Origin of the sequence: Streptomyces callyspongiae (genome assembly GCF_047200695.1) — a bacterium.
Classification (GTDB): domain Bacteria; phylum Actinomycetota; class Actinomycetes; order Streptomycetales; family Streptomycetaceae; genus Streptomyces.
In genome coordinates, this window is the sequence record NZ_JBJZOM010000016.1 from 57672 (window position 1) to 113446 (window position 55775).

The window sequence follows — 55775 nt, forward strand, 5'->3', positions numbered from 1 at the left end:
CGCTCGTCGAGCGGATGCTGACGTACAGCGACAACGACCTGGCCGAGGCCCTCGCCCGGCAGACCGCGGTCGCCACCGGCAGGCCGGCCGACTTCCGCGGCGCCGGCCGGGCCGTGCACGCACAGCTGAGGAAGCAGGGCCTCCCGGTGCAGGGCGCGCACTTCGCCGACGGCAGCGGCCTGGACCGTGCCGACAAGGTGACGGCGCGGCTCCTCACCTCGCTGCTGACCCGGGCCGCCGCTCCCGGGCACCCGGAACTGCGCACGATCCTCACCGGCATGCCCGTCGCGCACTTCACCGGAACCCTCGGAAGCAGGTACGGCGGGGAACACGGCGCGGGCGTCGTACGGGCCAAGACCGGCACCCTCACCGGCATCAACACGCTCGCCGGAACGGTGGCCGACGCGGACGGCCGGCTGCTGGCGTTCGCCTTCACCGCGACGGGCACGGCCGACCCCGCCGCGGCGAAGAACGCGCTCGACCGCCTCGCCTCGGCGCTGGCGGACTGCGGCTGCCGCTGACACCGGGTTCGCCGGGGCCTGCCGCCGACTGCCGGAGCGGCGGTGGGGAACGTACCGTGAAGGCATGACGAGCCTCGGTGGAGTGCAGATGGTCGACTGGAACCTCGCGGCGACGACCGCCACCCGCTTCGTGCGGCCGGGGCCGGAGACCACCCGGGACGAGGCCCGTGCCGTCGTCGCGGAGCTGCGGCGCCACGCGGGCGACTCGCAGGGGCACGTGCGCCGGTTCACCGGCCTGGACAGCGCGGCCCCGGACGGCCGGGACGCCCCCGTACTGGTGGTGGACCGGGGCGGCTGGGTCCGCGCGAACGTGGCCGGCTTCCGCGAACTCCTGGGCCCGTTGCTCGGCAGGATGCGGGAGCGTCGGGACGCGACCCCGGGAGGCGCCGTGCTGGGGGCGGTCGGCGGCAAGGTCACCGGGGTCGAGGTCGGCATGCTGCTGTCGTTCCTGGCGTCGCGCGTCCTCGGGCAGTTCGAGACGTTCGCGCCCGTCACCCGCGAGCTGCCCGGCGCTCCGGACGGCGGGGGCCGTCTGCTGCTGGTCGCGCCGAACATCGTGCACGTGGAACGCGAACTGGACGTCGATCCGCACGACTTCCGGCTGTGGGTGTGCCTGCACGAGGAGACCCACCGCACGCAGTTCTCTGCCGTGCCGTGGCTGCGGGAACACCTGCGCGGCGAGATCCGGGCGTTCCTCGCCGAGACCGAACTGGACGCGTCGACGCTGCTGGAGCGGCTGCGGGAGGCCGTGCAGTCGATGGCGGGCTCGCGGACCCGGGACGAGCAGGACGCCCAGGGCGCCGCGGACGGGGAGCGCAGCTTCGTGGAGCTGGTGCAGACACCCGCCCAGCGGGAGATCCTCGGGCGGCTGACCGCCGTGATGTCCCTGTTGGAGGGGCACGCCGACTACGTCATGGACGGGGTGGGGCCGCGTGTCGTCCCGACCGTGGGGGAGATCCGGGAGAAGTTCACCGAGCGCCGGGCCAGTGGGGCCGGGCGGCTGGACCAGGTGCTGCGCAAGCTGCTCGGGCTGGACGCCAAGCTGCGCCAGTACCGCGAGGGCGAGCGCTTCGTGCGCACCGTCGTGGACGAGATGGGCATGGCGGGCTTCAACAAGGTGTGGACCTCGCCCAACACCCTGCCGACGAAGGACGAGATCGCCGCCCCCGAGGAGTGGGTGGCCAGGGTCCGGGGCTGAGGCGGGCGCGGGACGCGGTGCGTCCCGCCGAGTGGTGGCCGGAATGCGCCCTCCGCTTTGGCAGGTGGCCCCGTAATCACCCGTCCGAGGGACCGTGGGCGCGGGATCAGCGTGCGATGCTCGGGGAACGCGACCCGTTTCTGTCACGATCGACGCACCCAGCGTGACCGCGAGTGTGCGTGAAGCGGTCCGTACTCTGTGACCAGACTCCCCTGAGGAAGTGAATCGGACATGGGTCCCCATCCCTCGGTCGCCGCAATACGCCTGGCGGTCCGCCGCGTACTCCGTGATGTCCTCCGGGACGCCCCCTCCTCACGCCCCGCCGGCTCCGGCCACCCTCCGCACGAGTCAGAGAAGCCGCTCGTGCTGGTCGCCTGCTCCGGCGGCGCCGACTCCATGGCGCTCGCGTCCGCCCTCGCCTTCGAGGCCCCGCGGCTCGGTATCCGCGCCGGGGCCGTCACCATCGACCACGGCCTGCAGGCCGGGTCCGCCGAGCGCGCCGAGGAGGTCGTGACCCGCCTCACCTCGCTCGGACTGGCCCCCGTCGAGGTGCTCTCCGTCACCGTCGGCCGCTCCGGAGGTCCGGAGGCCGCCGCCCGCGACGCCCGCTACGCCGCACTCGACGCCGCCGCCGAACGCCACGGCGCCGTTGCCGTGCTGCTCGGGCACACCCGTGACGACCAGGCCGAGACCGTGCTCCTCGGGCTCGCGCGCGGCTCGGGCACCCGCTCGCTCTCCGGCATGGCCGCGGTCTCCGGCCCCGGCGGCCGCTACCGCCGCCCGTTCCTCTCCCTCGACCGGCAGACCACCCGCACCGCCTGCCTGAGACAATCCCTCGCCGTCTGGGACGACCCGCACAACACCGATCCCGTCTACACCCGCTCCCGGGTCCGCCACGAGGCGCTGCCGATCCTCGAGAAGGCACTGGGCCGCGGCGTGGTCGAGGCGCTGGCCCGCACCGCGCAGCTCTCCCGGGACGACGCCGACGCCCTGGACGCCTGGACGGACGAGGCCGAGCGCTCGGCCCGCCCCGCCGGCGCCGCCCCCGGAGAGCTGGACATCGCCCGGCTGCACGCGCTGCCGCCCGCCGTCCGGCGCCGCGTCCTGCGCCGCACCGCCGTGGCCGCCGGTGCCCCCTCGGGCTCGCTCTTCGCGCGGCACATCGAAGAGGTCGACCGGCTGATCACCGCCTGGCGGGGGCAGCGGGCCCTCAACCTCCCGGGGCGCGTCGAGGCGCGCAGGCAGGGTGGCAGACTGGTCATCCGGCAGAGCTGACCCGGACCGCAGCGCGACCGCGTCCGGTGCGGGCGGCGGCCTGCGTTTGCGTGTACCGACATCGAGCGAGAGCGGCACCGGGTGGACGAGAAAGACATGGGCACCGACCTTCAGCAGGTGCTCATCACCAAGGAAGAGATCGACGCGAAGCTGGCCGAGCTGGCGCAGAAGATCGACGCCGAGTACGCGGGCAGGGAACTGCTCCTCGTCGGCGTCCTCAAGGGCGCCGTGATGGTGATGGCCGACCTGGCCCGCGCCGTCTCCACCCCCGCCACCATGGACTGGATGGCCGTGTCGTCCTACGGCGCCGGCACCCAGTCCTCCGGTGTGGTCCGCATCCTCAAGGACCTGGACACCGACATCCAGGACAAGCACGTGCTGATCGTCGAGGACATCATCGACTCCGGCCTCACGCTCTCCTGGCTGCTGTCGAACCTGGGATCGCGCGGCCCGGCCTCGCTGGAGGTCTGCACTCTGCTGCGCAAGCCCGACGCGGCGAAGGTGGCCATCGACGTGAAGTGGGTGGGCTTCGACATCCCGAACGAGTTCGTGGTCGGGTACGGACTGGACTACGCCGAGCGGTACCGGAACCTGCCGTTCGTGGGGACGCTGGCGCCCCACGTGTACGGCGGCTGAGACCCCGGGATCTTCGGGAACGCACCGCTTTCCCCTACCGTTGGTGAGGGGAGGGCATACGGTTGCCCGCTCACGGGCGGCGCGCGGCGTCGATGCTGAGGTACCGTCCGAAGGTCAAGCAATTTTCGACTCACTGTGGCAGGAGGGACGGGGCGCGAACCGCTCCGTGTGGATGGACGTGAAGAGATACTTCCGCGGGCCGGTCATGTGGATCGTGCTGGCCGTCCTCTTGGTCGTCGGTGTCATGAATTTCATGGGCTCGTCGGGCGGCTACACGACGGTGGACACCGCCCAGATCGTCTCGGCGATCGACGACAACAAGGTGTCCTCGGCCGAGATCACCACCGGCGACGAGCAGATCGTGAAGCTCGACCTCAAGGACGGCCAGAGCGTCAAGGGGACCGACGGCGCCAACAAGATCCAGGCCAGCTACATCGACGAACAGGGCGTCGACCTGCAGAAGCAGCTGCAGGCCAAGTACGCGACCAACGACCTGCCCGACGGCTACACCGTGGCCCCGACGGAGCAGAGCATGTTCGTCGGGTTCCTGGTGTCCGTGCTGCCCTTCGTGCTGATCATCGTCGTTTTCCTGTTCCTGATGAACCAGATGCAGGGCGGCGGCTCCCGGGTGATGAACTTCGGGAAGTCGAAGGCGAAGCTGATCACCAAGGACACGCCCAAGACCACGTTCGTGGACGTGGCGGGTGCGGACGAGGCCTGCGAGGAGCTCCAGGAGATCAAGGAGTTCCTGCAGGAGCCGGCGAAGTTCCAGGCGGTCGGAGCCAAGATCCCGAAGGGTGTGCTGCTGTACGGCCCGCCCGGCACCGGCAAGACGCTGCTGGCGCGTGCCGTGGCCGGTGAGGCCGGGGTGCCGTTCTACTCGATCTCGGGCTCCGACTTCGTCGAGATGTTCGTGGGTGTGGGTGCCTCCCGGGTGCGCGACCTGTTCGAGCAGGCCAAGCAGAACGCTCCGGCCATCGTGTTCGTCGACGAGATCGACGCCGTCGGCCGCCACCGCGGCGCCGGCATGGGCGGCGGTCACGACGAGCGCGAGCAGACGCTCAACCAGCTGCTGGTCGAGATGGACGGCTTCGACGTCAAGGGCGGCGTCATCCTGATCGCCGCCACCAACCGGCCGGACATCCTGGATCCGGCGCTGCTGCGCCCGGGCCGCTTCGACCGGCAGGTCGCGGTGGACCGCCCGGACATGCAGGGCCGCCTGGAGATCCTCAAGGTGCACCAGAAGGGCAAGCCGACGGCCGCCGACGTCGACCTCGGCGCCGTGGCCCGGCGTACGCCCGGGTTCACCGGTGCGGATCTGAGCAACGTCCTCAACGAGGCCGCTCTGCTGACCGCCCGCAGCGACAGCAAGCTGATCGACAACAAGTTCCTGGACGAGGCGATCGACCGCGTCGTGGCCGGACCGCAGAAGCGGACCCGGATCATGAGCGACAAGGAGAAGAAGATCACCGCGTACCACGAGGGCGGTCACGCCCTGGTCGCGGCGGCCTCACCGAACTCCGACCCGGTCCACAAGATCACCATCCTCTCCAGAGGCCGTGCCCTGGGCTACACGATGGTCCTGCCGGACGAGGACAAGTACTCCACCACCCGCAACGAGATGCTCGACCAGCTGGCGTACATGCTGGGCGGGCGTGCGGCGGAGGAGCTCGTCTTCCACGACCCGACCACGGGTGCGGCCAACGACATCGAGAAGGCGACCGCGACGGCCCGGGCGATGGTCACCCAGTACGGCATGACCGAACGGCTGGGTGCGATCAAGTTCGGCTCCGACAACTCCGAGCCCTTCCTGGGCAAGGAGATGGCCCACCAGCGCGACTACTCCGAGGAGGTCGCCGGGCTGGTGGACGAGGAGGTCAAGAAGCTGATCGAGGCGGCGCACAACGAGGCCTGGGAGATCCTGGTGGAGAACCGGGACGTCCTGGACAACCTCGTGCTGGCGCTGCTGGAGAAGGAGACTCTCGGCAAGGAGGAGATCGCCGAGATCTTCGCTCCCATCGTGAAGCGCCCGGCCCGGCCGGCATGGACGGGCTCCTCGCGGCGCACGCCCTCGACGCGGCCTCCGGTGTCCGTGCCGGTGGCGGTGTCGACCAACGGCGAGCGCCCGTCGCTGGAGAAGAAGGGCAAGGAGATCGGCCCGACCGACTCCCTCACCGATCCCGTCGAGAGGGTCGAGGATCCCCGGACGGAGACCTGAGCAGGACCGGAATGCGTGCCGCGCCCCCCAGGGTTCTACCCTGAGGGGCGCGGCGCGTGTGCTGCACGGTCACGAGAAACGAGGCACAGATGACCGATCCGGTGACGCTGGACGGCGAGGGCACGATAGGGGCGTTCGACGAGAAGCGCGCCCAGGACGCCATACGGGAACTGCTCATCGCGGTCGGCGAGGATCCCGATCGCGAGGGCCTGCGGGAGACCCCGGCTCGGGTGGCCCGCGCCTACCGTGAGATCTTCGCCGGGCTCTGGCAGGAGCCCGAGGACGTGCTGACCACCACCTTCGACCTGGGCCACGACGAGATGGTGCTGGTCAAGGACATCGAGGTGCTCAGCTCCTGCGAGCACCACCTCGTGCCGTTCGTGGGCCTCGCCCACATCGGCTACATCCCCTCCGCGACCGGCAAGATCACCGGCCTGTCCAAGCTGGCCCGCCTGGTCGACGTCTACGCCCGGCGGCCGCAGGTGCAGGAGCGCCTGACGACGCAGATCGCGGACTCGCTGATGCAGATCCTGGAGCCGCGGGGTGTCGTCGTGGTGATCGAGTGCGAGCACATGTGCATGACCATGCGCGGGGTGCGCAAGCCGGGTGCGAAGACCCTCACCTCCGCGGTGCGGGGCCAGCTGCGCGACCCCGCCACCCGCTCCGAGGCGATGAGCCTGATCATGGCCCGCTGAGGCGGTTGCTGCAGGGACGTTTCACCGCTGCCCGTCGAGCAGCACCGGCAGCTCGTACAGCTCGTTCTGCGTCACGGCCGGCTTGTTCCGCAGCTCCTGCGGCGCCACCGCCAGGGCGAGCTCGGGGAAGCGCGCGAACAGCGCCGGCAGCGCCACCCGCGCCTCCAGCCGTGACAGCGGGGCTCCCGGGCAGACGTGCGGGCCGTGGCCGAACGACAGATGCCGGTTGGGGGACCGGGTGACGTCGAAGGTGTCGGCGTCCTCGCCGTGCTGGTTCCTGTCCCGGCCCATCGCCCCGTAGGACATGATCACCGCGTCGCCGCGGGGGATCACGGTGTCGCCCACGGCGATGTCCTCGGTCGCGAACCGGATGAGCACGTGCGTCGTCGGGGCCGACCAGCGCAGCGTCTCCTCGATCACAGCGTCCCAGGTCACCCGGCCCTCCCGCACCAGCGCAAGCTGCTCCGGGTGGGTGAGGAGCGCCACCACCGCGCTGACGATCAGACTGATCGTCGTCTCGTGGCCCGCGGTCACCATGACCTGGAGGGTGCTGACGATCTCCCGCTCGCCGAGGCGGTCCCCGTCCTCGCTCGCGGCGATCAGCGCGCTCGTCAGGTCGTCGGCCGGCTCCGCCCGTTTCAGGTCGACCACCGAGGTGTAGAAGGCGCGCAGCTCCCCGAGGACCTCCTGGACACGCTCCGGCCTGGTCAGGCTGGAGAAGAAGCTGTCGTAGAGCTCCAGCAGCCGGGGGTGGTCCGCGGAGTCGATCCCCATCAGCTCGCTGATCACCGCCATCGGCAGCCGGTAGGCGAAGGCCGCCTTCAGATCCACGCGGCCCCCGGAGGCGGCACCCCGCTCGGCCACCTCGTCGAGCAGCGCCGCAGTGATCTCCGCGATGCGCGGCTCCAGTTCCTGCACCCGCCGCGGGGTGAGCGCCTGCGCCACCAGGGTCCGCAGCCGGCGGTGCTCCGCGCCGTCGAAGGTGAGCATGCTCGGGCCGGGCGCGGCGAGCCCGATCAGCGGCCAGGTCTGCGGTATCTCCCCGCGTTTCCAGGCCGCCCAGTGCTCGATGTTCTTCACCAGGCGCGCATCGGTGAGCAGGGCACGGCCCTCGGCGTGATGAGTCACCGCCCAGACCGGGACGCCGCCGGGCAGTTCCACGGGTGTCACCGGCCCCGCGTCGCGCAGCCGGGCCGTCTCGGCGGCCAGGTCCTCGACCAGCGGGTCGATGACGATGGGGTCGCGGGCGTCCTGCCGCGCGCGGGAGGTGGAGAGAGTCACCGGGTACCTCCGTAGGGGTGGGTGGGAGTGAATCGGACGGGCAGCTTCCTGAGGCCGCGCAGCCAGGGCGAGGGCCGCCACACCAGTTCCTCCGGCCGACCCGACAGGTCGACGTCGGGCAGCCGGTCCAGCAGTACCTCGATGCCTTTCCGCGCGATGGTCTCGGCGATCTCCTGCGCCGGGTACGGGCAGCGGTGCTCGCCGTGCCCGAAGGAGAAGAAGGCGTTGTTGCCGCCCGTGAGTGCGGAGGGGTCGGGACGGATCCGCGGGTCGGCGTTGGCCGCCGCGAAGCTCAGCACCAGCAGGTCGCCCGACCGGACGTGCCGGTCGCCGAGCGTGGTGTCCCGCGTCGCCCAGCGGCCCGCGATGTTCTGGGTGGGCGTCTCCTCCCACAGCACCTCGTTCATCGCTTCGGCAACGCTGTGCCGGCCCCCCGTCAGGGAGGCCGCGAAACGGTCGTCGGTGAGCATCAGGCGCAGCGAGTTCCCGATCCAGTCGGCCGTCGGCTGATGGCCGGCCGTCATGATCACCCGCATGTCCTGGACCAGCTCGCCCAGGGTGAAGTCCCCCCGCCGCGGGTGGGCGAGCATCCGGTCCGCGACGTCGGCGGCCACCTCGGACACGGATTCGCGGCGGGAGTTGAGCAGCTCCTGCATGGAGGCGGTGGCCGCGCGCGCTCCGGAAAGGGCGTCCGGGCCTCCGTCGACCAGGGCGTTGACCGACCGTGCCAGTTCGAGACCGCGCGCGTCGGAGAAGCCGTAGAGACGCGCCAGTACACGGGCCGGAAGCATCTTGGCGTAGTCCGCGATCAGATCGGCGGTCCCGCTGCCGCAGAAGGCGTCGATGAGTTCGTCGGCGAACCGTTCGACATGGTCCCGCAGTTCGAAGGGATCGACGCCCGCCAGCGCGTCGCTCAGCAGCTCCGAGCGGCGCCGGTGCCGCTCGCCCACCGTGTAGAGGATGGAGGGCTGTTTGCCGACCATCGGCAGCATGGGCCAGTCGTCCGGGATGCTGTCCCACAGGTTCCAGATACTCGAATCCCTGCTGAACAGCACGGGATCGGTGGTGACACGGTGCAGTTCGCGGTAGCCGAGCACCAGCCAGGCCGGAACGCCCCCGGGCAGCTCGATGGGCGCCACCGGGCCCTGTTCCCTCCGGACGTCGCGGTAGAACTGCGCCGGTCCGTCGAGGAACGCCTTCCCACCGAGGGGGACTGCGCCGGTGGCGGGGGCGGCCCCGCGAACGGGACAGCCCTCCGTCGTGTGGGACTCGGGCGTGCTGGTCACGGTGTGCCCTCCCGGGAGGCCGATGCCTGTCTGCGGTGGCGGGGCGCCTGCGGCGTCACGTCGAGGCGGAGCGTTGCGCGTAGTGCTCGGCCGACCGGGCGTGCACGTGGTCGACCAGGGTGATGAGGACGTCCCGGCTGGACGCGCGCTCCCGGGCGTCGCAGTCGACGAGCGGTATGTCGTCGTCGATGTCGAGGGCTTCCCGGATCTGTGCGTGGGTGTGCCGGGGGCCGCCGAAGTCGTTGTGCGCCACGATGAACGGGGTGCCGTGGTGCTCCAGCCGGTCGATGGCGTACCAGGAGTCCGCGAGCCGCCGGGTGTCCACCAGCACGACGGCGCCGAGCGTGCCGGAGAACAGCCGGTCCCACAGGAACCAGAAGCGCTCCTGACCGGGTGCTCCGAACAGGTAGAGCACGGTCCGCTCGTCGAGGCTGATCCGCCCGAAGTCGAAGGCGATCGTGGTGGTGGTCTTGCCCGCCACGGCACCGGGGTCGTCCACGGATTCCCCGGCCCGCGTCATCGTCTCCTCGGTGTTCAGCGGGCGGATGTCGCTCACCGAACGCACCAGGGTGGTCTTGCCGACTCCGAACCCGCCCACCACGACGATCTTCAGCCCGTTCTCGGCACTGCTGCTCAGCGGGGGACGCCACGCGCGGGCCGGTATGTAGGCGGAGTCGCCGGGGGCGCGGCCGCCGACGGTCGAGGGGTCAGAGGTTGCGGAGGCCAACGAGCACCTGCTTCAGAAGGTCGGGGTGGGGCACGCGTTCCGTGGCAGTGGCGGCCGTGCGGGGGTGACGGGCGGTGATGCGGCCGGCAGCCAGCAGGTCGCCGAGCAGGATGCGGGCGATACCGACCGGCAGCCCCAGATCGGACGCCACCTCCACCACGGCGGTGGGGTGGCGGCACAGCCGCAGGATCGCGGCGTGTTCGGACTGCATGCCGGGCGTGGGCTCGCACTCGGCCACCACGAGGGTCACCAGGTCGAACGTGAGCGTGTCCGACGCGGTGGACCGGCTGCGTCCGCCGGTGACGGTGTACAGCCGGTCGGGGTCGTCGTCGCGGCCGGGGCGGCTCATGCCGTGCCGCCGCCGTCGGGGACGTCGCGGGGCGGTGTGCTGAGGTGTTCGCCGATCTGCTCGACGAGTTCGTGCATGTTGTGCCCGACCAGGCCGACGTCCGCGTCCTCCGCGGCGAGTACCGCCAGGTGGGCCCCCTCGCCCGCCTCGACGACGAACAGCACGCCGCCGTAGAACTCCGTCATGGCCTGCCGCACCCCGCCCGTGCCGTCGCCGAACTCGACGGAGGCGCCCTGGGAGAGACTCTGGATGCCCGCGGCGATGGCGGCGAGCTGATCGGCCTGGTCCAGGGACAGTTCGGGTGTCCGGCACAGTTTCAGTCCGTCGCGCGAGAGGACCAGGCCGTGCCGGGCGCCCGGTGTTCTCTCCAGCAGGTTCTCCAGCAGCCAGTCGAGTGTGCCGTCGGTGGTCATTCGGGGTGGTCCTCCGGGGCGGTTGCAGCAGGGTCGGGAGAGGCGGGTGGTGCGGTGTCCCCGTCCGGCTGCTCCGGCCGAGGGGTGCCGGGCGCCCCGTCCCGGCGGACGGCCCGGCGGAACGTGCCGAGCCGGGAGCCGGACTCGGCGGCGCTGCGGGAGCGGCGCGGCCGTCCGTCGTGCGTGTCCGCGGTCCGGCGGGCGGCGTCGAGTGTCCGGCCGCGCCGGCGTCGGGGGAGCCCGCTGTCGCCGTACTCGACGGGGGCGTTGTCGACGGGAGCGCTGTCCGTGGGTGTGTTGTCCGTGGGTGTGCTGTCGACAGGCGCACCGTCGGGCAGTCCGGCGCCCCGCACGTCGGGCAGGGCCGTGCCGGCGGTCGGGGCGGCCGGAGGCGCGGCCGCTTCCGTCACCAGCTCCTGCGGGATGCGCAGCAGCACGCCGGTGCCGCCGTGCGCGGAGGGCCGGAAGGACACGGTCAGCCCGTGCTTGTGGGCGAGCCGCCCGACGACGGACAGTCCGAGGCGGGTGCCCGGAAGCGCCTCCAGGTCGCGGAGCGACCGGGGCTCCACCGCTTCCCGTGCGCGGCGCAGGGCGACGTCGCCCATCGCCAGGCCGCCGTCCTCGACAGTGATCACGACGCCTGCGGAGACCTCCTCGACGTACACGTGCACCTCGGCGGTCGGCGGCGAGAAGTTCGCGGCGTTGTCCATGAGTTCGGCCAGGGCGTGCATCACGCCCTCCGCCGCGTGCCCGGCGACGGCGACGGTGCTCGTGCTGTGCAGCCTCACCCGCTGGTAGCCCTGGATCCTGCCCATCGCGCCGCGCAGGATGCTCTCCATGCGGATGGGCTTCGCCCAGCGCCGACCGGAGCGGGCGCCGGTGAGGACGGCGATGCTGTCCGCCAACCGCCCGGCCCGGGCGGTGCGGTGGTCCAGGTGCAGCAGGTCGCTGAGGACGTCCGGATCGGCGTACCGGTGCTCCATGTCCCGCAGGTCGGCGGCCATCGAGGTGGTCAACGCCTGCACCCGCCCCGCGGCGTTGGCGCACGCCGCCACCGCGGCCGCCCGGCGGCTCTCGCCGCGGTGCACCTCGGCGGCCAGGATCCGCAGCACCCGCTGCTGTGTCCCGTCGCCTCCGGACGCGGAGGCCAGCGCCGTACCCGGGGACGCACCGTCACGGAGCTGCGCCACGACCTCGGGCACCGTCACGTCGGCGAAGTGCTCGGCCGCGGCCCGCGCCGAGGCGGCGGCCGCGTCCTTGGCGGCGCCCGTCCGGCGCAGCCGCCGTACGGTGAGGAACTGGTGCGTCGCGACGGCCACGGCGGCACACAGCAGCACCCCGCCGCCGACCGAGAACCAGGCGGCCTCGGCGCCCGCGGACGGAGGCGCTCGGTGCACGGCCCACGCGCAGGCGGACGCCACCGGCAAGGCCGTGATCAGCAACGCGAGCACGGTTCCCGTGGCCGTGCTCGTCGTCCGCGTCCGCCGCGGGGCGCTCTCGGTCGTCATCTGTGAAGGTCCTCGGGACTGGTCAGGTCCTGACGGGGGTGACCGGCGATCGACAGAGCACCAATATAGAAGAGTTCACGTCAACTTCGAACGGCAATGCGATGAACACCTGTACGGAGCGGGCCGATCCGGTGGTCAGCCGCCGAGCTCCTCGCTGCCGTCGTCGTCCTCGCCCTCCACCAGCACGGGGGAGCCGTGGTGCGACCACACCTTCCAGCGGCCGTCCTCGTCGCGGCGGAAGACGTTCGTCGCCACCACCAGGCCGCCCACCAGCGGGCCGATCTCCCCCTCGCCCTCCGCGGGACCCCCGCTCAGAATGTTCTCCGTGCAGCTGACCACCGCGGTGTCGCCGATGACGGAGACCTCCACGTCGGTGAGGAAGAACTGGATGTACTCGGTGTTCGCCATGATCAGCGCATAGCTGCGCATCACCTCGCCGCGGCCGGTGAGCACCGGCCAGCCGGGATGCACGACGCTGACCTCCGCCTCCAGCCACAGGTCCCCGAGCGCTTCCAGATCGCCCCGCTCGACCGCCTCGTACAGCGCGGTGTTCGCCGCCTCGACGGCCTCGATGTCCGTGCGGGCGCTGCTCACTCGGCTCCTTCGAGCGCCCGGGCCACCCGCACCGCGTCCGCAGTGGCGCGCACCTCGTGCACCCGCACCGCCCACGCGCCCTCCCGCGCCGCGAGAGCAGAGACGGCGGCCGTCGCGCCGTCCCGCTCCCGGGCGGGCGGCGGCGTCACGTCCGGACCACCGGCGAGTACCCGCCCGAGGAAACGCTTCCGCGACGCGGCGACCAGCATCGGGCGCTCCAGCTCGCTGCGAAACCTGCCGAGCGCGGCGACCAGCGCCAGGTCGTGCTCGGCCTGCTTGGCGAAGCCCAGACCCGGGTCGACGACGATCCGTTCCGGAGCGATGCCCCCCGCCACCGCGTCGTCCACGGCGCCGCGCAGTTCCGCGATCACCTCGCTCACGACATCCGTGTAGACCGCGCGGTCGTTCATGTCCACCGAACGGCCCCGCCAGTGCATGACGACGAACGGCGCCTCCGCCTCGGCGACGGTCGGCACCATCGCCGGATCGGCCCTGCCGCCGCTCACGTCGTTGACGAGCGAAGCACCGGCCGCCAGCGCCTGCTCCGCGACCGCGGCGCGCATGGTGTCGACGCTCACCGGAATCCCGGCCGAGACCAGGTCGCGGACCACCGGCAGCACCCGGCGCAGCTCCTCCGCCTCGTCCACGCGCGTCGCACCCGGCCGCGTCGACTCGCCGCCCACGTCGACCAGATCGGCGCCCCGGGCGGCCAGGTCCAGACCGTGCTTGACCGCGGCCTCGGGATCGAACCAGCGGCCGCCGTCCGAGAAGGAGTCCGGCGTGACGTTCACCACGCCCATCACCGCGCAGCGGTCCCACTCCGGCAGGCCCGACACCTGGCCTCGCATCGTTCTCATGCGCCCAGCCTAGGCCGTCGCGGTGCCGCGGCGCCCTCCGTGCCGTCCCGGAGGCGGCCCGGGCCGTGCGGCGCGGGCGGCGGCGCCGCTTCATGGCACGTCCGGGGGAATGCGAGAGTGGCCCGGGGCGCTACCGGGTAGGCCCCGCCCAACCTGAGCGGGACCGTCCGCCACGCCGGCGGCGGGCGGCAGCGGGGGCGCCCGCGGGTGGATTCGACAGTTCGCGTGCCCCGGCGCGCCGTGCCTCGGCGCGTGCAGGGGCGCGCCGCGTGACCGACCGAGGGAAGGAGTGGGAGCCGCATGGACCGTGTGGCACTGCACGGCCTCCGGGCCCGTGGGTATCACGGCGTCCTCCCCCGGGAACGGGAAGAGGGACAGACCTTCGTCGTGGACGTCGACATGGGGCTGGACACCCGGCCGGCCGCGGCCGGGGACGATCTGGCCCGGACGGTGCACTACGGGATCGTGGCCGAGGAGATCGAGGCCGTCGTGACGGGCGAGCCCGTCGATCTCATCGAGACGCTGGCGCAGCGCATCGCCGACGCCTGCCTCGCGCACGAAGCCGTCGCCGAGGTGCGGGTCGTCGTGCACAAGCCCGACGCGCCGATCACCGTGCCCTTCGACGACGTGACCATCACCATTCAGCGGAGCCGCGCATGACGCCGAACAGTGACCCGACCGTACAGCCGGTGCCCGCCTCCGTCGTGCACCAGGTGGACGCCGCCGACATCACCCTGAGCAACCCCAAGCACGCCGTCGTCGCGCTCGGCAGCAACCTCGGCAACCGGCTGGAGACGCTGCAGAGCGCCGTCGACGCGCTGGCGGACACGCCAGGGCTCAGGGTGAAGGCGCTCTCGCCGGTGTACGAGACGGAGCCGTGGGGCGTCGACCCGTCGAGCCAGCCGTCGTACTTCAACGCGGTCGTGCTGGTCCGCACCACCCTGCCGCCCGGCTCGCTGCTGGAACGGGGCCACGCGATCGAGGAGGCGCTGGAGCGGGTCCGCGACGAACGCTGGGGACCGCGCACGATCGACGTCGACATCGTGTCCTACCAGGACGTCGTCTCGGACGACCCGGGACTGACCCTCCCGCACCCGCGGGTGCACGAACGCGCCTTCGTCCTCGCGCCGTGGAACGACGTCGACGCCGACGCCGAGGTGCCGGGGCGCGGCAAGGTGTCCGCACTGCTGGACGCCGTGGGACGCGCGGGCGTCTCCCCGCGCACCGACCTGGAACTGAGCCTGCCCGACTGAGCGTTGGTGCCCGCGTGAGAGAACTGCGTTTCCGGACCCTGGTAGGCGTCTTCGTGGTCGCCGGCGTGCTGGCATGGGCGTTCGCCCGGCTGCTGGACCGGTACGGCGCACTGCCGCGTGTGCCGACGGCCGCGCCGATCGTGCTGGCCATCATCGCCACGGTGCTGCTCGCGACGGCGCTGTCGCTGCGGGCCCGCCTCAAGGCGCAGCGCGAGCGGCAGCCCGATGCCGCGGGCGTGGAGCCGATGATGGCCGCCCGCGCGGTCGTCTTCGGGCAGGCCAGCGCACTCGTCGCGGCACTGGTGTCCGGCCTCTACGGCGGCACCGGCGTTTTCCTGCTGCTCAGCGACATCGACACCCCGGCCCGGCACCACCAGGCGCTGTACGCCGGCTTCTCGGTGCTGGCGGGCGCCGCGGTCGTCGCCGCGGCGGTGTTCCTCCAGCGGGTGTGCCGCCTGCCCGAGGACGGCGACGACGACAACGGCGAGGGCCCGTCCTCCGCGGCGCGGACCTGAGCAGGCCCCGGGCGCCGCGGACTCACCCGAATCCCGCGCCGGGGGTGTGGTGAGCCGCCGCGGCGCAGCACACTGGTGTTCCGTTCCGTCGCACCCGCCCGCCGTCGGGCACCCCGGAGGAACCATGGGCACGACTGCCTCCCCGCGGCTCCCCGCGCCGGCCGGCCGATGACCGCGCTGCCGCCCGGCGCGGGCCTGCGCGTCGCCCTCTTCGTCACCTGCGTGAACGACGCCCTCCACCCGGACACCGGCCGCGCCACGGTCACCCTGCTGGAACGACTCGGCGTCCGGGTCGACTTCCCGGCGGCACAGACCTGCTGCGGCCAGCCGCAGTACAACACCGGCTACCGGCGGGAGACCGAACCACTGGTGCGGCGCACGGTCGCCGCCTTCGCCGGCTACGACCACGTGGTCGCGCCCTCCGCCTCCTGCGTCGCGATGGTCCGGGACACCTACCCGCGGATCGGCCGGGCGGCACGGGCCGAGGGCCGCGGCGACGCGCTCGCCGAGGCAGCCGCCCGGCTGGTGCCCCGCGTGTACGAACTCAGCGAGTTCCTGGTCGACGTGCTGGGTGTCGTCGACGTCGGCGCCTCCTACCCGCACACCGTCACCTACCACCCGTCCTGCCACGGGCTGCGCGTGCTCGGCCTGGGCGACCGCCCGCTGCGGCTGCTGCGGGCGGTGCGGGGACTCCGCCTGGTGGAGCTGCCCGGCGCGGACGAGTGCTGCGGGTTCGGCGGCACCTTCGCGGTGAAGAACGACGCCGTCTCCGCCGCCATGGGCCGGGACAAGGTCGGCCACGCCGTCTCCACCGGCGCCGACACGCTGTGCGGCGCGGACAACTCCTGCCTGACGCACCTCGACGGGCTGATCCGGCGGCAGGACGCACCGCTGCGACCGCTCCACCTCGCCGAGATCCTCGCGCACACGGAACCGGACCGGGAGGCGCCCGCATGAACACCACCTACCTCGGCATGCCGCCCTTCCCCGAGGCGGCGGCCGTCTCGACCGGCGACGCGCAGCTGCGGGCCAACCTCACCCACGCCACCCGCACCATCCGCGGCAAGCGGGCCTCGGCCGTCGCCGAACTCGACGACTGGGCACGGCTGCGGCAGGCCGGCAAGGAGATCAAGGACCGCACGCTGCGGCACCTCGACCACTACCTGCTGCGGGCCGAGGAGGCCGTCACCGCCGCGGGCGGCGTCGTCCACTGGGCCGCGGACGCCGAGGAGGCCAACCGGATCGTCACCGACCTGGTCCGGGCCACCGGCGAGCGCGAGGTCGTCAAGGTCAAGTCCATGGCGACGCAGGAGATCGGACTCAACGACGCCCTCGCAGCAGAAGGCATCGACGCCTGGGAGACGGACCTCGCCGAACTCATCGTGCAGCTCGGCGACGACCTGCCCTCCCACATCCTGGTCCCGGCGATCCACCGGAACCGCAGCGAGATCCGCGACATCTTCCGCGACGCGATGGGCCGTTGGGGACGCCCGGCCCCCGAGCAGCTGACCGACCGCCCCGACGACCTCGCCGAAGCCGCCCGGCTGCACCTGCGGGAGAAGTTCCTGCGCGCCGAGGTCGCCGTCTCCGGCGCGAACTTCCTCGTCGCGGAGAGCGGCACCCTCGTCGTCGTCGAGTCCGAGGGCAACGGCCGGATGTGCCTGACCCTCCCCGAGACGCTGATCTCCGTGGTGGGCATCGAGAAGGTGGTGCCCACCTGGCAGGACCTCGAGGTCTTCCTGCAACTGCTGCCGCGCTCCTCCACCGCCGAGCGCATGAACCCCTACACCTCGACGTGGACCGGCACCACCGACGGTGACGGCCCGCGCGCCTTCCACCTGGTCCTGCTCGACAACGGCCGCACCGACACCCTCGCCGACGAGGTCGGCCGGCAGGCGCTGCGCTGCATCCGCTGCTCCGCCTGCCTCAACGTCTGCCCGGTGTACGAGCGTGCGGGCGGCCACGCCTACGCCTCGCCCTACCCGGGCCCCATCGGTGCGATCCTCACCCCGCAACTGCGCGGCGTGCAGAGCGAGGTGGACGCCTCACTGCCCTACGCCTCCTCGCTCTGCGGGGCCTGCTACGAGGTCTGCCCGGTCGCCATCGACATCCCCGAGGTGCTGGTGCACCTGCGGGAGCGCGTGGCCGAGCAGGCGTCCGGGCACCGGGTCGAGCGGGCGGCAGTCCGGGCCGCGACCTGGCTGCTGGACCACCCGGCGGCATACGCGGCGGCCACCCGCGCCGTCTCCCGCGCCCGCGGACTCCAGCCGAAGCGGCTGCCGTTCCCCGGTGCGGCGAAGGCCTGGAGCGACAGCCGCGACCTGCCGCCGCTGCCCGCGGAGCCGTTCCGCGACTGGTGGCGAAAGAACCGCGGCGGAACGAGGGAAGGAGAACGGGAATGACCGGTTCCCGCGACCTCGTACTGCGCCGCATCCGAGCCGCCCTGGGCGACGTTCCCGCGGCCGCCTCGCCCGCCGACTCCCCGGTCGCCCGCGACTACCTCCCGGCACATGTCCCCGAGACGCCGGATACCGGGCTGGACCTGCTGGCGGAGAACCTGGCCGACTACCGCGCCCGGGTCCACCGCACCACCTCCCGGCACCTGCCGTCCGTGGTCGCGGAACTGCTGGCGGCGCGCGGCTCCCGCTCCGTGGCCGTACCGGCCGATCTGCCGCCCGCGTGGCTGAGCGAGGCGGAAGGCGTCGAACAAATCCCGGACAGCGCCGGGTTGACGGCCGCGCGGCTGGACACGGTCGACAGCGCGCTCACGGGCTGTGCGCTCGCCGTCGCCGAGACCGGCACCGTCGTCCTGGACGCCGGACCGGCGCAGGGGCGGCGTGCGCTCACCCTGGTCCCGGACCACCACATCTGCGTGATCCGCGCGGATCAGGTCGTCGCCTCGGTGCCGCGGGCACTTCCGCTGCTCGACCCGCGTCGCCCGCAGACCTGGATCTCCGGCCCCTCCGCCACCAGCGACATCGAACTGTCCCGCGTCGAGGGAGTCCACGGGCCGCGCACCCTGGACACCGTCCTCGTCGGGCCCGACTGACGGGAGCCGGGGCGGGGTTCGGGTCGTGGCCTCAGCCCCGGGCATGGTCGACGAACGCGCGCCAGGCGGCAGGAGCGAAGCGCAGGCGAGGGCCGTGCACGTTCTTGGAGTCCCGCACCTGCACCGTGCCCGACGCCGCCACCTCGACGCAGTCCGGGCCGTCGTTGGTGCTGTAACTGCTCTTCGTCCACTGCAGCGGTGTGGCGTCGCCACCGGTCGACTCGAGTGTCATCCCGCTCTCCACAGTTCCTCGATGAAGGCCAGTGACTCACGTGGAGTAAGGGCCTGGGCACGGATCATTCCATACCTCATCTCCAGGATCTGCACCTCCTTCGGATCAGTGATGAGGCGGCTGGTGAGCTGGACTTCGTCATGCGCGAGGGCCATTCCGTCCTTGAGCTTGAGCACGCGCAGCGAGCCTCCGAGCCCGGCGTGGTCCTCCGTTTCCGTGGTCATGACCTGGATGGCCACGGAAGGCATCCGTGCCAGTTGCAGGAGATGTTCGAGTTGTCGCCCGAGCACGTGGCGGCCACCGATCGGTCGGCGCAAGGTCGCCTCTTCCTGCACCACGGTCAGGAACGGAGCAGGATGCCGATCGAAGATCCCCTGCCGCGCCATGCGGGCTGCGAGGTGGCGTTCGAGATCGTCCTCGCTGTATGCGGGACGCCGCAGTTGGAAGAGGGCGCGGGCGTACTCCTCGGTCTGCAGCAGTCCGTGGACCACCGTGTTGACGTACGCGCCGAGTTCGACGGCCTCCGCTTCCAGTCTCGCCAGGTCGCGGACCTTCTTCGGGTATCGGGCTTCCGCGACGTCGCTCTTGAACGCGGCCAGTTTGCCGCCCGCGCCCAGCAGGCGGTCGGCGCCGTCGAGGAACTCCGGTCGGGGCGCGCGGCGTCCCCGCTCGACCGCCGAGACCATCTCCTCGCCGTAGCCGATTCCGGCGCCCAATTCGGACTGGCGCATCCCCGCCGCCTCCCGCCACAGCTTGATCTGGCGGCCGACGGCTCTGAGCACCGTGAACGAGTCGTCGTCCAGCGAGGCGTCCCGCGGAGCGCCGTCCGCGCCGTCCGTCGTGTACGTGCCGCTCCGACTCCGCTTGTCGTCCTGGTCCGTCCCGCCCACGCTCCACCTCCGTCGCCGCTAAGCGGCCTGTGTCGTCCTCCGTGCCGCACGCGGACTCGGGCAGTGGCTTCGTCGAGCGGCGCGGAACGCCGCGAAGCCGGTGCCGTCCGGTGCTTCCGGCTCGTCGGTTTCCCGCCCGTCGGGCTCCCCGGGCCCGGTGCGGCAGTCCCAGCAGCGGTCCTCGTCGCTGCCCGGTGGCGGAGTGAACAGCCGCGGCTGGTCGTGCCGGGTGCGGCACTCCCGCATGCGGGCCACCCGGGGCTCCGGGCGCGGCCGGGGCACCGGAGGCGGCGGCACGTCGGGCAGCGCGTTCGCCAATCTCCAGCGGAGCGCTCCGAGCGGTGAACGGGCGCCCGTGAGCCCTTCGGTGAGGAGCCGGCGGACCTGTTCCAGTGGCAGTCCGCAGGTGATCCACGGTGCGGCCAACGGTGCCCACTCGCGGGCTTTGCGGGCCGACAGCGCGAGCCGCGGCTCGCGGTGGACCAGGGAGCGCAGCAGCGCTTCGGCCGCCGCGTCGCCGGGGCCGTCCGGCGCGGGGCCGTCCGGCGCGGCCGGCGCCGGTTCGGGCCGCGGCGCGGTGGGTGGGGAGGTGTTCTCCCGGGTGTTCTTTTCGGGAAGACGGCCGGCGGCCCGAACGGTCGGCTCACCGACGGCCGGTGGGGTGGCCGTCGGTGGCTCGCCGGTGTCGCGGATCGTGCGGGCCAGGCCGGGTGCGGGGCGCCGTCCGTCCCGCACCGCCGCCGCTTCCTCCGCGGTGAGCGGGACGTTGGAGACGAGCTGCACCGTGGCGATAGTGCCGCGCTCGGTGCGGACCTTCCACTGGTGCAGGAACCCTTCCCCGAGCAGTTCCCGCTTGCCCTCCTGGAAGGCGGATTTCCGCAGTCCCGCTGCCTGCGCGGTGTCGCTGAGGTTCTCGTGGGCGTCGGCGGGGAGCGAGAGCTGCCAGTTCAGCAGGTTCTTCGCGTGCGAGCCGAGGCGTCGATTGCGCGTGATGGCGTGCGGAATCTGGGAGAACGCGCGCCGAGGCGCGATAACATGCCGGAGCATCCCGGGGACTCCTTGTTAGTCCTCGTGGTGAAGGTCCCCAGCCGGTGTTGTCAGCACCGCTGGGGACCGCCTCGTTCAGGACGAGGCGATCGGTCACGACGCAGCGTACACCCAGAGCGATCGTACGACGACACTCCGTCGCAGAGTGTCACCCTCGCCCCAGAGGTGGCACCCATGCTGCGGCGCCGTGCAGCGACCTCCCCGAAACGGTGAACCCGGCGCTCTCCGTGACCGTGGGCCGTTCGTGTCTCCTACGCTTCGTGCGTGGCGATCCCCGACCAGGAGGCGCATGATGGCACTGATGATCGAACACTCTGCGGCTACCGAGGTTCCGCGCGGTGCAGCCCGTTTTCAGGAGCTGTGCCGCACGTTGCTGGCCATGGAGGTGCCCGCCGGATACCGGGCGGAGATCATCGGGGGAAACATCGTCATGTCACCGTGGTCGCAGAAGGCCTACTGGCCGATCATGCGCAGCATTCGCGCTCAGCTGGAGTCGCACGCTCCTCCCGGCCACGCCGCGGACAGCTCGCCCTTCCTCTTCGCTTTCCCCGCGCTGGAGCGTGCCTACGGTCCGGACGTCTACGTGGTCGCAGAGAGCGCTTTCCAGGGCCGAGGCCGGTACGTGGACGGAGAGGCGCTCTCCCTCGTGGCCGAGCTGACGTCCGACTCGACCCGGGACACCGACTGGGACGACAAGGCGCCGGCCTACGGCCGGGCCGGTGTGCCGGTGTATCTGCTGCTGGACATGCAGGAGGAGACGGCCACGGTCCTCTGGCAGCCCACCGCCCACGGCTACGTCTCCCGTCTGACGGTGCCGTTCGGTGAACGGCTGCGCATCCCGGCACCGTTCGACTGCGACCTCGATACCTCGACCTTCGGCGCGGCGGCGGCCCGGGCCGAGGAGCCGCCCCGGTAGGCCGCAGTTCGCGGAGCGCTGCCGCCTTCGGCGGGGCCTACACGCCCGTCACGGACCGGAAGTCGACGTCCTCCCGCGGAACGTCGCGCGCGTCGGCGTCCACGGACCGCCGCAATGCCTCGTGCAGGCGGGCCGGGGTGAGGACGCCGACGAAGCACGCGCCGTCGCCCTCGCCGTCGAGGACGGCCACCCAGCCCGCGTCGTGCTGGAGCATCGTGCTGAACGCCTGCTTGAGCGAGGCCCCGAGCGGCAGCCACGCCTCCATGCGGCGGGCGCTGTCCCGCACCGTGCCGTGACCGCCGGACACCGCATCGGCGGACACCCAGCCGTGCAGTCCGCCCGCGGTGTCCAGCACGACGGCCCAGTGCGCGCCCTCGCGCCCCATGCGCTCCGCCGCGTCGGCCGCCGCGTCGTCCTGGCCCACGATCGGCGGCTGCACCAGATCGCCCCGTTCGATGGGCGTCACCGACAGCCGCTTCAACCCGCGGTCGGCACCCACGAAGTCGGCGACGTACGGCGTGGCCGGTGCCCCCAGCACCTGTGCGGGCGGCGCGAGCTGTTCGACCCGTCCCTCTCCGTACACGGCCATCCGATCGCCCAGCCGGACGGCCTCCTCGATGTCGTGCGTGACGAACAGCACGGTCTTGCGCACGGTCGCCTGGAGCTTGAGGAACTCGTTCTGCAGGTGCTCCCGCACGACCGGGTCCACCGCGCCGAACGGCTCGTCCATCAGCAGCACCGGCGGGTCGGCGGCCAGCGCCCGCGCGACACCCACCCGTTGGCGCTGGCCTCCCGACAACTGGTCGGGGTAGCGCTTCCCGAACACCGACGGGTCGAGTCCCACCAGATCCAGCAGTTCCGCTGCGCGTTGCCGTGCCCGGGCCTTCTTCACGCCCAGCAGGTGCGGCACGGTCGCGGTGTTGTCCAGTACCGTCCGGTGCGGGAAGAGCCCCACGTGCTGGATGACGTAGCCGATCCTGCGGCGCAGCTCCACGGGGTCGACGCCCGCGATGTCCTCGCCGTCTACCAGGACGCGTCCGGAGGTCGGTTCGATCAGGCGGTTGACCATCTTCATGGTGGTGGTCTTGCCGCAGCCGGACGGCCCGACGAGGGTGACCAGTTCACCCTCCGCCACGTCGAACGACAGGTCGTCCACGGCCACCGTGCCGTCGGGGTACCGCTTGCTGGCGCCATCGAAACGAATCACACTGTCATCCTGTCAGGCGCACGGGCGACATGTCCGTACGCGGTGGTCACGGTTCGGCCGGTGCACCGCAGGACCGTCCGCGCATCGGTGAGGGAAGGAAGCCCGGGTGGCGTCGAGAGACTGCCTGACGGCCAACGACTGGATCTGCGCCGAATACGTCCGTTCCCGCAGCGGTGAACTGGTCGACGCGACGGTGCAGCACATCGGCATCGCCGCGGGAGCGGTCGTGATCAGCCTGCTGGTCGCGCTCCCCATGGCGTTGGCCGCGCGCCGTTGGCGGCCTGCCGCCGAGCCGCTGCTGGGCCTGACGACGGTCCTCTACACGATTCCCTCGCTGGCGATGTTCGCCCTGCTGCTGCCCGTCTTCGGGGTCTCCGCCGCCGTCGTGGTCAGCGGCCTGGTGCTGTACTCCCTCACCGTTCTGGTGCGGAACGTCCTCGCCGGGCTCGACGCCGTGCCGGAGGAGGCGCGCGAGGCGGCACGCGGCATGGGCTACGGCTCGTGGCGCCTGCTCTTCGAGGTCGAACTCCCGCTGGTGGTACCGGCCCTGATGGCCGGGGTGCGGATCACCACCGTCTCGGCCGTCTCCCTCACCACCGTCGGCGCCATCGTCGGCTACGGCGGCCTCGGCAACCTCATCTACAGCGGCATGGACAGCTTCTTCAAGGCGCAGGTCCTCACCGCGTCCGCCGTCTGCGTCGTGCTGGCCGTCTCCGCGGACCTGCTGCTGCTCGGCGTCCAGCGGATGCTCACCCCGTGGGCCCGCCACCGTGCCCCGGCCGGAAAGGGGGCCTGACATGGGTGTGCTGCCCGACGCCTGGCTCTGGCTCTCGACCGCCGCGCACTGGACCGAAACCGGCGGTGTTCTGCAACGCCTGGGCGAGCACCTGTACCTCACCGCGGTCTGCCTCGGCATCGCCTGCGGCCTCGCCCTCCCCCTCGCCGTGTGGCTCGGCCACATCGGCCGCGGCGGCGCCCTGGCGGTCAACCTGTCCAACGCGGGCCGCGCCGTCCCCACGTTCGCCGTGCTGGTGCTGCTCACTCTCAGCCCCCTCGGCCGCTACGGCGACGTGCCGACGATCCTCGCCCTCGTGCTGTTCGCGATCCCGCCGCTGCTGACCAACGCCTACGTCGGCATGCGGGAGGCCGACCCCGAGGCCGTGGAGGCAGCCCGAGGCATGGGCATGTCCGGCGGGCAGCTCCTCGCCCGGGTCGAACTGCCCCTGGCGTACCCGCTGCTGGCCACCGGCGTACGGTCCGCGGCCGTGCAGGTCGTCGCCACCGCGACGCTCGCGGCGCTCGCCGGCGGCGGAGGCCTCGGCCGGATCGTCACCGCCGGGTTCCGCACCTACGACACCGCGCAGGTCGTGGCCGGCGCGGCACTGGTCGCCGTGCTCGCACTGCTCGTCGAGGCCGTGCTGGTGCTTCTCGGCCGCCTGCTCGACCCCATGCGGGGCCGCCGCCGTACCGCCCGCGGCACGGCCCGCGGCACGGCCTCCGAAGCCGCCCCGGAACCCGCGAAGTCACCCGCCTGAGGGCCGTCCGTGGCATGCTGGGCCGCCGTCGTGACTTCGCACAGATGGACGGTGACTGACGTGATCCGCAGCAGCACTTCACCCCGCGGCCGCAGAGCAACCCGTGCGGTGGTCGGCGCCTCGACGGCGGTTCTCCTGGCCGCCGGGCTGACGGCGTGCGGCGGCGAGAGCCTCGAACAGCAGGGCGGGGACGACGCGGCCGGTGACGGCACGTCGCTCGTCGTCGGCTCCGCCGGCTTCACCGAGTCGAAGGTTCTCGCCGGCCTGTACGCCCACGTGCTCCGGGACGCCGGGTACGACACCACCGTCAAGACACTGAACAACCGCGAGCTGTACGAACCGGCCCTGGAGAAGGGCCAGATCGACCTCGTTCCGGAATACGCCGCCACCCTCGCCGAGTTCCTCAACGCCAAGGTGAACGGCGCCGACGCCGCCGCGAAGAAGCCGGTCGCCTCCAACGACGTCGACGCCACCGTCGCCGCCCTGGAGAAACTGGCCTCCCAGCGGGGACTGAAGGTCCTCGACGTCGGTGAGGCAGTCGACCAGAACGCCTTCGCCGTCACGAAGAAGTTCGCCGCGCAGCACGACCTGAAGACGCTGTCCGACCTCGGGGCCGCGGACGTCGAGGTGCGCCTCGCCGCCGGCGACGAGTGCGTCGAACGACCGTTCTGCCAGCCCGGGCTGGAGAAGACGTACAACGTCGACGTCACCGAGGTCGACCCCAAGGGTGTCGGCACCACCCAGGCGAAGCAGTCGGTGAAGAACGGCACCAACCAGCTGGTGCTGACCACCACCACCGACGCCACCCTGCAGGACTTCGGGCTGGTGCTCCTGGAGGACGACAAGGGGCTCCAGAACGCCGACAACGTCCTGCCGGTCGTCAACCCCGACTCCCTCGGCGGCGGAAAGGCCGTGGCGGCGCTCAACGAGCTCACCGCCACCCTCACCACCGAGGACCTGGTCGACCTCAACCGCCAGGTCGACGCGGAACGCCGCAAGCCGGACGACGTCGCCCGCGCCTACCTGGAGAAGAAGGGCCTCCTCGACGGCTGACACACCGCCGCGACGCCCACGCCTGCGCCCATCACCCGGGCCGCGGCCGGTTACCGGCCGCGGCCCGGGTGACCGGCCGATAACAATGCCCTCGCACGGTGTCGCGCTCCTGGGCACACACGGTAAATTTCCGACCATGCCCCGTGGACGTCATCGCCATGAGCAGCCTCTGCACCGTCTCCTGCCGCCTGCAGCGGTCGCAGCGGCAGCCCTCGCGTGCGCGGGCGGCGCCTGGCTCGTCGGCACGCCGGGAGTCGCCGACACCGACACTGTCGTACTCCGCGCCCTCACGGCCGCCGCGGCCGCAGCCGCCGTGGCGGGAGCCGTACTCGCCCGCCGCTGGGACCGCGGACGTGCCCGCCGGGTCTCCGAACTCGAGGCCCGCCTGTCCGCCGCCGAAGGGCGCGCCGAGGAGCGCCAGGCGGAGCACGAGTCGGAGAGCGAGAAGGCCGGCGCGCTGCGCGCGGCGCTGGAGAAGAAGCTGGTGGCCAAGCGCACCGAACTCGGGCGGCTGCGCAGCGAGCACGCCGCTCTGCTGCGGCGCTACGCCACCGCCGAGACGCTCCGCGCCAGCGCCCTCGAAGGGCGCCGCGTCCTGGAACTGGAGAGCGCCGGCGCCACGGAGACCCGGGCGCTGACGACCGGTGCGGCCGACCACCGCAACGCCGCCGGTGCCCCCACCTCGCTGACCTACCTCCAGGCGGTCGAGGCGCTGCAGCGGCTCAAGCTCAGCGGAGAGCGGCAGCGCCGGCTCCGCGCCATCGAAGCGGTCGGCTCCGACGGCGCCGACGTGCCCGCACCCGCACCGGCCACACCCGTTCCGCCGTCCGCCGCCGTGGCGCGGCAGCCGGGCGGCGGCTTCGACTTCTTCGGAGCGGCCAAGAACCCCGCCGCCGCGTCGCCGTCGGACGACGCCGACGACGCCCCACCGCCCGTGGCGCCCCCGGCCTCTCCGGCACCCCCGGCGCGGAGGAGAACGGCGGGCAAGGTCTTCGACCTCGGCGCCGAAGAGGACGACGGCGACGCCCCGTCGCTGCGCGGCGCCGTCTGACGCCGCTCGCGCCGCACCGTCAGCGGGACGGCCCGCCCGCCCGCACCAGGCCCGTCTCGTAGGCGAGCACCACCGCCTGCACCCGGTCCCGCAGCTCCAGCTTGCCCAGGATGCGGCCCACATGGGTCTTCACCGTCGCCTCCGACAGCACCAGGCGGGCCGCGATCTCCCCGTTCGACAACCCCTGCGCCACCAGCAGCAGGACCTCCCGCTCCCGCTCGGTCAGCCGCCGCAGCGCACGGGGCTGCTGCGGCGACGTGGCCGGCAGCACCGTCGCGAACCGGTCGATCATGCGCCGCGTCGTGCTCGGCGCCACCACCGCGTCGCCGCTGTGCACGGCCCGGACGGCGGCGAGGAGTTCGGACGGCGGCACGTCCTTCAGCAGGAACCCGCCGGCACCCGCGCGGAGTGCGGTGAACGCGTAGGCGTCCAGATCGAAGGTGGTGAGGATGAGCACCCTCGGCGCGCCCGGCCCGCCCGCCCCTTCGCGGCAGATCCGCTGCGTGGTCTCCACCCCGTCGAGCCGCGGCATCCGTACGTCCATCAGCACCACGTCCACGGCCGTCGCGCCGAGGATCTCCAGCGCCTCCAGGCCGTCGCCCGCCTCCGCCACCACCTCCATGTCGGGTTGCGCCGACAGCACCATGCGGAAGCCGGTGCGCAGCAGCGCCTGGTCGTCGACGAGCATCACGCGGATGGCCACGCCGCCCCCTCTCTCCCGGGAAACCGGGCATTCCCGTGCACCGGAACCCGGCTCATGCCGCGCTCCGCAACGGCAGCAGGGCCCGGACGCGGAATCCTCCGCCGGGCCGTGGCCCGATCTCCAGACTGCCGCCGACCACACCCACCCGCTCCCGCATGCCGATGAGCCCCTGCCCGAGGCCGTCGGCGCCGCCGTCCTCGGGGAACGCCGGGCGTGCACCGCGCCCATCGTCCTCCGCGAGAAGCGTCAGGTGCTCCTCACCGAACGTCAGGCGTATCCGCGCGCCCGCGTCCGGGCCGCCGTGCTTGCGCGTGTTGGTCAGCGCCTCCTGCACGATCCGGTACGCCGCCAGCTCCACACTGCCCGGCAGCGGACGGGGCGTGCCCTCCACCGCGAACGCCACCGTCACCCCCGTGCCGCGCACCTGTTCCACGAGGTCCTCCAGCTGCGCCACTCCCGGCTGCGGCAGGTACGCGTCCTCCCCGGGCTGCTGCTCGCCGTCGCCGCTGCGCAGCACTCCCAGCAGGCGGCGCATCTCGGCCAGCGCCTGCCGTCCGGTGGCCGAGACGGTGTGCAGCGCCTGCCGCGCCTGGTCGGGGGCACTGTCAAGCACGTACGAGGCCCCGTCGGCCTGAACGACCATCACCGAGACGTTGTGGGCCACCACGTCGTGCAGCTCCCGGGCGATGCGCGCCCGCTCCGCCGCCACCGCGACCTTCGCCTGTGCCTCCCGCTCCCGCTCCAGCCGGGCCGCCCGCGCCTCCAGCTCCGCGTAGTACGCGCGCCGGGTGCGCAGCGAATCCCCCAGCACCCAGGCGAGGGCGAAGGGCACGGTCAGGAACAGCCATCCGAGCAGTGCCTGCCACAGGCCGGACGCGGCCGGCGGCCAGCGGAGCGTCGCGAGCGCCGGCGTCAGCAGGCCGCCCGCCAGCGCCAGCCGCGAGGCCCACCGCACGCTGCGGGAGGCCACGGTGAAGATGATGACCAGGAGGGCGAAGTTCCCGGGGTGGGGCCCCATGCCGGTAGCGAGCTGCACCACCCCCGTGGCTCCGGCGAGCAGCAGCATCTTCTCCGGCGCCCGCCGCCGCAGCGCGACCACGAGCGCCGGCGCCAGCAGCACCGGAGCCGCCGCCACCCGCCAGACCGGGCTGTCCGCCAGCGCGGCCCGCTGCTGCGGTGCGGCCAGCCACAGCGTCGACAACGCCAGCAGCAGGACGGCCCACAGGCCGTCCACCCACAGGGGGTGCCGCCGGACGAAGTCGTAGATGCGGTGCACGTGACCCACCGTAGGCAGGCCGGACACGTGCCGGGGTCAGCCTGGAAGCCGATCCCTGCCGCACCGCCTACTCCCCGGGGTGGAGGCCCGCTCCGGCGTACCGTGTGCCGGGTGAAGGACCAGGACGCGCACGCGACACCCCGCACGGCCCCCGGACGGGGCTGGCGGGAGGCGATGGAACGGAGCCTCTACGGGCATCCGGACGGCTTCTTCGTGCGGGAGGCGCCGCGCGCCCACTTCCGGACCTCCGTGCACGCCTCTGCGCTGTTCGCGGAAGCCGTGCTGCGGCTGCTGGAGCGCGTCGACGCCGCCCTCGGGGCGCCCGACCCGCTCGACCTCCTCGACGTGGGCGGCGGCCGGGGAGAACTGGTGCGGCAGGTCCTCGACGCCGCCTCGGCACGTGGGCAGGACGGGCAGGAAGGAGCGGACGAACCGGCTGCCGGGGCCCTCGGTGACCGGCTCCGTGCGGCCGTGGTGGAGCGGGCACCCCGCCCGGACGGGCTCGACCCCCGCATCGCCTGGTACGCGGAACTCCCACCGCCCGGCTCCGTGACCGGGCTGGTGTTCGCGAACGAGTGGCTGGACAACGTGCCGCTGGACGTCGCCGAGACCGACGACGCCGGCGTCCCCCGCTACGTGCGCGTGGACGCCACGGGCCGCGAGAGCCTCGGCGCGCCCGTCACCGGCGCGGACGCCGCCTGGCTGCGGCAGTGGTGGCCGCAGGCGACCGAGCCGGGCCTGCGGGCGGAGATCGGACGGCCCCGGGACGCGGCCTGGGCTGCGGCCGTGGCCGCACTCGGACGCGGACTGGCCGTCGCCGCGGACTACGGTCACCGCAGCGGCGAACGGCCCCCGCTCGGCACCCTCACCGGCTACCTGGACGGCCGCGAGGTCCCGCCGGTGCCGGACGGGCAGCGCGACCTCACCGCCCACGTCGCACTCGACTCCTGCGCCGCCGCGGCAGGCGGGAACACCCGGCTCCTGACGCAGCGTGAAGCGCTCCACGACCTCGGCATCCACGGCGGGCGCCCGCCCCTGTCCTGGGCCTCCACCGACGCGCTCGCCTACGTCCGCGGCCTCCGCGACGCCTCCGAGGCCGCCGAACTGACCGACCCCGCCGGCCTCGGCGCATTCCGCTGGCTCAGCCACCCGGTCGGCATGCCCGACCCCTTCGACCCGCCCGCCGCGCGGCACCTCCGGGAGACGACGGCACCTCCGTCGGAAAACGGTTCGCCTCCGGCGCCCGGACCGCGTTGGCCGACCCCATGACCGCACTGCACACCGACCGCCTCGTGCTCCGCCGCTGGCGCGAGGACGACCTCGCCCCCTGGGCAGCCATGAACGCCGACCCCGAGGTGCGCGAGCACCTGGGAGACCCGCTGCCCCGGGAGCAGAGCGACGCCGCCGTGGCGCGGTTCCGCGCCGACCTCGACCGTCGCGGCTGGGGATGGTGGGCCGTCGAGGTGCGCGACACCGGTGCGTTCGTCGGGTTCGCGGGCCTGGACCCGGTCGACGACGGCATGCCCTTCGAGGGCGTGGAGATCGGCTGGCGGCTCGCCCGGCACGCCTGGGGGCACGGCTACGCCACCGAAGCGGCACGACGGGTGCGGGACCACGGTTTCGACGTCCTCGGCCTGCCCGAGATCCTCGCCGTCGCCACGGCGGCCAACACCCGCTCCCGGGCGGTGATGCGGCGGATCGGCATGACACCGGACCCGCGCGGCGACTTCGACGGCCCCACCGTCCCCGGAGGGCCACCGCGCCGGAACGTGCTGTACCGCATCGCCCGCGACACGCGTGCCTGACGCCGGGGCTCCGCGCACCGTCCGAAGCCCCACGCAACCCCACGCAACCCCACGCAACCCTGCGAAGGACAACGCATGACCGACGAGAACCACGAGATCGACCGCGAACTGGTCCGGGCCGCGACGCACACCGCCCGCACGCGCTGCCGGGGCGACAACCACACCGTCGCGGCCGCGGGCCGTGCCGGGGACGGCCGGATCGTCACGGCGGTGAACGCCTACCACTTCACGGGAGGCCCCTGCGCGGAGCTGGTCCTCATCGGCACGGCAGCCACGCAGGGCATCGACGACCTGACGACGCTCGTCGCCGTGGGGGACCGGGAACGGGGAGTCGTCCCGCCGTGCGGCCGGTGCCGGCAGGTCCTGCTCGACTACTTCCCCGAGCTCCGGGTCGTCGTCGGCAAGGGCGACCGCGTCCGGACCGTCCGCATCACCGACCTGCTGCCCGAGAGCTACGTCTGGGCCGACCACCAACTCGATGCCGAATAGGGGCTGTCGGGGGTCCCTCGGTTTCTCTGCGGAAAGAACCCAACGGCCCTTGACCGGCCGCCGGTCAGGTCAGCCAGCGGTCCGGCCGCGCCGTACGGCGGCCGGTGCGGGAGCGGTCCGCCTGCGCCGCCAGCAGCGCCCGGGCCTCCACGGCGTCGCGGAGCCGCGCCGTCGCCCAGCCGTTCGCGCCGTGGTCCACCGACAGGTCCGCCAGCCCCATGCGCCGCTTCCACGGCCCCTGGCGGAACCGGACGCTCTGCACCTTGGCGTGCGGCACCAGTTCGGTGCGCCGCCGCAGCAGGCCCCTGCGGGTGACGAACACGGTGTCCGTCACCCCGTGCGCGTACGCCCGCCACCGCCACGGCGCGCACCAGCGCGCCCGGGCGGGCGCACCGGTCAGCGCGTCGGCGGCCTCGGCCAGGTCGAAGCCGGGCAGGGTCCGTGCCAGCACCCGGGCCGCCTCCTCGCGCGTGGTGACGGGGATCAGCACCCCGCCCCGGTCGCGCCCCCGTCCGCGGCCGCCTCCCGCGCCGGCCACCTCCAGCTCCACGCGGACCCAGCCGAGCCGCCGCCACAGCAGCGGTTCGACGATCCGCAGGTACTGGACCCGGCCGGGCGGCACGGTCTCGTGCTCGCGGTCCAGCAGACCGCGGTCGAGCCGGACGCCGTCCGGGGACTCCGCGACCGTCCAGCCGAACTCCCGCACCACACGCCCGCCGGTGTTGCCCCACACCGCGCCCACCAGCGGGAACGCCACCGCGACGGCGGGCCACGGCGAGTCCACGGCCAGCCAGATCAGCGGGGGCACCACGAGCAGCGCCGCCAGGGCCAGCCAGCCCCCGGCGAGCAGCAGCACGGAGGTGATGAGCATCCGCGTCCTGACACCCAGCAGTGCCCTCGACGGCGCCTCACCCGCCCGCGGCGCGGCCTCGGGTGCCATGCCCGCGGCGCGGGCCAGGAGTTCGGCGCGCAGCGCCACAGCGTCCTGTTCGCTCAGGAACGCCAGTTCGTCCTTCGCGTCGGCGCCGACCACGTCGAGTTTGAGCTTGGCCACCTGCGCCACCCGGGCCAGCAGGGGGCGGCTGACGTCCACGGCCTGGATGCGGTCCAGGCGGATGTGCGCGGAGCGGCGGAACAACAGGCCGGTGCGGATGCGCAGCTCGGTGTCGGTCACCAGGTAGCTGGTGTACCACCAGGTCAGGAAGCCGTACACCACGGCCACCGGCACGAGTACGGCGAAGGCGGCCCCCAGCCGGCCGAGCGTCAGGTGTTCCGCCCACTGCCGGGTGCGTTCGATGTCCTGCACCGTGACGGCCGCCAGACCGGCGATCGGCGCCCAGGCGCGCCGCCAGGGCGTCACCGGGTGCAGGCGCTGCCCCTCCGGCCGCGGTGGGAACGGCCCCGGCAGTTCGCGCCGCGGCGGCGCGTCCGGTTCCGGGCTCTCCGGCGCGGTCTCCCCCTCGGCCACCGGGGGCGGCCCGGCGCTCACAGGCCCGCCGAGCGGGCTTCGCCCAGTTCGGTGAGACGGTCCCGCAGACGTTCCGCCTCCTCGGGGCGGAGTCCGGGGATGGTGGCGTCGGTGGTGGCGGCCGCCGTGTGGAGCTGGAGCCGCGCCAGGCCGTAGCGCCGGTCCAGCGGGCCGGACGTCACCTCCACCAGCTGCATCCGCCCGTACGGCACCACGGTCGTCTCGCGCCACAGCAGGCCGTGCGCGATCAGCAGGTCGTCGGCGCGCTCGGCGTACCGCCACGAGCGCCAGTTCCGCCCCAGCGCGCGCCACCCCCAGGCCGCGGCGCCCGCGGGCAGCAGGGCGCCCAGCGCCCAGCCCGGCCCGGCCAGGAAGCCGGGCAGCAGCGCGGCCGCCGCGGTCACCGGCACCAGCGCGACCGTCAGGAGCAGCCGCCTCATGCGCAGCAGCCCGGCCTCCACGCCGCGCCACGTCTCCTCGGCGCCCCCGCCGCTGTCCCCGCCGCCGGCGTCCGGGCCGCCGACCGCATCCGTGACCGTCGTCATGGGCCCACCCTAGGGCGCGGGCGTCCCGCCCGGATCCTTCCGGAGGACGACCGCCGGGGTCCGGAAGGACGAGACGCGCCGCGGCGGCATGCCCGGCCACTGCCGTCCGCGGCCCTCCGGGGGACTGTCAGACTGGAGCCATGAGGGAGACGACATGACGGAGACGACGGTCGGCATCGGTGGCGCCGCCGAGAGCACCGACATGGTGCTCAACATCGGCCCGCAGCATCCCTCGACGCACGGCGTGCTGCGGTTGCGGCTCGTCCTCGACGGCGAGCGCATCAGTGCCGCCGAACCCGTCGTCGGCTACATGCACCGCGGTGCGGAGAAACTCTTCGAGGTCCGCGACTACCGGCAGATCATCGTGCTGGCCAACCGGCACGACTGGCTGTCCGCGTTCTCCAGCGAACTCGGAGTGGTCCTCGGCGTCGAGCGGATGCTCGGCATGGAGGTCCCGGAACGCGCGGTGTGGCTGCGCACCCTCCTCGCCGAGCTGAACCGCGTCCTGAACCACCTCATGTTCCTCGGGTCGTACCCGCTGGAACTCGGCGGCATCACGCCCGTGTTCCACGCCTTCCGGGAACGCGAGGAACTGCAGAACGTCATGGAGGAGATCTCCGGCGGGCGCATGCACTACATGTTCAACCGGGTCGGCGGCCTCAAGGAGGACCTGCCCGCCGGCTGGCTCGGCCGGGCCCGCAGCGCCGTGGCCGGCGTGCGGTCCCGGACGGGCGTCTTCGACGATCTGGTGCTGGGCAACGAGATCTTCCGCGGCCGCACCCGGGGCGTCGGCGTGCTGTCGCCCGACATCGTGCACGCGTACGGCGTGAGCGGACCGGTCGCGCGGGCCTCGGGCGTCGACTTCGACCTCCGCCGCGACGAGCCGTACCTCGCGTACGGCGAACTGGCGGACGTGCTGCGGGTCGTCACCCGCCAGGAGGGCGACTGCCTCGCCCGGTTCGAGGTGCTGCTCGGGCAGGTGCACAACGCGCTCGACCTCGCCGACGCCTGCCTCGACCGGCTCGCCGAGCTGCCGCCCGGCCCGATCAACCAGCGCCTCCCCAAGGTGCTGAAGGCGCCGGAGGGCGCGACCTACACCTGGACCGAGAACCCGCTCGGCCTGAACGGCTACTACCTGGTCTCCAAGGGCGAGAAGACGCCGTACCGCCTCAAGCTCCGCTCCGCCTCGTACAACAACATCCAGGCGCTGAGCGAGCTGCTCCCCGGCACGCTCGTCGCCGACATGGTGGCGATCCTCGGCTCGTTCTTCTTCGTGGTCGGCGACATCGACAAGTAGGCCCGCGGACCGCCGGGTCGCCCCCGTGCCCGCCCCGGCAGCACGTGCCCCGGCGCACGTGGCGGGAGACACCCCGGCGGCGGCGCCGCGGCCCGGCGGCGGGGCTTAGCATGGCCGGGAACGTCCGGTACCCGTACGTGGACCGGAACGGCAGACGGAAGGTCTCACTCCGTGCACCCACAGCAGCCGGCACCCGACGACGGGCCCGAGGCGTCCGCCGCGCGCGCCGCCGACCGCCCGGCACGCCTGGCGGTCGGCGTCATCGGCGCCGGCCGCGTCGGCTCGGCACTGGCGGCCGCACTCGGCCGCGCCGGGCACCGTCCGGTCGCCGCCACCGGCGTCTCCGACGCCTCCCGCCACCGCGCCGCGACGATGCTCCCCGGCGTGCCGCTGCTCGAACCCGCAGAGGTGACGGCGCGCTCCGAACTGGTGCTGCTGACCGTCCCCGACGACGTCCTGCCCGGCCTCGTCGAGGGCCTCGTGCAGACCGGGGCGATCCGGCCCGGCCAGCTCCTGGTGCACACCTCGGGCCGGTACGGCACCGACGTGCTGCGTCCCGCCCTGCGGGCCGGAGCGCTCCCGATGGCGCTGCACCCGGTGATGACCTTCACCGGCACGCAGGTGGACGTGCAGCGGCTCAGCGGCTGCTCGTTCGGCGTCACCGCCCCCGAGGAACTCCGGCTCGCCGCCCAGGCCCTCGTCATCGAGATGGGCGGGGAGCCGGAATGGATCGACGAGGAGGCACGCCCGCGGTACCACGCGGCGCTCGCTCTCGGCGCCAACCACCTCGTCACGCTCGTCGCCCAGTCGATGGACCTGCTCCGCACGGCGGGCGTCGCCGCTCCGGACCGGATGCTCGGCCCGCTGCTCGGCGCGGCCCTCGACAACGCGCTGCGCTCCGGCGACGCGGCCCTCACCGGGCCGGTCGCCCGCGGCGACGCCGGAACGGTCCGGGCCCACGTCCGTGAACTGCGCGCCCACGCGCCGCACGCCGTCGAGGGGTACCTCGCGATGGCGCGCGCCACCGCGGACCGCGCGCTGGAGCACGGCACGCTCGCACCGGACCGCGCCGAGGACCTGCTGGGAGTGCTCGGCGGCACGAAGGACGACGACACGCGAGGGGACCAGGCATGACCGCCACCGGCACCCGAACCCCGCTGCTGGCCCGCACCGCCGCCGAGCTGCGGGCGGCCCTCCCGCGCGACCGCGCGGACCGCAGCCCGCACCGGGCCGTGGTGATGACCATGGGCGCCCTCCACGCCGGCCACGCCGCACTCGTGCGGGCGGCCCGCGAGGCGGTCGGCCCGCAGGGGCAGGTCGTCGTGACGGTCTTCGTCAACCCGCTGCAGTTCGGCGCCGGCGAGGACCTCGACCGCTACCCGCGCACGCTCGACGCCGACCTGGCGGTCGCCGCGGGCGAGGGCGCCGACGCCGTCCTCGCCCCGCCCGTCGAGGAGGTCTACCCGGGCGGAGAGCCGCAGGTGCGGATCGCCGCCGGGCCGATGGGGGAGCGCTACGAGGGAGCGTTCCGGCCGGGTCACTTCGACGGCGTGCTGACCGTCGTCGCGAAGCTGCTGCACCTCACCGATCCCGACATCGCGGTGTACGGCAGGAAGGACGCACAGCAACTCGCGCTGATCCGCCGCATGGTGCGCGACCTGAACTACCCCGTCGAGGTCCTCGGCGTGCCGACGGTGCGCGACGACGACGGCCTGGCGCTGTCCAGCCGCAACCGGTACCTCGCTGCCGGCGAGCGGACCACGGCGCTGGCCCTGTCCCGGGCGCTGTTCGCCGCCCGCGACACCGCCGCCGCGGGCGGCACGCCCAGGACCGCGCACAGCGCGGCGCAGGCCGTCCTCGACGGTGCGGCACTCGACCTCGACTACCTGGCGCTGGTCGACCCGACCGACTTCACCCCGGCACCGCCTTCCTTCACCGGGGAGGCGGTCCTGGCCGTCGCCGCACGGGTGGGATCGACCCGGCTGATCGACAACCTGCCGCTCCACTTCCCCGGAGGAACACCGTGACGGGGCGGTCCGGCACGATCGCGGCCGCGGACCACCGGCCGGGCACCGCGCTCGCCGCCCCGCCGCCCGGCTGGACCCTGGAGGCGGACGTCGTCGTCGTCGGATCCGGCGTCGCGGGCCTCACCACCGCCCTGCGGTGCGCCGACGCGGGACTGCGGACCGTCGTCGTGACCAAGGCGCGGCTCGACGCCGGATCCACCCGCTGGGCGCAGGGCGGCATCGCCGCCGCGCTCGGCGAGGGCGACACCCCCGAGGAACACCTGGCGGACACCCTCGTCGCGGGCGCCGGCCTGTGCGACGAGGAGGCCGTCCGCGTCCTCGTCACCGAGGGCCCCCACGCCGTCCGGCGGCTGATCGCCTCGGGGGCCCGGTTCGACCGCTCCGGAGCCACCGGCGAGATCGCCCTGACCCGGGAAGGCGGCCACCACCGCCGCCGCATCGCCCACGCCGGGGGCGACGCGACCGGCGCGGAGATCTCCCGCGCCCTGGTCGAGGCCGCCCGCGAGGCCGGTATACGCACCGTCGAGAACGCACTGGCGCTCGACCTGCTCACCACGCCCGACGGGCACGCGGCCGGAGTCAGCCTGCACGTCATGGGCGAGGGCCGCCACGACGGCGTCGGCGCCGTCCGGGCCCCCGCCGTCGTCCTCGCCACCGGCGGCATGGGGCAGATCTTCTCCGCCACCACGAACCCCGCCGTCTCCACCGGCGACGGCGTCGCCCTCGCACTCCGCGCCGGAGCGGAGATCAGCGACATCGAGTTCGTCCAGTTCCACCCCACCGTCCTCTACCTGGGCCCCGACGCGGAGGGGCAGCAGCCGCTGATCTCCGAGGCGGTCCGCGGCGAGGGCGCCCGCCTCGTCGACGCGGACGGGACCCGCTTCATGCGCGGGCAGCACGAACTCGCCGAACTCGCCCCCCGCGACATCGTCGCCAAGGGCATCATGCGCCGGATGCGGGAGCAGGGCGCCGACCACATGTACCTGGACGCACGCCACTTCGGCGCAGACATGTGGCGCACCCGCTTCCCCACCATCCTCGCGGCCTGCCGCGCCCACGGCATCGACCCCGTCACCGAGCCGATCCCCGTCGCACCCGCCGCGCACTACGCCTCCGGCGGTGTCCGCACCGACCTGTACGGCCGCACGACCGTCCCCGGCCTCCACGCCTGCGGCGAAACCGCCTGCACGGGCGTGCACGGCGCGAACCGCCTGGCCTCCAACTCCCTGCTGGAGGGACTGGTGTTCGCCGAGCGCATCGCCGGCGCCGTGACGCGCGCCGCGGCGGGCCGCACCGGGCCCGAGACGTCCGCCGCGCGCGTGCCCGCGGCCCGCGCCGCGCTGCTCCCGCCGGAGGCCCGCGGCGCGATCCAGCGGATCATGACCGGGGGAGCCGGCGTGCTCCGCTCGGAACAGAGCCTGACCCGCGCCGCCGCGGGCCTCGACTCCCTCGGTGCGGCCGCCGCCGAGAAGGCCGTCGAACCGGGCCTCGACGCCTGGGAGACGACCAACCTGCACCTCGTCGCCCGGGCGCTCACCGCCGCCGCGCTGCGGCGCACCGAGACCCGCGGCTGCCACTGGCGCGAGGACCGTCCGGACCGCGACGATGCGGCCTGGCGCCACCACCTCGTCCTCGCCCTCCGCCCCGACGCGGCGGGCCCCACGCTCGACGCCTTCGCCGCCCGCACGACCCGCTCGACCGCGTTCCCGCCCGTGGACGCGGCCGCCCGCAAGGAGAATCCGTGACCAGCTCCCCCTCCGACTCCGACGCCGAACGCCGTCCGCGCCCCGTCGACGTACCGCTGCTCCGCATCGGCGGACCGGCCGCCGCCGAGCCGTCGGGAGGCTGCGGCGACGCCTGCGGCTGCGCCGCCGGCCCGGAGGAGGACGCCTACGACGTCGACCCGCTCGACTGCGGTCTGGACCCCGACCTGGCCCGGCTGCTGTCCGGGGCGGGGCTCGACCCGGTGCAGGTCGAGGACGTCGCCCACCTGGCGATCGAGGAGGATCTCGACCACGGCGTGGACGTCACCACCGTGGCGACCGTCCCCGAGGACGCGATGGCCGTCGGCGACTTCACTGCCCGCGAAGCCGGGACCGTGGCGGGGCTGCGGATCGCGGAGGCGGTGCTGTCCGTCGTCTGCACCGACGAGTTCGAGGTGGAGCGGCACGCGGAGGACGGCGACCGGGTCGAGCCCGGCCGGAAGCTGCTCACCGTCCGCACCCGCACGCGCGACCTGCTCACCGGCGAACGCAGCGCCCTCAACCTGCTCTGCCGGCTCTCCGGCATCGCCACCGCCACCCGCGCCTGGGCGGACGCCCTCGAGGGCACCGGGACCCGGGTCCGCGACACCCGCAAGACGACGCCCGGCCTGCGGGCGCTGGAGAAGTACGCGGTGCGGTGCGGCGGCGGCGTCAATCACCGGTTCTCGCTCTCCGACGCCGCGCTGATCAAGGACAACCACGTGGTCGCGGCCGGCGGTGTGGCCGCGGCGTTCAAGGCCGTCCGGGAGGAGTTCCCCGACGTGCCCGTCGAGGTGGAGGTCGACCGCCTCGACCAGATCGAACCTGTGCTGGCCGAAGGGGCGGACCTCATCCTGCTGGACAACTTCACGCCCGAACGGACCGCCGAGGCCGTCGCCCTCGTGGCGGGGCGGGCGCAGCTGGAGTCGTCGGGCCGCCTCACCCTCGCCGGGGCGGCGCGGTACGCCGCGACCGGCGTCGACTACCTGGCCGTCGGGGCGCTCACCCACTCGTCCCCGGTCCTCGACATCGGACTGGACCTGCGGGACGTCACGGACGGGACCGCGGACGCGGGGAAGGACGCCTGACCGTGCTGCTCACCATCGACGTAGGCAACACCCACACCGTCCTCGGCCTGTTCGACGGCGAGGAGATCGTCGAGCACTGGCGCATCTCGACCGATGCGAGCCGCACCGCCGACGAACTCGCGGTGCTCCTCCAGGGTCTGATGGGGATGCACCCGCTGCTCGGCGAGGAGCTGGGCGACAACATCGAGGGCATCGCGATCTGCTCCACGGTCCCGGCCGTGCTGCACGAGCTGCGCGAGGTCACCCGCCGCTACTACGGCGACATCCCCTCCGTGCTGGTCGAGCCCGGTGTGAAGACCGGGGTGCCGATCCTCACCGACCACCCGAAGGAGGTCGGGGCGGACCGGATCATCAACTCGCTGGCGGCGCTCGACCTGTACGGCGGCCCGTGCGTCGTGGTCGACTTCGGCACCGCCACGACGTTCGACGCGGTCTCGGCCAAGGGCGAGTACGTGGGCGGCGCGATCGCGCCGGGCATAGAGATCTCCGTCGACGCCCTCGGGGTGCGCGGCGCCCAGCTGCGGAAGATCGAGCTGGCCCGGCCGCGCAGCGTCATCGGCAAGAACACCGTCGAGGCGATGCAGGCCGGCATCCTCTACGGCTTCGCCGGGCAGGTCGACGGGGTGGTCCGGCGGATGGCGGCGGAGCTGGCGGACGACCCGGACGACGTCACCGTCATCGCCACCGGCGGGTTGTCGCCCATGGTGCTGGGCGAGGCGGAGCTGATCGACGAGCACGAGCCGTGGCTGACTCTGATCGGACTGCGCCTGGTCTACGAACGCAACGTCGCGCGCTAGTACGACGCCTCCTCCCAGGGCGGCAGCCGCGCCACGCCGAGAAACCGTGATAAGCGGAATAAATCGGACGATCTCGTACGGTTGTGGCATGCCTACGCCTTACGGTTCCCGAGGTGGCGTGGCGTTCAGCGCCGACGAGCTGCGTGTGCTCCGAGGCGCTCTCGCCGTCGCCCTACGCTCCAGCCCGGATTCCGCTCCCGCGGCCCGGGAGATGCTGCAGCTCGCCGAGGCGCTCGACGAGGCGGAGCGCGAGGGGTACCGGCTCCGGTCCTTCGTGCTCGCGGACCTCGCCCGCTACCGTGCCGCCCTGCCCGGCTCCGCCGCCGGCTATCTCGGGCTGCTCGAGGACGCGCTCACTGCCGGCTACCTTCCCCGTGCCGAGGACCTGAGAGCCCTGGCCGCCCTTGCGGGCGCGCCGTCCGGTCCGGCGGAGGCCGGTCGCCGTCGGGCGCTGCTGGAGCGCTGCGGGCGGCTCGCGGAGCAAGCCGCCCGCAGCGGGCTGCTCGCGCTGCCGGGCGGCCGCTGGTGCACTCCCGAGCTCGGCGAGGAGAAGCCGGGGAAGCCCGCCGAGGAGCCGGGAGAGCCCGGGCGGAAGGAGCCCGGGAAGAAGCCCGCCCAGGAGCCCGGCGAGGAGCCGAGCAAGCCGTCGCCGTCCCGGCGTCCCGTGCCGACTCCGGGCGAGGTGTTCCCGCCCCGACGGCGCCCGGCTCCGCCGCCCGAGGAAGCGCTCCCCGCCTGACGCCGCCCGCCCGCGGCCGACCGCACGCCGCGAGGCTCCCGTGCTCCCGGACGCCGGCCCCCGGCTACCGCTCCCGCGGTGCCGGGGGCCGGCGGCGCTACGCTGAGGGGCGGCCCCGTCGGAACCGGGCTGCCGCGTATCCGCTGTCGCGTCCCGTGCCGTCCTGCGACGCACGTGGCGCGCACCGCCGCAAGGAGCTTTCGCGCCATGGAATACCTCGCCGCCCTCACCCCGCCGCTCGTGATGGCGATCGGATTCACCGCGCTGGTGGTGACGATCGTGAAGAACCAGGGGGGCATGAACAAGGCCAAGGAGGACGCGGCGGTCGACGCCGCCGCACTCGCGGGTGACAACCGGAACGCCCGTTCGGTTGCCCGTGATGACGTCGCGGACGCGGCCGAACGCACGACGGACGGCTGAATTCGCGACATCTGCGCCTATTATTCTTCCGTGCCTCGGCCATTGGGAGAGCTGGAAGACGCCGTCATGACACGGGTATGGCAATGGAACCGCCCGGTCACCGTGCGAGAGGTGCTGGAGGACCTGCAAGCAGAGCGCTCCCTCGCCTACACCACGGTGATGACGGTATTGGACAACCTTCATCAGAAGGGCTGGTTGCGGCGGGAACAGGAGGGCCGCGCCTATCGCTATGCCGCCGTCTCGACGAGAGCCGCCTACTCGGCGGCGCTCATGCATGAGGCGTGGTCCACCAGTGGCAGCAGTGCGGCCGCACTCGTCGACTTCTTCGGCATGATGTCCACCGAGCAGTCCGACGCGCTCCGGGACGCGTTGCGGGTCGTCCACCTGAGCGGTGTGCACGTTGACTCTTCCGGGGGATAACGTCGCGGGCATGGCCGATCCGCGCACCACCCGCGAACCCGCTTCTTCCGCCGCCGCGCGCAGGTCCCGTCCCGCCGTCAGCGTCCGCCGGGCGCGGACCACGGATGTGCGTGCGGTCCGCCGGCTCATCGACGCCTACGTGGCGGACAGCATCCTCCTCGACAAGGCCACCGTGACGCTCTACGAGGACATCCAGGAGTTCTGGGTGGCGGAACGCGACCATGATGCCGCCGTGGTCGCCTGCGGCGCTCTCCACGTGATGTGGGAGGACCTCGCCGAGGTCAGAACTCTCGCGGTCGATCCCGCGCTGAAGGGCTCGGGTGTGGGGCATCTCCTCCTGGAGAAGCTGGTGCAGACCGCCCGCTGGCTGGGTGTGCGCCGCATTTTCTGCCTCACCTTCGAAGTCGACTTCTTCACCCGCCACGGCTTCACCGAGATCGGGGACGCACCGGTCGACGGCGATGTCTACAGCGAGCTCCTGCGTTCCCCCGACGAAGGCGTCGCCGAGTTCCTCGATCTCGAACGAGTGAAACCGAACACCTTGGGGAACAGGAGGATGCTGCTCCATCTGTAGCGTCCGCGATGTCCGAAAGATGTCGGTGTACGCTGGGGTCGCAGTCATCCAAACACGGCAAGGGTTTGAGTTTCTCGCGGAAAAGCGGTTTCCTTTCCACGTCGGTATCTGTAATCCGTTATCGAAGATGAATGGAGACCCCCGTGGCGCAGAAGGTTCAGGTCCTTCTTCTCGACGACCTCGACGGCGGTACGGCGGACGAGACGGTGACGTTCGCCCTGGACGGCAAGACCTACGAGATCGACCTCAACACCGCCAACGCGGACAAGCTCCGTGACGCGTTGTCCGAGTTCGTGAAGGCCGGTCGCCGCACCGGCGGTCGCTCTTCCCGTGGAAAGGGCCGCTCCTCCGCTTCCAGCCAGGACACCGCGAAGATTCGCGCCTGGGCGAAGGAGCAGGGTTACGAGGTGAACGACCGCGGTCGTGTTCCGGCGAACATCCGTGAGGCCTACGAGAAGGCCAACGGCTGACGCCCCAGGAATGCCCGGCGGTATTCGGCCGCCGTGGCGCCGGAAGGCCGTGCCGGATCGGGGCCCCGAAGCTGACGGCCCCGGGGCGCCCCGGCTCTCCGGCGCGGGCAGGCCGTGCGACGCGCTTCCCGTCGCGGGAGGCCGCAGCCAGGGGGCCGTGGCCTCCCGCGACGCGTGCCGTCCCCGGGGCGGCACGCAGAGATGTGCGGGACGTGCGGCCCGCGGTCGCCCGGGGCCCCGGACCCGGGCGACGCATCCCTGTTCGCCAGCAGCGGATACGTGCGACACGCAGCGTGCACGATGCATGCAGCGTCGGTTCCGCAGGGTAAGAAAACCCTTGTGGGACGGGGGGACGAAGAGACGATGGAGGGGGGCTGTCGGCGTGTCGAACCGTGGTCGTTCGCCGTCGGCGTACTGGATCAGCGTGAATACGCCTGGCCTGCGGGAACATCGTCTCGCACCCTTGGGTTGGAACTGTTGCCGGCCGTCCGGGGCGGGAGCCCGAGGGTGGGTGTCGGCAGTCGGAATGAGCGGTCCCCCGTTGCGGGACTAAGCTGCGGAAGGACGGGGAGGGGACCGACCCCTCCTTGCCTGACCGCTCTGAGGAGCGATTAACGATGTTCGAGAGGTTCACCGACCGTGCGCGGCGGGTTGTCGTCCTGGCTCAGGAAGAAGCCCGGATGCTCAACCACAACTACATCGGCACCGAGCACATCCTTCTGGGACTGATCCACGAAGGAGAGGGTGTCGCCGCTAAGGCCCTGGAGAGCCTCGGGATTTCGCTCGAGGCGGTCCGCCAGCAGGTGGAGGAGATCATCGGCCAGGGCCAGCAGGCGCCCTCGGGCCACATCCCCTTCACCCCCCGTGCCAAGAAGGTTCTGGAGCTGTCACTCCGGGAGGCCCTGCAGCTCGGCCACAACTACATCGGCACCGAGCACATCCTGCTCGGGCTGATCCGCGAGGGCGAGGGCGTCGCCGCCCAGGTCCTCGTGAAGCTGGGCGCCGACCTGAATCGGGTGCGGCAGCAGGTCATCCAGCTGCTTTCCGGATACTCCGGCGGCAAGGAGGCGGCGACTGCCGGCGGCCCCGCGGAGGGCACGCCGTCCACGTCGCTCGTCCTGGACCAGTTCGGCCGCAACCTCACGCAGGCCGCCCGCGAATCGAAGCTCGACCCGGTCATCGGGCGCGAGACGGAGATCGAGCGGGTCATGCAGGTCCTGTCCCGCCGGACCAAGAACAACCCGGTGCTCATCGGCGAACCCGGCGTCGGCAAGACCGCCGTCGTCGAGGGGCTGGCGCAGGCCATCGTCAAGGGCGAGGTGCCCGAGACACTCAAGGACAAGCACCTCTACACACTGGACCTGGGCGCGCTCGTCGCCGGTTCCCGCTACCGCGGTGACTTCGAGGAGCGCCTGAAGAAGGTCCTCAAGGAGATCCGCACCCGCGGCGACATCATCCTGTTCATCGACGAGCTGCACACCCTCGTCGGTGCGGGTGCCGCGGAGGGCGCGATCGACGCCGCCAGCATCCTCAAGCCGATGCTGGCCCGCGGCGAACTGCAGACCATCGGCGCGACGACGCTCGACGAGTACCGCAAGCACCTGGAGAAGGACGCGGCCCTGGAGCGCCGTTTCCAGCCGATCCAGGTCGCCGAGCCGTCGCTGCCGCACACCATCGAGATTCTCAAGGGACTGCGCGACCGGTACGAGGCGCACCACCGCGTCTCCATCACCGACGCCGCCCTGGTCGGAGCGGCCACCATGGCCGACCGCTACATCTCCGACCGCTACCTTCCGGACAAGGCGATCGACCTCATCGACGAGGCCGGCTCCCGGATGCGCATCCGCCGCATGACGGCGCCGCCGGACCTGCGCGAGTTCGACGAGAAGATCGCGAACGTCCGCCGCGACAAGGAGTCCGCGATCGACTCGCAGGACTTCGAGAAGGCCGCCTCGCTCCGCGACACCGAGAAGCAGCTTCTCGGCCAGAAGGCCAAGCGGGAGAAGGAGTGGAAGGCCGGCGACATGGACGTCGTCGCCGAGGTCGACGAGGAGCTGATCGCCGAGGTCCTGGCCACGGCCACCGGCATCCCGGTGTTCAAGCTCACCGAGGAGGAGTCCTCGAGGCTGCTCCGCATGGAGGACGAGCTGCACAAGCGCGTCATCGGCCAGGAGGACGCCATCAAGGCGCTGTCCCAGTCGATCCGCCGCACCCGTGCCGGCCTGAAGGACCCGAAGCGGCCCGGTGGCTCGTTCATCTTCGCGGGGCCGTCCGGTGTCGGTAAGACGGAGCTGTCCAAGACGCTCGCCGAGTTCCTCTTCGGCGACGAGGAGGCGCTGATCTCCCTCGACATGTCGGAGTTCAGCGAGAAGCACACCGTCTCCCGCCTCTTCGGTTCCCCGCCCGGATACGTGGGCTACGAGGAGGGCGGCCAGCTCACCGAGAAGGTGCGCCGGAAGCCGTTCTCCGTGGTCCTCTTCGACGAGGTGGAGAAGGCCCACGCCGACATCTTCAACTCGCTGCTGCAGATCCTGGAGGACGGTCGCCTGACCGACTCCCAGGGCCGGGTGGTCGACTTCAAGAACACGGTCATCATCATGACCACCAACCTCGGCACCCGGGACATCTCCAAGGGCTTCAACCTCGGCTTCGCCGGCCAGGGCGACGTCCAGACCGGGTACGAGCGGATGAAGGCCAAGGTCAACGACGAGCTCAAGCAGCACTTCCGCCCGGAGTTCCTCAACCGTGTCGACGACACGGTGGTCTTCCACCAGCTCACCCCGCAGGACATCATCCAGATCGTGGACCTGATGATCGCTCAGGTCGACGAGCGGCTGAAGGACCGGGACATGGGCATCGAGCTGTCGCCGGAGGCCAAGGACCTGCTCGCGAAGAAGGGCTACGACCCCGTCATGGGCGCCCGGCCGCTGCGCCGGACGATCCAGCGCGAGGTCGAGGACGTCCTTTCCGAGAAGATCCTCTTCGGCGAACTGCGGCCCGGCCAGATCGTGGTCGTCGAGACCGAGGGCGAAGGCAACGACAGGACCTTCACCTTCCGCGGCGAGCAGAAGGCCGACCTTCCCGACGCCCCGCCCACCGAGGCCGCGGCGGGAGGCAGCACGCCGAACCTCTCCAAGGAGAGCTGAACGGCCGCCGAGGGCCACACGCTCGGCGCACCCGGGCCCGGCATCCGCCCCGCGGATGCCGGGCCCGCGGCGTGCGTGCGGGACCGCGCGGAGGCCGGGGGCGCCCGCCGTCTCAGGAGATGAGGCGAATGCCCTCCGGCACCCCGGAGACACGCGGCAGCCGCGGGTTCACCCGCAGCGTCGTCAGCGACGGGAACCGGGCGAGCCACTCCATCGAGACCCCCAGGTCGTAGGCGAGCCACAGGTGCCGCAACGGCCCCTCGCCCAGCGCCTCCAGCAGCTCCTCGGGGGCGAACCGTCCCGCCACCTGCACGCATGCGCGGCCGCCCAGCTTCGCGAGAGCGGCCAGCTCCACGCGGTCGGTGACCGGAAAGTAGAGCCCCTCCGGGTCCAGATGGCGCACCACGTCCTCGGCGTACCGGTCGGTGTCGAAGTTCCGCCAGCCGCGCATGAGTTCAGCGCGCAGGGCGAGTGGCAGCGCGGGACGTTCCCGGAGCCGCGCAAGATAGTGCACCGCAGCGTCGTCGTTGATCCGGGTGACCGTCACCGCGATCCGGTAGGCCTCCTCGTCCGAGACCGTGGTCGGATCGGGCAGCATCTCCAGCACGATCGGCCCGACCCAGCCGAGGCCGCGGGCCGCGGCCACGCTCGCCGGCCGCACCATGTTCCGGGTCTCCCTGCGGATCCGCCCGTGGGTCTCCGGATCGAGCTCGGTGACGTGCTCCAGGCACGCCGCGGCAAGCAGACGGCGCCGGTTCCGCTCCATGCCGACCCTGCCCGGCGCGATGAGCCCCGCCAGCAGGGCCGCGCACTCGTCGGGCCGCGCGTGTGCGACCGCCATGCGGATCACCTCCTCCCACTCCGGCTCGTGGGCGTGCTCCAGCAGCAGGCGGAAATCGCCCCGTTCCACGGCCTCCTTCGCCGCCAGGTAGTCCTGAACCGTGCGATGGACGAATTCGACCGCACCGTCGGCCTGTTCACGCAGCAGACCGGTCCGCTGCAACAGATGGGCGAAGATCTGCCGAGGACTCCCCTGCCCCGCCGTCGCGGGAATCGCCGGAAGGCACTGCTCCACCTCCTCCACGGCGGCCGACTCGTCCAGCACCGCCCGCTCCTCCACGAGCATGCGGTAGGCGAGTTTCCGCAGCAGCCGCTCCCGGGCCGTGCGCTGCAGTTCCACCCGGTCCGCGTAGAACACGCGGCGCTCGGGATCGCGGCGCTGCAGCAGCATCTCCATCGCCGCCTCGTACAGCTCCCGGCGCCCCTTGGGCAGCGAGCCGGACCTGTCCCGGTTCAGCGCGCAGATCAGACCGCACATGAGCGGGTTCGTCGCCAGTCCGCGCAGCTCCCGGTACAGCGGGATCGACTGCAGGAGCCGGTCCCGGTACGCGCCCAGGTGCGCGTGGTCGTTGCCGCTGTCCGTACGGGCCGCCGCATGCCAGGCGGTGATGAACGCGGACACCTGGTCCCGGTTCATCGGTGCGAGCGTCAGCTCGTCGAACCCCTCGTCCGCCAGCCACGCGGCGCCCACGGCAGCCGGTCGCGCCGTCACCAGACAGAAGTTGCCGCTGTGTATGCGCATCAGCCGGCGCAGTGCGTCCCGCACCGTGTGCCGCTGGTCCTCGGGCGCCTCGTCGATCCCGTCGATGAGCAGCAGCGCCCGTTCTCCGGCGAGCAGCCGCACCATCCACCCGTCGGGCGCGCTGTCGGCCAGCGGGTGCCGCACGGCGTCCAGGAAGTCGTCCGGCGCGGGGAACCCGTCACGGGCGAAGCGGCGCACCGGCAGCACGACCGGAACCCGCCCGCGCAGCGCCGCCAGCTCCTCCGGCAGCCTCCCCTGCGCGGTCGCCACCGCGAGCCACTGCACCAGCGTGGTCTTCCCCGAGCCCGCGACGCCGCGCAGCACCACGCGTTCCTGCCCGGCCAGCGCCCGGTCCGCGGGCATGGCGGGAGGCGCCCCGTCGCCGGTGGCGCCGGGAGTGTCGAACTCGGCCCCGAGACTCAGGTAGGTGGCCTCCAGCGGCCAGCTGTCCGGCGTGTTCGGATTGGGCAGGTCGATGCCGTAGATGGTGACCCGGTTGAACTCCTCGACGACGCTGCGCAGGTACCGCTCCTCGAACGCCGCGTCCTCGGGCGAGGGGGGTGTGCTCGCCCGCAGCGCCGACACGTCCCCCAGATCCACGAGTTGCCGAATGCGGTGGCTCCTCTCCGGCAGTCGTTCGGCGATGTGGGCCGAGCGCTCGACAAGCAGGTGCAGCACGTGCAGGCACACCGCCACCAGCAGACTGTCGTGGAACCACGCCGATTCCTCCGACAGCCCCCGGCCGGCGCCGGGCACGTGGGAGCGCAACTGCCGCGCCCAGTCCTGCGGGCCCATGCGCACGGCCTGCACGTCGGTGGTGTCGAGTTCGCCCATCACGGCGAGCGTCTGCGCCAGCACGGCCGCGACCGCGGCCTCCTCGTCGCCCGGGAGTTCCCGCCCGTCGAGCCCGCGCCGCACGAACCGTGCCGCCAGCCGCTCCAGGTCGGCGTAGCTGCAGGTCGGTCCGGCGCCGCGGAACGACACCGCGGCGGCGATCAGCTCCTCGCCCTCGACCTGCCGTGGCGCGGGGGCGAACAGCTCCCGCACCAGGGGCGCTGCGACACCGGAAGCGAGACGGACGGCGGGTTGCATCTGGCTCCCCCGGGTTGGTCATGTACCGCTGGAGCAGCGGCAGTTGATGACAGGTCGTCATTCCCAGCCTAGTCATTGGACGAGGCCCGTCGACCCGTCGCGGAGGAACCAGGCCCCGCACGAGCGTGGTGGGGGCGGCCCGGCAGCACCGCCGGGATACCGTTTCTCCTGGAGCAGGCCCGCAGGGCGCAGCACAGCCGAGCAGGGGGAGACGTTGACCGACACGCGCACCGGTCCGCAGCCGACCGCAGGGGAGCGGGAGATGCTGCGGGACTTCCTGGACTACCACCGCGCCACCCTGGCCATGAAGTGCGAGGGGCTCGCCGAGGAGGGGCTGCGCCGGCAGTCGATGCCGCCGTCGACGCTCTCGCTGCTCGGCCTGGTCCGGCACATGGCGGAGGTCGAGCGCGTCTGGTTCCGGCGGACGATCGCCGGGGAGGAGCTGCCGCTGGTCTGGAGCGACCGCGGCGACTTCCAGGAGGCGTACGACGCCCGCGGCGCCGACCGCGCCGAGGCGTTCGCCGCCTGGCGGGCCGAGGCCGAGCACAGTCGCCGCATCGAGCGGGAGGCGATGTCGCTGGACGTGACGGGCGTCAACCCGCGCAGCGGCGAGGAGGTCTCGCTGCGCCTGGTGATGCTGCACCTGATCCACGAGTACGCCCGGCACAACGGCCACGCCGACCTGCTCCGCCAGGGCGTCGACGGAGCCGTCGGCGCCTGAGCGCGCACGCCGCGCCGGTCAGCGTCGCCGCTTCGCCCGCCCGAAGCCGTGCCCCACCAGGATCGCCAGCCCCCACGGGCCGATGACCCAGACCGGCCAGAACGACTGGAGTTCGCCCGCGGCGAGGGAGCTGAAGCCCCAGACGGCCGTGACCACCAGGCTGACGGACAACCAGGACCCGTAGCCCGCCCGGCCGTGCCGGAGGGCGGCGGCGGGAGCGTGCGCGACCGTCGCGGGCTGCCGTCCCTCCGGGGGCACCGGGGAGGCGCCTCCGGGGCGCTCGCGCTCTGCGGGCAGGTCGGCCAGCTGTTCGTCCAACTGGGCCAGGGTGCGGGCTGCCTGGGCCTTTGTGGCCCGCTCCTCGAACTCGGCGGTGTCGAGCCGCCCGGCGGCGAGGTGGTCGCCCAGCTCCTGCACGACCTGTTCGCGGTCGGCGTCCGAGGCGCGGAGATTCCGATCCTGCGACATGCATCCCCCTGCGAGCGCCGTTGACCGTCCACCGTGGACCGTCACGACCGACCGTACCGGAGGAACGGCCCGCGCGACCGGTGCCCGGCCCAGGTCGCACGCCCTGCTGCCCCCGCCGGTCGGCGGAGGCAGCAGGGGACGTGCCGGGCGGGGCGGGGTCAGGTCTGCGGCAGCCGGTAGGTGCCGCCGGCCAGCGGTTCCACCAGACCGTCCGCCACCAGGCCGTCCAGCGCGCGGGCGCGCTGCACCGGCTCGTGCCAGACGCGGTCCAGCACCACCTGCGGCACGGGAGCCGTCGCCTCGCGCAGCACCGCCAGCAGCCTGCCCCGCACCTGGCGGTCGGTGCCCGCGTAGGCCTGGGTGCGGCGCGGTGGCCCCTGGTGCTCGGGCGCACCCGCGAGCTGCCACGCGCATTGCGAGGCGATCGGGCAGCGGCCGCACTCCGGGCTGCGCGCCGTGCACACCAGCGCGCCCAGCTCCATGGTGGCGGCCGCCCACCGGGCGGCCAGCTTCTCGTCCTCCGGGACGAGGGCCCGCGCCAGCTTGCGCTCGGCCGCCGTGGTGGCGTTCGGCGGGTACTGGCGGCCGGTCACGGCCCGCGCGAAGACCCGGCGCACGTTGGTGTCCAGTACCGCGTGGCGCTGGCCGTAGGCGAACGAGGCCACCGCGGCCGCGGTGTACTCGCCGACGCCGGGCAGCGCCAGCAACTGGGCGTGCTTCTTGGGGACGTCGCCGCCGTGCCGTTCCGCTATGGCGGCAGCGGCGCCGTGCAGCCGCAGCGCGCGCCGGGGGTAGCCCAGCCGGCCCCAGGCGCGTACGGCCTCCCCCGGTGCCTCGGCGGCAAGGTCGGCGGGTCTCGGCCAGCGTTCGAGCCATTGCTCGTACACCGGCAGCACCCGGTTCACAGGGGTTTGCTGCAGCATGAACTCGCTCACCATGACTCCCCAGGCACCCGCTTCGGGGCGACGCCAGGGAAGGTCACGGGCATGCGCATCGAACCAGTCGACGACTGGTGTGTGAAGGTCTGTCCGGTCGTGGTCCGGGGTCGCGTTCGCGGCTGTCTCAGTGGTCGCAGTCATGGCCCATCGATCCTTGCACGGCGTCGCGCGGCACTGAAAAGGGCACGCGGCGAGGTCCCCCGGGTGCACGCGCAAAACCTTTCGGCGGGCCGCCGGGACCGCATCCGGGCCCCTGCCACGGCCCGCTCATCGGAAAAGTTGCCCGATCCGGCGGCGGGTGGGGGTCGTGGGGCGCCTGATGTCTCGTAAGGTTTCCGCCGTGGGATCACTGCGCAATCCGATCGGACCGCTTCCCTCCGCAATCTACTGGCGGCGGAGGGCCGTTGCGCTTGCCCTGATGGGGGTGCTGGTACTGGCCGCCGTGTGGGCGCTCGGTCTCGGCTCGGACACCGGTCCGCAGAGCCAGAAGGCACCGGGCGGCGGCCACGAGAGCCGCGGGCCCGACGATCCGATCACGCCCGGCCCGACCGACTCGGTGCCGCCGGTCACCGAGCGCCCCGGCGGCCGCGACGACGCCGACAGCGGCGCGGAGGGCTCCGGGGGCGGCGCGGGCGGCTCGGGCGAGGGCTCGACGGGCTCCTCGGGGTCCGCAGGTGACTCCGGGTCCGGCGGGGCCCTCCCGGGCTCCAGCGGCAGTCTCACCGGCGGCGACGGCATCCCGGCCACGGCGGGCACGCCCGACTGCGCCCGCGGCGACGTCACCGTCCGCTTCCGCAGCCTGCAGCCCACCTACCGGCCCGACGAGACACCGACCCTGAAGCTGACGCTGCGCAACGACGGCGACCGGGCGTGCCGGGTCGACCTCGGCCGCACCGCGACCGTCGTCACCGTCACCGACGCCGACGGGCAGCGGGTGTGGTCCTCCGCGGACTGCCCGCCGAGCCGCGCGGCCGCCTGGGTCGAGGTCCCGGCGGGCGGCACCTCGGTGCACGACCTGGAGTGGGACCGCGAGCGCAGCAAGCCCCAGTGCGCCTCGCCCTCCGGCGGGAAGGCCCCCGCGGGCGAGTACGAGATCGAGGCCGAGGTCCCGGGCCTGACGACGAAGCGGACCGATCTCGTCCTGAAGAACGCGTGAACGGCGGACGCCCCGGGGGCCTTCCCGCCGGAGGGCGGGGAGTTCGTCAGACGTAGCGTTCGAGGATCGAGCTCTCCGCGAGCCGCGACAGCCCCTCCCGCACCGAGCGCGCGCGGGCCTCGCCCACGCCGTCCACCGTCTGCAGGTCGTCCACACTGGCCGCGAGCAGCTTCTGCAGCCCACCGAAGTGGTCCACGAGCCGGTCGATCACCGCGCCGGGCAGCCGCGGCACCTTGGCCAGCAGCCGGAACCCGCGCGGCGACACCGACGAGTCCAGCGTCTCCGGCGACCCCGAGTACCCGAGCGCACGCGCCACCGTCGGCAGTTCCAGGAGTTCGGTGTGCGTGAGCCGGTCCAGTTCGCCCAGCGCCTCCACCACGGTGCGGGCACGCCGCCCCGTGGTCCCGGGCTGCGGCACGTAGTCCCGGGCGACGAGTTCCCGCTCCGGCTCCACACCGGCGATCAGTTCGTCGAGCTGCAGCGACAGCAGACGGCCGTCGGTCCCCAGCTCCACCACGTACTCGGCGATCTCGGTGGCGATGCGCCGCACCATCTCCAGGCGCTGCGCGACGGCCGAGACGTCCCGGACGGTCACCAGATCCTCGATCTCCAGGGCGGACAGCGTGCCCGCCACCTCGTCCAGCCGCAGCTTGTACCGCTCCAGCGTGGCGAGCGCCTGGTTGGCGCGGGAGAGGATGGCGGCGGAGTCCTCCAGCACCCGCCGCTGCCCGCCCACGTACAGGGCGATCAGCCGCATCGACTGGCTGACCGACACCACCGGACAGCCGGTCTGGATGGAGACCCGCTGCGCCGTGCGGTGACGGGTACCGGTCTCCTCCGTCGGGATCGCGGCGTCCGGCACGAGCTGCACGCCCGCCCGGACGATCTTGGTGATGTCGCGGTCGAGGATCAGCGCGCCGTCCAGCTTGCACAGCTCGCGGAGCCGGGTGGCGGTGAAGTCCACGTCGAGGACGAACCCGCCCGTGCACAGCGACTCCACCGTCCGGTCCATGCCGAGGACGATGAGTCCGCCCGTGTTTCCGCGCAGCACCCGCTCGAGTCCGTCGCGCAGGGCTGTGCCGGGGGCGACCGCGCTCAGCGAGGCGCGCATCAGGCTGTCGGCTCGGGAGCTGCTGCCGGTCCTGCCTGGAGTCGTTGCCCGGTCGTTGGCTGCCACTGGACTCCTTCGGTCGTGCGGTGCCTGTCGGCGTCGGGTTCGTCGCGCACTCGCGGGTACGGCCACGCCTGCACAGGCTCTCGTACGTGATTGTCGTACACACGTGCCGCGCACCGTGACGCCGCCGACGGGCGAGACCGGGGAAAAGTCTACCGGCGGGTCTCCTCCTGTTGGGGCTCTTGGGCCCCCGCGGCCTTCCCGGTCCGCTGCCGGCCCGCCGGCAGCACCCGCAGCGCCTCACCCACGTCGGCCACCTCCCGCACGCGCATGCCGGGCGGGACACGGCCCGGGTCGGCGGGCACCAGCGCGTGCGTGAAGCCCAGCCGGGACGCCTCCGCCAGCCGCCGCTGCACGCCCGTGACACGCCGCACCTCGCCTGCCAGACCCACCTCGCCGATCGCCACGAGATTCTGCGGCAACGGTGTGTCGCCCGCGGCGCTCGCCAGCGCCAGGGCCACCGCGAGGTCCGCGGCGGGCTCCGACAGCCGCACGCCACCGACGGTCGCCGTATAGATGTCGCGCTTGCCGAGGGCGTTGATCCGCCCCCGCTGCTCCAGCACCGCGAGCATCATCGACACCCGCGAGGTCTCCAGGCCGGACGTGGTCCGCCGGGGGGAGGGGATCTGCGTGTCCACCGTCAGCGCCTGCACCTCGGCGACGAGCGGCCTCCGCCCCTCGAGCGTGACCGTCAGGCAGGTGCCCGGCACCGGTTCGTCACGCCGGGTGAGGAACAGTCCGGAGGGGTCGGCGAGACCGGTGATTCCCTCGTCGTGCAGTTCGAAGCAGCCGACCTCGTCGGTCGCGCCGTAGCGGTTCTTCACCCCGCGCACCAGGCGCAGCCGGGCGTGCCGGTCGCCCTCGAAGTGCAGCACCACGTCCACCAGGTGCTCGAGCAGCCGCGGGCCGGCGATGGCGCCGTCCTTGGTGACATGGCCCACCAGCAGGGTGGACATGCCGCGCTCCTTCGAGGCCCGGATCAGTGCCCCGGCCACCTCCCGGACCTGCGCCACGCCCCCGGGCGCGCCGTCGATCTCGGGCGAGGCCACGGTCTGCACCGAATCCAGGACCAGCAGCGAGGGCTTGACCTCGTCCAGGTGTCCGAGTACCGCGGACAGGTCCGTCTCCGCGGTCAGGAAGAGGTGGTCACTGATTGCGCCGATGCGGTCGGCACGCAGCCGTACCTGACCCGCGGACTCCTCACCCGTGACGTACAGGGTGCGCGCCTGCTCGCCGGCCGCCTTGGCCGCGACGTCCAGCAGCAGTGTCGACTTGCCCACGCCCGGCTCGCCGGCGAGCAGCACCACCGCCCCGGGGACGAGACCGCCGCCCAGCACCCGGTCGAGTTCGGGGACGCCCGTGCCGCGCGCGGTCGCCTGCCGGCCGTCCACCTGGCCGATCGGCAGGGCCGGGGTCGCGACGCGCGAGGCGGCGGTGGTCCGCACGGCGGGTGCTCCGCCCGTCTCCTCGACGGTGCCCCAGGCGTGGCACTCGGGGCAGCGGCCGAGCCACTTGGCGGTGGTCCAGCCGCACTCCGTGCAGCGGTAGGAAGGACGGTCCCTGGCGGACGACTTGCGGGCAGCCATGACGTTCACCGTAGCCGCGTGCGCCGACAGCCCCTCCGGCGGTCCGGTCCGATCCCGCGCCCCCCTGCGCCCCTCCCTCCGGGACCCGGACCCGGAGGTGCGGCCCCGCGGCTGCCGGGGGCCGCGGTCCTCCTCCGGTGTCGAACGCGGAACCGATCCGGCGTCACCCCGGGTACGCCCGGATTACCCCTTCGGGCGAGATGGCGACACGGAAGCATGAAAACGGCTCAAGTGGGTCGGGCCGTGCGGTGCTTCCGTCCTACCGTCGCCGAATGAGCAACAGGCGCGAGCACTCCACGCACACCACCGGCGCACACCGGGCGCACCCGGTGCGCCGGCCCACGCCCGCTCCGCGCCCGGAGCGCTACGAGGCCTGCCTGGACGGACTGTTCACCTACTGCCTGTCGGTCATGTGCGAGCACGACAGCGCCACCGCCGCGCTGGGAGAGGCGCTCGCCGTGGCCGAGCGCCAGCACGCCCGCGGCCGTGCTCCCGCCGACCGCGGGATGCACCGCCCCTGGCTGTACGCCCTCGCCCGGTGGGCCTGCCTGCGGCGGCTCGCCCAGCAGAGCCGGGCGGGGCGCAAACCCGCCGTCCCGCACCAGGTCTCGGGTGCGGCCGCCACGCAGCGCCGTCGCGAACTCGCCGCCCTCGCCTGGCCAGAGGCGGCAGGCACCACCCCGGAGCAGCGCGAGGCCCTGGAACTCTCCGTGCGGCACGGGCTGCCCACCCGGGAGGTCGCGGCGGCACTCTCCCTCACCCGCGAGGCCGCCGGGGATCTGCTCACCAGCGCCGCCTGCGAGGTGGAACGCACCCGTGCCGCACTGGCCGTGGTCGAGTCGGGCGGCTGCCCACTGGTCGGACGCCTCTCCGGGGACGACCGTCTGCTGATGGGTTCCGGGCTGCGCCGGGAACTCGTCCGCCACGTCGACGAGTGCGCGGAGTGCCGCCGGGCCGCCGAGCGGGCGATGGCCGATCTGGGATGGCCCGGCACGGCACCGACCGGTCCGGGAGCCCTGGCCCTGCTCGAGGCGCCGCGCCCGGCCGTTCACGCTGCGGTCCGTGCCGCGCAGCGCGCCCGGTGCCAGCACAGCCCCCGCTTCGGCAGGAACGGTTTCCCGGCCGAGGTCAAGGACCGGGCCGCGCGCCGCGAACGGCTGCGCAGCCGCGCCGTCACCACGACAGTCGTCGCCACCGTGATCGCCGCTCCCGTGCTCGCGCTCTGGGCGGCCTACCGCGGGGCCCCGCTCACCGGGGAGGGGCGCAGCACCTCGCCGGTCTCCTCCACCGAGCGGGATGCGCCGGAGGCCGCGGGCGAGCCGGTGTACCAGAACGTCGGCAGGGTCGAGCCGGGGCCGGGCCGGCACAGCAAGGGCGGTTCCGCGTCACGTGTCGACGTCCGTGTCGAAGGGGGCGACGGCAGTTCCTCCCGCAGCCCTTCGGCACTGCGGCGCAGTCTCACGGTCGAAGCGGCTCCGACCGGTTCGGGCACGCTGATCACCCTCACCGCCACCGGCGACGCCACCGTCCGCTGGTCGGCGTCCACCGGCGCCGACTGGCTGGTGCTGAGCCGGTCCGCGGGTGTTCTGGAACCCGGCGAGTCGGTGTCCGTCGTGGTGTCCGTCGTCGAGGCGCGCGAGCCCGCGGGCGCCTGGTCGGCGCGGATCGGCATCGGACCGGTCGGCGCCGTCGTCACCCTGGAGGGGCGCGGAAGCAGCGGCCAGCAACCCGGCGGCGGGCCGCAGG

The 55775-nt window shown here is 73.0% G+C and carries 56 protein-coding genes (2 of these 56 cut by a window edge); 35 read left to right on the forward strand and 21 right to left on the reverse strand.

Annotation, left to right across the window (positions count from 1 at the left end; all coding sequences use genetic code 11):
- From dacB to folE, 6 genes are all read left to right on the forward strand, one after another.
- Positions 1–521: the 3' portion of a D-alanyl-D-alanine carboxypeptidase/D-alanyl-D-alanine endopeptidase gene (gene dacB / locus ACL06G_RS16560; RefSeq protein WP_412786337.1), read on the forward strand. 1018 nt of this gene lie to the left of the window's left edge; 521 of the gene's 1539 nt are visible here — the last part of the coding sequence; the start codon falls outside the window, past its left edge; its stop codon occupies positions 519–521.
- A gap of 64 nt (positions 522–585) precedes the next feature.
- Positions 586–1719 carry an Rv3626c family coenzyme F420 biosynthesis-associated protein gene (locus ACL06G_RS16565; protein ID WP_412786338.1) on the forward strand — a complete coding sequence of 378 codons (1134 nt, stop codon included), beginning with the start codon at positions 586–588 and terminating at the stop codon, positions 1717–1719.
- A 231-nt stretch (positions 1720–1950) separates the two neighbouring features.
- Positions 1951–2994, forward strand: a complete 1044-nt coding sequence (gene tilS / locus ACL06G_RS16570; protein WP_412786339.1) for a tRNA lysidine(34) synthetase TilS — start codon at positions 1951–1953, stop codon at positions 2992–2994.
- Positions 2995–3090: 96 nt separating this feature from the next.
- Positions 3091–3630, forward strand: coding sequence for a hypoxanthine phosphoribosyltransferase (hpt, locus tag ACL06G_RS16575; RefSeq protein WP_412786340.1), 540 nt, complete (start codon positions 3091–3093; stop codon positions 3628–3630).
- A gap of 172 nt (positions 3631–3802) precedes the next feature.
- Positions 3803–5848 carry an ATP-dependent zinc metalloprotease FtsH gene (gene ftsH, locus ACL06G_RS16580; RefSeq protein ID WP_412786341.1) on the forward strand — a complete coding sequence of 682 codons (2046 nt, stop codon included), beginning with the start codon at positions 3803–3805 and terminating at the stop codon, positions 5846–5848.
- 89 nt (positions 5849–5937) lie between these two features.
- Positions 5938–6543 carry a GTP cyclohydrolase I FolE gene (gene folE / locus ACL06G_RS16585; RefSeq protein WP_412786342.1) on the forward strand — a complete coding sequence of 202 codons (606 nt, stop codon included), beginning with the start codon at positions 5938–5940 and terminating at the stop codon, positions 6541–6543.
- 21 nt (positions 6544–6564) lie between these two features.
- On the opposite strand, the gene ACL06G_RS16590 is transcribed toward folE, so the two are convergent.
- The 8 genes from ACL06G_RS16590 to folP all read right to left on the reverse strand — a co-directional run bounded on the left by ACL06G_RS16590 (position 6565) and on the right by folP (position 13558).
- A complete protein-coding gene (locus tag ACL06G_RS16590) occupies positions 6565–7824 on the reverse strand; it encodes a cytochrome P450 family protein (protein ID WP_412836241.1) in 1260 nt (419 codons plus the stop codon).
- A complete protein-coding gene (locus tag ACL06G_RS16595; protein ID WP_412786344.1) occupies positions 7821–9110 on the reverse strand; it encodes a cytochrome P450 in 1290 nt (429 codons plus the stop codon). The genes ACL06G_RS16590 and ACL06G_RS16595 overlap by 4 nt, the downstream gene beginning before the upstream one ends.
- A gap of 55 nt (positions 9111–9165) precedes the next feature.
- Positions 9166–9837 (reverse strand): GTP-binding protein, encoded by a 672-nt coding sequence (locus tag ACL06G_RS16600; protein ID WP_412786345.1) that lies wholly within the window; start codon positions 9835–9837, stop codon positions 9166–9168.
- Entirely contained in the window at positions 9818–10186 is a 369-nt protein-coding gene (locus tag ACL06G_RS16605) for a DUF742 domain-containing protein (protein WP_412786346.1), read from the reverse strand. Before ACL06G_RS16605 ends, ACL06G_RS16600 begins: the two co-directional genes overlap by 20 nt.
- A complete protein-coding gene (locus ACL06G_RS16610) occupies positions 10183–10599 on the reverse strand; it encodes a roadblock/LC7 domain-containing protein (RefSeq protein WP_412786347.1) in 417 nt (138 codons plus the stop codon). Before ACL06G_RS16610 ends, ACL06G_RS16605 begins: the two co-directional genes overlap by 4 nt.
- Positions 10596–12107 (reverse strand): sensor histidine kinase, encoded by a 1512-nt coding sequence (locus ACL06G_RS16615; protein WP_412786348.1) that lies wholly within the window; start codon positions 12105–12107, stop codon positions 10596–10598. The genes ACL06G_RS16610 and ACL06G_RS16615 overlap by 4 nt, the downstream gene beginning before the upstream one ends.
- Before the next feature lie 135 nt (positions 12108–12242).
- Positions 12243–12701, reverse strand: coding sequence for a nuclear transport factor 2 family protein (locus ACL06G_RS16620; protein WP_412786349.1), 459 nt, complete (start codon positions 12699–12701; stop codon positions 12243–12245).
- Positions 12698–13558 (reverse strand): dihydropteroate synthase, encoded by an 861-nt coding sequence (gene folP, locus ACL06G_RS16625; protein WP_412786350.1) that lies wholly within the window; start codon positions 13556–13558, stop codon positions 12698–12700. Before folP ends, ACL06G_RS16620 begins: the two co-directional genes overlap by 4 nt.
- Before the next feature lie 300 nt (positions 13559–13858).
- Here folP and folB point away from each other — a divergent pair, with 300 nt between their 5' ends.
- The 6 genes from folB (at position 13859) to ACL06G_RS16655 (ending at position 18375) form a co-directional block, all read left to right on the forward strand.
- On the forward strand, positions 13859–14218 hold the full coding sequence (gene folB, locus ACL06G_RS16630) for a dihydroneopterin aldolase (RefSeq protein WP_412786351.1): 360 nt from the start codon (positions 13859–13861) through the stop codon (positions 14216–14218).
- A complete protein-coding gene (folK, locus tag ACL06G_RS16635) occupies positions 14215–14811 on the forward strand; it encodes a 2-amino-4-hydroxy-6-hydroxymethyldihydropteridine diphosphokinase (protein WP_412786352.1) in 597 nt (198 codons plus the stop codon). The genes folB and folK overlap by 4 nt, the downstream gene beginning before the upstream one ends.
- A gap of 14 nt (positions 14812–14825) precedes the next feature.
- On the forward strand, positions 14826–15326 hold the full coding sequence (locus tag ACL06G_RS16640; RefSeq protein WP_412786353.1) for a DUF3180 domain-containing protein: 501 nt from the start codon (positions 14826–14828) through the stop codon (positions 15324–15326).
- Between the two features lie 195 nt (positions 15327–15521).
- Positions 15522–16283: a (Fe-S)-binding protein gene (locus tag ACL06G_RS16645; RefSeq protein ID WP_412786400.1), complete on the forward strand. Its 762-nt coding sequence runs from the start codon at positions 15522–15524 to the stop codon at positions 16281–16283.
- Positions 16280–17728 carry a lactate utilization protein B gene (locus ACL06G_RS16650; RefSeq protein WP_412786354.1) on the forward strand — a complete coding sequence of 483 codons (1449 nt, stop codon included), beginning with the start codon at positions 16280–16282 and terminating at the stop codon, positions 17726–17728. The genes ACL06G_RS16645 and ACL06G_RS16650 overlap by 4 nt, the downstream gene beginning before the upstream one ends.
- A complete protein-coding gene (locus ACL06G_RS16655; RefSeq protein WP_412786355.1) occupies positions 17725–18375 on the forward strand; it encodes a LutC/YkgG family protein in 651 nt (216 codons plus the stop codon). The genes ACL06G_RS16650 and ACL06G_RS16655 overlap by 4 nt, the downstream gene beginning before the upstream one ends.
- 31 nt (positions 18376–18406) lie before the next feature.
- Here the strand turns inward: ACL06G_RS16655 and ACL06G_RS16660 are convergent, their stop codons facing one another.
- The 3 genes from ACL06G_RS16660 to ACL06G_RS16670 all read right to left on the reverse strand — a co-directional run bounded on the left by ACL06G_RS16660 (position 18407) and on the right by ACL06G_RS16670 (position 20544).
- Positions 18407–18607, reverse strand: a complete 201-nt coding sequence (locus tag ACL06G_RS16660; RefSeq protein ID WP_412786356.1) for a DUF397 domain-containing protein — start codon at positions 18605–18607, stop codon at positions 18407–18409.
- Entirely contained in the window at positions 18604–19410 is an 807-nt protein-coding gene (locus ACL06G_RS16665) for a helix-turn-helix domain-containing protein (protein WP_412786401.1), read from the reverse strand. Before ACL06G_RS16665 ends, ACL06G_RS16660 begins: the two co-directional genes overlap by 4 nt.
- A 105-nt stretch (positions 19411–19515) precedes the next feature.
- Positions 19516–20544 carry a hypothetical protein gene (locus ACL06G_RS16670; RefSeq protein WP_412786357.1) on the reverse strand — a complete coding sequence of 343 codons (1029 nt, stop codon included), beginning with the start codon at positions 20542–20544 and terminating at the stop codon, positions 19516–19518.
- A 301-nt stretch (positions 20545–20845) separates the two neighbouring features.
- Between ACL06G_RS16670 and ACL06G_RS16675 the strand changes: the two genes are divergently transcribed.
- A complete protein-coding gene (locus ACL06G_RS16675; RefSeq protein WP_412786358.1) occupies positions 20846–21460 on the forward strand; it encodes a Uma2 family endonuclease in 615 nt (204 codons plus the stop codon).
- A 37-nt stretch (positions 21461–21497) separates the two neighbouring features.
- Here ACL06G_RS16675 and ACL06G_RS16680 read toward each other — a convergent pair whose 3' ends face one another.
- Entirely contained in the window at positions 21498–22667 is a 1170-nt protein-coding gene (locus ACL06G_RS16680) for an ABC transporter ATP-binding protein (protein WP_412786359.1), read from the reverse strand.
- Between the two features lie 106 nt (positions 22668–22773).
- On the opposite strand from ACL06G_RS16680, the gene ACL06G_RS16685 reads away from it, so the two are divergent.
- The 4 genes from ACL06G_RS16685 to ACL06G_RS16700 all read left to right on the forward strand — a co-directional run bounded on the left by ACL06G_RS16685 (position 22774) and on the right by ACL06G_RS16700 (position 26306).
- Positions 22774–23463: an ABC transporter permease gene (locus ACL06G_RS16685; protein ID WP_412786360.1), complete on the forward strand. Its 690-nt coding sequence runs from the start codon at positions 22774–22776 to the stop codon at positions 23461–23463.
- 1 nt (position 23464) lies between these two features.
- Positions 23465–24202 carry an ABC transporter permease gene (locus tag ACL06G_RS16690; RefSeq protein ID WP_412786361.1) on the forward strand — a complete coding sequence of 246 codons (738 nt, stop codon included), beginning with the start codon at positions 23465–23467 and terminating at the stop codon, positions 24200–24202.
- 108 nt (positions 24203–24310) lie between these two features.
- On the forward strand, positions 24311–25255 hold the full coding sequence (locus ACL06G_RS16695) for an ABC transporter substrate-binding protein (RefSeq protein ID WP_412786402.1): 945 nt from the start codon (positions 24311–24313) through the stop codon (positions 25253–25255).
- Between the two features lie 136 nt (positions 25256–25391).
- Entirely contained in the window at positions 25392–26306 is a 915-nt protein-coding gene (locus ACL06G_RS16700; RefSeq protein WP_412836242.1) for a hypothetical protein, read from the forward strand.
- 19 nt (positions 26307–26325) lie between these two features.
- On the opposite strand, the gene ACL06G_RS16705 is transcribed toward ACL06G_RS16700, so the two are convergent.
- Both ACL06G_RS16705 and ACL06G_RS16710 read right to left on the reverse strand, forming a co-directional pair.
- On the reverse strand, positions 26326–27009 hold the full coding sequence (locus tag ACL06G_RS16705; RefSeq protein WP_412786363.1) for a response regulator: 684 nt from the start codon (positions 27007–27009) through the stop codon (positions 26326–26328).
- Between the two features lie 52 nt (positions 27010–27061).
- Positions 27062–28285, reverse strand: coding sequence for a sensor histidine kinase (locus ACL06G_RS16710; RefSeq protein WP_412786364.1), 1224 nt, complete (start codon positions 28283–28285; stop codon positions 27062–27064).
- Positions 28286–28459: 174 nt separating this feature from the next.
- Between ACL06G_RS16710 and ACL06G_RS16715 the strand changes: the two genes are divergently transcribed.
- The 3 genes from ACL06G_RS16715 to ACL06G_RS16725 all read left to right on the forward strand — a co-directional run bounded on the left by ACL06G_RS16715 (position 28460) and on the right by ACL06G_RS16725 (position 30579).
- The gene (locus ACL06G_RS16715; RefSeq protein WP_412786403.1) at positions 28460–29554 is read left to right on the forward strand and encodes an SAM-dependent methyltransferase; all 1095 of its coding nucleotides are present in this window, start codon (positions 28460–28462) and stop codon (positions 29552–29554) included.
- A complete protein-coding gene (locus tag ACL06G_RS16720) occupies positions 29551–30090 on the forward strand; it encodes a GNAT family N-acetyltransferase (RefSeq protein ID WP_412836243.1) in 540 nt (179 codons plus the stop codon). The genes ACL06G_RS16715 and ACL06G_RS16720 overlap by 4 nt, the downstream gene beginning before the upstream one ends.
- A 75-nt stretch (positions 30091–30165) precedes the next feature.
- The gene (locus tag ACL06G_RS16725) at positions 30166–30579 is read left to right on the forward strand and encodes a cytidine deaminase family protein (RefSeq protein WP_412786366.1); all 414 of its coding nucleotides are present in this window, start codon (positions 30166–30168) and stop codon (positions 30577–30579) included.
- 64 nt (positions 30580–30643) lie between these two features.
- On the opposite strand, the gene ACL06G_RS16730 is transcribed toward ACL06G_RS16725, so the two are convergent.
- Positions 30644–32068 carry a PH domain-containing protein gene (locus tag ACL06G_RS16730; RefSeq protein WP_412786367.1) on the reverse strand — a complete coding sequence of 475 codons (1425 nt, stop codon included), beginning with the start codon at positions 32066–32068 and terminating at the stop codon, positions 30644–30646.
- The gene (locus tag ACL06G_RS16735; protein WP_412786368.1) at positions 32065–32592 is read right to left on the reverse strand and encodes a PH domain-containing protein; all 528 of its coding nucleotides are present in this window, start codon (positions 32590–32592) and stop codon (positions 32065–32067) included. The genes ACL06G_RS16730 and ACL06G_RS16735 overlap by 4 nt, the downstream gene beginning before the upstream one ends.
- Before the next feature lie 154 nt (positions 32593–32746).
- Between ACL06G_RS16735 and ACL06G_RS16740 the strand changes: the two genes are divergently transcribed.
- The 12 genes from ACL06G_RS16740 (at position 32747) to ACL06G_RS16795 (ending at position 45312) form a co-directional block, all read left to right on the forward strand.
- Positions 32747–33889 (forward strand): NADH-quinone oxidoreductase subunit D, encoded by a 1143-nt coding sequence (locus ACL06G_RS16740; RefSeq protein WP_412786369.1) that lies wholly within the window; start codon positions 32747–32749, stop codon positions 33887–33889.
- Positions 33890–34060: 171 nt separating this feature from the next.
- Positions 34061–35023 (forward strand): Rossmann-like and DUF2520 domain-containing protein, encoded by a 963-nt coding sequence (locus ACL06G_RS16745; RefSeq protein ID WP_412786370.1) that lies wholly within the window; start codon positions 34061–34063, stop codon positions 35021–35023.
- Positions 35020–35916, forward strand: a complete 897-nt coding sequence (gene panC, locus ACL06G_RS16750) for a pantoate--beta-alanine ligase (RefSeq protein WP_412786371.1) — start codon at positions 35020–35022, stop codon at positions 35914–35916. Before ACL06G_RS16745 ends, panC begins: the two co-directional genes overlap by 4 nt.
- A complete protein-coding gene (locus ACL06G_RS16755; RefSeq protein ID WP_412786372.1) occupies positions 35913–37661 on the forward strand; it encodes an L-aspartate oxidase in 1749 nt (582 codons plus the stop codon). Before panC ends, ACL06G_RS16755 begins: the two co-directional genes overlap by 4 nt.
- Positions 37658–38746: a carboxylating nicotinate-nucleotide diphosphorylase gene (gene nadC, locus ACL06G_RS16760; RefSeq protein ID WP_412786373.1), complete on the forward strand. Its 1089-nt coding sequence runs from the start codon at positions 37658–37660 to the stop codon at positions 38744–38746. The genes ACL06G_RS16755 and nadC overlap by 4 nt, the downstream gene beginning before the upstream one ends.
- Before the next feature lie 2 nt (positions 38747–38748).
- On the forward strand, positions 38749–39543 hold the full coding sequence (locus ACL06G_RS16765; protein ID WP_412786374.1) for a type III pantothenate kinase: 795 nt from the start codon (positions 38749–38751) through the stop codon (positions 39541–39543).
- An 88-nt stretch (positions 39544–39631) separates the two neighbouring features.
- Positions 39632–40282 carry a hypothetical protein gene (locus ACL06G_RS16770; protein ID WP_412836244.1) on the forward strand — a complete coding sequence of 217 codons (651 nt, stop codon included), beginning with the start codon at positions 39632–39634 and terminating at the stop codon, positions 40280–40282.
- A 207-nt stretch (positions 40283–40489) separates the two neighbouring features.
- On the forward strand, positions 40490–40702 hold the full coding sequence (locus tag ACL06G_RS16775) for a hypothetical protein (protein WP_412786376.1): 213 nt from the start codon (positions 40490–40492) through the stop codon (positions 40700–40702).
- Positions 40703–40732: 30 nt separating this feature from the next.
- Positions 40733–41122 (forward strand): BlaI/MecI/CopY family transcriptional regulator, encoded by a 390-nt coding sequence (locus tag ACL06G_RS16780; RefSeq protein ID WP_412786377.1) that lies wholly within the window; start codon positions 40733–40735, stop codon positions 41120–41122.
- Between the two features lie 10 nt (positions 41123–41132).
- A complete protein-coding gene (locus ACL06G_RS16785) occupies positions 41133–41696 on the forward strand; it encodes an amino-acid N-acetyltransferase (protein WP_412786378.1) in 564 nt (187 codons plus the stop codon).
- Between the two features lie 143 nt (positions 41697–41839).
- Positions 41840–42166 carry a histone-like nucleoid-structuring protein Lsr2 gene (locus ACL06G_RS16790; RefSeq protein ID WP_412786379.1) on the forward strand — a complete coding sequence of 109 codons (327 nt, stop codon included), beginning with the start codon at positions 41840–41842 and terminating at the stop codon, positions 42164–42166.
- 617 nt (positions 42167–42783) lie between these two features.
- Complete coding sequence (locus tag ACL06G_RS16795) at positions 42784–45312, forward strand: ATP-dependent Clp protease ATP-binding subunit (protein WP_412786380.1); 2529 nt, start codon at positions 42784–42786, stop codon at positions 45310–45312.
- Between the two features lie 112 nt (positions 45313–45424).
- On the opposite strand, the gene ACL06G_RS16800 is transcribed toward ACL06G_RS16795, so the two are convergent.
- On the reverse strand, positions 45425–47986 hold the full coding sequence (locus tag ACL06G_RS16800) for an NACHT domain-containing protein (RefSeq protein WP_412786381.1): 2562 nt from the start codon (positions 47984–47986) through the stop codon (positions 45425–45427).
- A gap of 262 nt (positions 47987–48248) precedes the next feature.
- On the opposite strand from ACL06G_RS16800, the gene ACL06G_RS16805 reads away from it, so the two are divergent.
- Complete coding sequence (locus tag ACL06G_RS16805; RefSeq protein WP_412836251.1) at positions 48249–48707, forward strand: DinB family protein; 459 nt, start codon at positions 48249–48251, stop codon at positions 48705–48707.
- An 18-nt stretch (positions 48708–48725) separates the two neighbouring features.
- On the opposite strand, the gene ACL06G_RS16810 is transcribed toward ACL06G_RS16805, so the two are convergent.
- A complete protein-coding gene (locus ACL06G_RS16810) occupies positions 48726–49175 on the reverse strand; it encodes a DUF1707 SHOCT-like domain-containing protein (RefSeq protein WP_412786382.1) in 450 nt (149 codons plus the stop codon).
- 158 nt (positions 49176–49333) lie between these two features.
- Positions 49334–50254: an iron-sulfur binding domain-containing protein gene (locus tag ACL06G_RS16815; protein ID WP_412786383.1), complete on the reverse strand. Its 921-nt coding sequence runs from the start codon at positions 50252–50254 to the stop codon at positions 49334–49336.
- 277 nt (positions 50255–50531) lie between these two features.
- On the opposite strand from ACL06G_RS16815, the gene ACL06G_RS16820 reads away from it, so the two are divergent.
- Complete coding sequence (locus ACL06G_RS16820; RefSeq protein WP_412836245.1) at positions 50532–51269, forward strand: flagellar hook assembly protein FlgD; 738 nt, start codon at positions 50532–50534, stop codon at positions 51267–51269.
- Between the two features lie 46 nt (positions 51270–51315).
- On the opposite strand, the gene disA is transcribed toward ACL06G_RS16820, so the two are convergent.
- Together disA and radA are read right to left on the reverse strand one after the other, a co-directional pair.
- Positions 51316–52446, reverse strand: a complete 1131-nt coding sequence (gene disA / locus ACL06G_RS16825) for a DNA integrity scanning diadenylate cyclase DisA (RefSeq protein ID WP_412786385.1) — start codon at positions 52444–52446, stop codon at positions 51316–51318.
- Positions 52447–52595: 149 nt separating this feature from the next.
- Entirely contained in the window at positions 52596–54029 is a 1434-nt protein-coding gene (gene radA, locus ACL06G_RS16830; RefSeq protein WP_412836246.1) for a DNA repair protein RadA, read from the reverse strand.
- Positions 54030–54301: 272 nt separating this feature from the next.
- Between radA and ACL06G_RS16835 the strand changes: the two genes are divergently transcribed.
- Positions 54302–55775, forward strand: partial view of an RNA polymerase sigma factor gene (locus ACL06G_RS16835; protein WP_412786387.1) — the 5' portion only. The gene runs 197 nt beyond the window's last position; only the first 1474 of its 1671 coding nucleotides appear in the window; its start codon is at positions 54302–54304; the stop codon falls past the right edge of the window.

Excerpts from the sequence above, each read along its gene's own strand:
- ACL06G_RS16805 (WP_412836251.1), top strand. The coding sequence starts at position 48,249 with ATGCTGCGGGACTTCCTGGACTACCACCGCGCCACCCTGGCCATGAAG.
- folP (WP_412786350.1), bottom strand. The coding sequence starts at position 13,558 with ATGAGAACGATGCGAGGCCAGGTGTCGGGCCTGCCGGAGTGGGACCGC.
- ACL06G_RS16775 (WP_412786376.1), top strand. The coding sequence starts at position 40,490 with ATGGAATACCTCGCCGCCCTCACCCCGCCGCTCGTGATGGCGATCGGA.
- radA (WP_412836246.1), bottom strand. The coding sequence starts at position 54,029 with ATGGCTGCCCGCAAGTCGTCCGCCAGGGACCGTCCTTCCTACCGCTGC.
- ACL06G_RS16675 (WP_412786358.1), top strand. The coding sequence starts at position 20,846 with ATGATCGAACACTCTGCGGCTACCGAGGTTCCGCGCGGTGCAGCCCGT.
- ACL06G_RS16770 (WP_412836244.1), top strand. The coding sequence starts at position 39,632 with ATGCCTACGCCTTACGGTTCCCGAGGTGGCGTGGCGTTCAGCGCCGAC.
- ftsH (WP_412786341.1), top strand. The coding sequence starts at position 3,803 with ATGGACGTGAAGAGATACTTCCGCGGGCCGGTCATGTGGATCGTGCTG.
- ACL06G_RS16815 (WP_412786383.1), bottom strand. The coding sequence starts at position 50,254 with ATGACTGCGACCACTGAGACAGCCGCGAACGCGACCCCGGACCACGAC.
- folB (WP_412786351.1), top strand. The coding sequence starts at position 13,859 with ATGGACCGTGTGGCACTGCACGGCCTCCGGGCCCGTGGGTATCACGGC.
- ACL06G_RS16785 (WP_412786378.1), top strand. The coding sequence starts at position 41,133 with ATGGCCGATCCGCGCACCACCCGCGAACCCGCTTCTTCCGCCGCCGCG.
- ACL06G_RS16655 (WP_412786355.1), top strand. The coding sequence starts at position 17,725 with ATGACCGGTTCCCGCGACCTCGTACTGCGCCGCATCCGAGCCGCCCTG.
- tilS (WP_412786339.1), top strand. The coding sequence starts at position 1,951 with ATGGGTCCCCATCCCTCGGTCGCCGCAATACGCCTGGCGGTCCGCCGC.
- ACL06G_RS16670 (WP_412786357.1), bottom strand. The coding sequence starts at position 20,544 with ATGCTCCGGCATGTTATCGCGCCTCGGCGCGCGTTCTCCCAGATTCCG.
- hpt (WP_412786340.1), top strand. The coding sequence starts at position 3,091 with ATGGGCACCGACCTTCAGCAGGTGCTCATCACCAAGGAAGAGATCGAC.
- ACL06G_RS16720 (WP_412836243.1), top strand. The coding sequence starts at position 29,551 with ATGACCGCACTGCACACCGACCGCCTCGTGCTCCGCCGCTGGCGCGAG.
- ACL06G_RS16810 (WP_412786382.1), bottom strand. The coding sequence starts at position 49,175 with ATGTCGCAGGATCGGAATCTCCGCGCCTCGGACGCCGACCGCGAACAG.
- ACL06G_RS16690 (WP_412786361.1), top strand. The coding sequence starts at position 23,465 with ATGGGTGTGCTGCCCGACGCCTGGCTCTGGCTCTCGACCGCCGCGCAC.
- ACL06G_RS16650 (WP_412786354.1), top strand. The coding sequence starts at position 16,280 with ATGAACACCACCTACCTCGGCATGCCGCCCTTCCCCGAGGCGGCGGCC.
- ACL06G_RS16820 (WP_412836245.1), top strand. The coding sequence starts at position 50,532 with ATGGGGGTGCTGGTACTGGCCGCCGTGTGGGCGCTCGGTCTCGGCTCG.
- ACL06G_RS16725 (WP_412786366.1), top strand. The coding sequence starts at position 30,166 with ATGACCGACGAGAACCACGAGATCGACCGCGAACTGGTCCGGGCCGCG.
- folE (WP_412786342.1), top strand. The coding sequence starts at position 5,938 with ATGACCGATCCGGTGACGCTGGACGGCGAGGGCACGATAGGGGCGTTC.
- ACL06G_RS16735 (WP_412786368.1), bottom strand. The coding sequence starts at position 32,592 with ATGACGACGGTCACGGATGCGGTCGGCGGCCCGGACGCCGGCGGCGGG.
- ACL06G_RS16615 (WP_412786348.1), bottom strand. The coding sequence starts at position 12,107 with ATGACGACCGAGAGCGCCCCGCGGCGGACGCGGACGACGAGCACGGCC.
- ACL06G_RS16700 (WP_412836242.1), top strand. The coding sequence starts at position 25,392 with ATGCCCCGTGGACGTCATCGCCATGAGCAGCCTCTGCACCGTCTCCTG.
- ACL06G_RS16660 (WP_412786356.1), bottom strand. The coding sequence starts at position 18,607 with ATGACACTCGAGTCGACCGGTGGCGACGCCACACCGCTGCAGTGGACG.
- ACL06G_RS16565 (WP_412786338.1), top strand. The coding sequence starts at position 586 with ATGACGAGCCTCGGTGGAGTGCAGATGGTCGACTGGAACCTCGCGGCG.
- ACL06G_RS16715 (WP_412786403.1), top strand. The coding sequence starts at position 28,460 with ATGGAACGGAGCCTCTACGGGCATCCGGACGGCTTCTTCGTGCGGGAG.
- ACL06G_RS16795 (WP_412786380.1), top strand. The coding sequence starts at position 42,784 with ATGTTCGAGAGGTTCACCGACCGTGCGCGGCGGGTTGTCGTCCTGGCT.
- ACL06G_RS16800 (WP_412786381.1), bottom strand. The coding sequence starts at position 47,986 with ATGCAACCCGCCGTCCGTCTCGCTTCCGGTGTCGCAGCGCCCCTGGTG.
- ACL06G_RS16605 (WP_412786346.1), bottom strand. The coding sequence starts at position 10,186 with ATGAGCCGCCCCGGCCGCGACGACGACCCCGACCGGCTGTACACCGTC.
- ACL06G_RS16740 (WP_412786369.1), top strand. The coding sequence starts at position 32,747 with ATGACGGAGACGACGGTCGGCATCGGTGGCGCCGCCGAGAGCACCGAC.
- panC (WP_412786371.1), top strand. The coding sequence starts at position 35,020 with ATGACCGCCACCGGCACCCGAACCCCGCTGCTGGCCCGCACCGCCGCC.
- folK (WP_412786352.1), top strand. The coding sequence starts at position 14,215 with ATGACGCCGAACAGTGACCCGACCGTACAGCCGGTGCCCGCCTCCGTC.
- ACL06G_RS16610 (WP_412786347.1), bottom strand. The coding sequence starts at position 10,599 with ATGACCACCGACGGCACACTCGACTGGCTGCTGGAGAACCTGCTGGAG.